The sequence below is a fragment of the Synechococcales cyanobacterium CNB genome (genome assembly GCA_030263455.1).
GTDB lineage: Bacteria > Planctomycetota > Phycisphaerae > Phycisphaerales > UBA1924 > CAADGN01.
In genome coordinates this window covers 1-57671 of sequence record SZOZ01000003.1, presented here as the reverse complement: position 1 = coordinate 57671, position 57671 = coordinate 1, and the positions used below count along the sequence as shown (strand labels likewise).

General features: G+C 68.9%; 45 protein-coding genes (1 of these 45 running past the window's edge). 13 read left to right on the top strand and 32 right to left on the bottom strand.

Annotation, left to right across the window (positions count from 1 at the left end; all coding sequences use genetic code 11):
• Both FBT69_04620 and panB read right to left on the bottom strand, forming a co-directional pair.
• Nucleotides 1–328, bottom strand: the beginning of a protein-coding gene (locus FBT69_04620) for a PDZ domain-containing protein (GenBank protein MDL1904084.1). It extends 1130 nt beyond the left edge of the window; 328 of the gene's 1458 nt are visible here — the first part of the coding sequence; its start codon is at nt 326–328; its stop codon lies off the left edge, out of view.
• A gap of 61 nt (nt 329–389) precedes the next feature.
• On the bottom strand, nt 390–1400 hold the full coding sequence (gene panB / locus FBT69_04615; protein MDL1904083.1) for a 3-methyl-2-oxobutanoate hydroxymethyltransferase: 1011 nt from the start codon (nt 1398–1400) through the stop codon (nt 390–392).
• Between panB and FBT69_04610 the strand changes: the two genes are divergently transcribed.
• The gene (locus FBT69_04610; GenBank protein MDL1904082.1) at nt 1119–3341 is read left to right on the top strand and encodes an ABC-F family ATP-binding cassette domain-containing protein; all 2223 of its coding nucleotides are present in this window, start codon (nt 1119–1121) and stop codon (nt 3339–3341) included. The two genes, panB and FBT69_04610, sit on opposite strands and share 282 nt — an antisense overlap.
• A 19-nt stretch (nt 3342–3360) precedes the next feature.
• Nucleotides 3361–3711, top strand: coding sequence for a hypothetical protein (locus tag FBT69_04605; protein ID MDL1904081.1), 351 nt, complete (start codon nt 3361–3363; stop codon nt 3709–3711).
• Nucleotides 3712–3720: 9 nt separating this feature from the next.
• On the opposite strand, the gene FBT69_04600 is transcribed toward FBT69_04605, so the two are convergent.
• Nucleotides 3721–4698 (bottom strand): prepilin-type N-terminal cleavage/methylation domain-containing protein, encoded by a 978-nt coding sequence (locus tag FBT69_04600; protein ID MDL1904080.1) that lies wholly within the window; start codon nt 4696–4698, stop codon nt 3721–3723.
• A gap of 131 nt (nt 4699–4829) precedes the next feature.
• Complete coding sequence (locus tag FBT69_04595; GenBank protein MDL1904079.1) at nt 4830–5798, bottom strand: prepilin-type N-terminal cleavage/methylation domain-containing protein; 969 nt, start codon at nt 5796–5798, stop codon at nt 4830–4832.
• Between the two features lie 479 nt (nt 5799–6277).
• On the opposite strand from FBT69_04595, the gene FBT69_04590 reads away from it, so the two are divergent.
• Nucleotides 6278–6766: a RidA family protein gene (locus FBT69_04590; protein ID MDL1904078.1), complete on the top strand. Its 489-nt coding sequence runs from the start codon at nt 6278–6280 to the stop codon at nt 6764–6766.
• An 8-nt stretch (nt 6767–6774) separates the two neighbouring features.
• On the opposite strand, the gene fsa is transcribed toward FBT69_04590, so the two are convergent.
• Both fsa and FBT69_04580 read right to left on the bottom strand, forming a co-directional pair.
• Nucleotides 6775–7419 carry a fructose-6-phosphate aldolase gene (gene fsa / locus FBT69_04585; protein ID MDL1904077.1) on the bottom strand — a complete coding sequence of 215 codons (645 nt, stop codon included), beginning with the start codon at nt 7417–7419 and terminating at the stop codon, nt 6775–6777.
• A gap of 33 nt (nt 7420–7452) precedes the next feature.
• Nucleotides 7453–8943 carry a long-chain fatty acid--CoA ligase gene (locus tag FBT69_04580; GenBank protein ID MDL1904076.1) on the bottom strand — a complete coding sequence of 497 codons (1491 nt, stop codon included), beginning with the start codon at nt 8941–8943 and terminating at the stop codon, nt 7453–7455.
• Between the two features lie 185 nt (nt 8944–9128).
• Here FBT69_04580 and FBT69_04575 point away from each other — a divergent pair, with 185 nt between their 5' ends.
• A complete protein-coding gene (locus FBT69_04575; GenBank protein ID MDL1904075.1) occupies nt 9129–10118 on the top strand; it encodes a hypothetical protein in 990 nt (329 codons plus the stop codon).
• Between the two features lie 7 nt (nt 10119–10125).
• On the opposite strand, the gene acpS is transcribed toward FBT69_04575, so the two are convergent.
• From acpS to groL (FBT69_04530), 9 genes are all read right to left on the bottom strand, one after another.
• The gene (gene acpS / locus FBT69_04570; GenBank protein MDL1904074.1) at nt 10126–10515 is read right to left on the bottom strand and encodes a holo-[acyl-carrier-protein] synthase; all 390 of its coding nucleotides are present in this window, start codon (nt 10513–10515) and stop codon (nt 10126–10128) included.
• A gap of 19 nt (nt 10516–10534) precedes the next feature.
• Nucleotides 10535–11497: a hypothetical protein gene (locus FBT69_04565; protein MDL1904073.1), complete on the bottom strand. Its 963-nt coding sequence runs from the start codon at nt 11495–11497 to the stop codon at nt 10535–10537.
• Nucleotides 11498–11536: 39 nt separating this feature from the next.
• Complete coding sequence (locus tag FBT69_04560) at nt 11537–11857, bottom strand: zinc ribbon domain-containing protein (protein ID MDL1904072.1); 321 nt, start codon at nt 11855–11857, stop codon at nt 11537–11539.
• Nucleotides 11858–11893: 36 nt separating this feature from the next.
• The gene (locus tag FBT69_04555; protein MDL1904071.1) at nt 11894–12475 is read right to left on the bottom strand and encodes a nucleotide exchange factor GrpE; all 582 of its coding nucleotides are present in this window, start codon (nt 12473–12475) and stop codon (nt 11894–11896) included.
• The gene (gene dnaJ / locus FBT69_04550; GenBank protein ID MDL1904070.1) at nt 12472–13653 is read right to left on the bottom strand and encodes a molecular chaperone DnaJ; all 1182 of its coding nucleotides are present in this window, start codon (nt 13651–13653) and stop codon (nt 12472–12474) included. The genes FBT69_04555 and dnaJ overlap by 4 nt, the downstream gene beginning before the upstream one ends.
• 152 nt (nt 13654–13805) lie before the next feature.
• Nucleotides 13806–15419, bottom strand: coding sequence for a chaperonin GroEL (gene groL / locus FBT69_04545; protein ID MDL1904069.1), 1614 nt, complete (start codon nt 15417–15419; stop codon nt 13806–13808).
• Between the two features lie 129 nt (nt 15420–15548).
• Nucleotides 15549–15839, bottom strand: a complete 291-nt coding sequence (locus FBT69_04540) for a co-chaperone GroES (protein ID MDL1904068.1) — start codon at nt 15837–15839, stop codon at nt 15549–15551.
• Nucleotides 15840–15890: 51 nt separating this feature from the next.
• Nucleotides 15891–16196 (bottom strand): hypothetical protein, encoded by a 306-nt coding sequence (locus FBT69_04535; GenBank protein ID MDL1904067.1) that lies wholly within the window; start codon nt 16194–16196, stop codon nt 15891–15893.
• 9 nt (nt 16197–16205) lie between these two features.
• Nucleotides 16206–17924 carry a chaperonin GroEL gene (gene groL / locus FBT69_04530; GenBank protein MDL1904066.1) on the bottom strand — a complete coding sequence of 573 codons (1719 nt, stop codon included), beginning with the start codon at nt 17922–17924 and terminating at the stop codon, nt 16206–16208.
• A gap of 350 nt (nt 17925–18274) precedes the next feature.
• Between groL (FBT69_04530) and FBT69_04525 the strand changes: the two genes are divergently transcribed.
• From FBT69_04525 to FBT69_04495, 7 genes are all read left to right on the top strand, one after another.
• On the top strand, nt 18275–18610 hold the full coding sequence (locus tag FBT69_04525; GenBank protein ID MDL1904065.1) for an NADH-quinone oxidoreductase subunit A: 336 nt from the start codon (nt 18275–18277) through the stop codon (nt 18608–18610).
• A gap of 207 nt (nt 18611–18817) precedes the next feature.
• Nucleotides 18818–20683 (top strand): EAL domain-containing protein, encoded by a 1866-nt coding sequence (locus tag FBT69_04520; GenBank protein ID MDL1904064.1) that lies wholly within the window; start codon nt 18818–18820, stop codon nt 20681–20683.
• A gap of 27 nt (nt 20684–20710) precedes the next feature.
• Nucleotides 20711–21187: a DUF2752 domain-containing protein gene (locus FBT69_04515; protein ID MDL1904063.1), complete on the top strand. Its 477-nt coding sequence runs from the start codon at nt 20711–20713 to the stop codon at nt 21185–21187.
• 73 nt (nt 21188–21260) lie between these two features.
• Nucleotides 21261–21953: a hypothetical protein gene (locus FBT69_04510; protein ID MDL1904062.1), complete on the top strand. Its 693-nt coding sequence runs from the start codon at nt 21261–21263 to the stop codon at nt 21951–21953.
• 46 nt (nt 21954–21999) lie between these two features.
• Nucleotides 22000–22614, top strand: coding sequence for a hypothetical protein (locus FBT69_04505; GenBank protein ID MDL1904061.1), 615 nt, complete (start codon nt 22000–22002; stop codon nt 22612–22614).
• Nucleotides 22611–23630: a hypothetical protein gene (locus tag FBT69_04500; GenBank protein ID MDL1904060.1), complete on the top strand. Its 1020-nt coding sequence runs from the start codon at nt 22611–22613 to the stop codon at nt 23628–23630. Before FBT69_04505 ends, FBT69_04500 begins: the two co-directional genes overlap by 4 nt.
• A complete protein-coding gene (locus FBT69_04495; GenBank protein ID MDL1904059.1) occupies nt 23627–24133 on the top strand; it encodes a low molecular weight phosphotyrosine protein phosphatase in 507 nt (168 codons plus the stop codon). The genes FBT69_04500 and FBT69_04495 overlap by 4 nt, the downstream gene beginning before the upstream one ends.
• A 2-nt stretch (nt 24134–24135) precedes the next feature.
• Here the strand turns inward: FBT69_04495 and odhB are convergent, their stop codons facing one another.
• The 17 genes from odhB to FBT69_04410 form a co-directional block, all read right to left on the bottom strand.
• Nucleotides 24136–25404, bottom strand: coding sequence for a 2-oxoglutarate dehydrogenase complex dihydrolipoyllysine-residue succinyltransferase (odhB, locus tag FBT69_04490; protein MDL1904058.1), 1269 nt, complete (start codon nt 25402–25404; stop codon nt 24136–24138).
• 55 nt (nt 25405–25459) lie between these two features.
• Complete coding sequence (locus FBT69_04485; protein ID MDL1904057.1) at nt 25460–28321, bottom strand: 2-oxoglutarate dehydrogenase E1 component; 2862 nt, start codon at nt 28319–28321, stop codon at nt 25460–25462.
• A gap of 150 nt (nt 28322–28471) precedes the next feature.
• The gene (pstB, locus tag FBT69_04480) at nt 28472–29308 is read right to left on the bottom strand and encodes a phosphate ABC transporter ATP-binding protein (protein ID MDL1904056.1); all 837 of its coding nucleotides are present in this window, start codon (nt 29306–29308) and stop codon (nt 28472–28474) included.
• Between the two features lie 41 nt (nt 29309–29349).
• Nucleotides 29350–30276 (bottom strand): phosphate ABC transporter permease PstA, encoded by a 927-nt coding sequence (pstA, locus tag FBT69_04475; GenBank protein ID MDL1904055.1) that lies wholly within the window; start codon nt 30274–30276, stop codon nt 29350–29352.
• Nucleotides 30277–30279: 3 nt separating this feature from the next.
• Nucleotides 30280–31266, bottom strand: a complete 987-nt coding sequence (gene pstC / locus FBT69_04470) for a phosphate ABC transporter permease subunit PstC (protein ID MDL1904054.1) — start codon at nt 31264–31266, stop codon at nt 30280–30282.
• Nucleotides 31267–31297: 31 nt separating this feature from the next.
• Nucleotides 31298–32314: a PstS family phosphate ABC transporter substrate-binding protein gene (locus tag FBT69_04465; GenBank protein ID MDL1904053.1), complete on the bottom strand. Its 1017-nt coding sequence runs from the start codon at nt 32312–32314 to the stop codon at nt 31298–31300.
• Between the two features lie 141 nt (nt 32315–32455).
• Complete coding sequence (locus FBT69_04460; protein ID MDL1904052.1) at nt 32456–32992, bottom strand: hypothetical protein; 537 nt, start codon at nt 32990–32992, stop codon at nt 32456–32458.
• On the bottom strand, nt 32979–45725 hold the full coding sequence (locus FBT69_04455) for a hypothetical protein (GenBank protein MDL1904051.1): 12747 nt from the start codon (nt 45723–45725) through the stop codon (nt 32979–32981). Before FBT69_04455 ends, FBT69_04460 begins: the two co-directional genes overlap by 14 nt.
• 85 nt (nt 45726–45810) lie before the next feature.
• Complete coding sequence (locus FBT69_04450) at nt 45811–46794, bottom strand: hypothetical protein (protein MDL1904050.1); 984 nt, start codon at nt 46792–46794, stop codon at nt 45811–45813.
• On the bottom strand, nt 46791–48323 hold the full coding sequence (locus FBT69_04445; protein MDL1904049.1) for a hypothetical protein: 1533 nt from the start codon (nt 48321–48323) through the stop codon (nt 46791–46793). The genes FBT69_04450 and FBT69_04445 overlap by 4 nt, the downstream gene beginning before the upstream one ends.
• Entirely contained in the window at nt 48320–49636 is a 1317-nt protein-coding gene (locus FBT69_04440) for a helix-hairpin-helix domain-containing protein (protein ID MDL1904048.1), read from the bottom strand. Before FBT69_04440 ends, FBT69_04445 begins: the two co-directional genes overlap by 4 nt.
• A gap of 275 nt (nt 49637–49911) precedes the next feature.
• Nucleotides 49912–50679 carry a hypothetical protein gene (locus tag FBT69_04435; GenBank protein ID MDL1904047.1) on the bottom strand — a complete coding sequence of 256 codons (768 nt, stop codon included), beginning with the start codon at nt 50677–50679 and terminating at the stop codon, nt 49912–49914.
• Entirely contained in the window at nt 50676–51305 is a 630-nt protein-coding gene (locus FBT69_04430; GenBank protein ID MDL1904046.1) for a hypothetical protein, read from the bottom strand. The genes FBT69_04435 and FBT69_04430 overlap by 4 nt, the downstream gene beginning before the upstream one ends.
• On the bottom strand, nt 51302–52012 hold the full coding sequence (locus FBT69_04425) for a hypothetical protein (GenBank protein MDL1904045.1): 711 nt from the start codon (nt 52010–52012) through the stop codon (nt 51302–51304). The genes FBT69_04430 and FBT69_04425 overlap by 4 nt, the downstream gene beginning before the upstream one ends.
• A gap of 42 nt (nt 52013–52054) precedes the next feature.
• A complete protein-coding gene (gene gspG / locus FBT69_04420) occupies nt 52055–52549 on the bottom strand; it encodes a type II secretion system protein GspG (protein MDL1904044.1) in 495 nt (164 codons plus the stop codon).
• A gap of 374 nt (nt 52550–52923) precedes the next feature.
• On the bottom strand, nt 52924–54114 hold the full coding sequence (locus FBT69_04415; protein ID MDL1904043.1) for a type II secretion system F family protein: 1191 nt from the start codon (nt 54112–54114) through the stop codon (nt 52924–52926).
• A 24-nt stretch (nt 54115–54138) separates the two neighbouring features.
• Complete coding sequence (locus FBT69_04410; protein MDL1904042.1) at nt 54139–54645, bottom strand: glutathione peroxidase; 507 nt, start codon at nt 54643–54645, stop codon at nt 54139–54141.
• Nucleotides 54646–54813: 168 nt separating this feature from the next.
• On the opposite strand from FBT69_04410, the gene FBT69_04405 reads away from it, so the two are divergent.
• Both FBT69_04405 and FBT69_04400 read left to right on the top strand, forming a co-directional pair.
• Complete coding sequence (locus tag FBT69_04405) at nt 54814–55653, top strand: hypothetical protein (protein ID MDL1904041.1); 840 nt, start codon at nt 54814–54816, stop codon at nt 55651–55653.
• Between the two features lie 136 nt (nt 55654–55789).
• Nucleotides 55790–57475, top strand: a complete 1686-nt coding sequence (locus FBT69_04400) for a type II/IV secretion system protein (protein MDL1904040.1) — start codon at nt 55790–55792, stop codon at nt 57473–57475.
• Nucleotides 57476–57671: the final 196 nt, after the last annotated feature.

Below are 57671 nucleotides of genomic sequence, written 5' to 3'. Positions count from 1 at the left end.
GCACCACGTGCGCGTTCGTCACCACGTGCCCCTCCGCATCGTACACCCACCCAGACCCCGTTGACCCGGATCCGAACAGCCAAGGCCCCGCGTTCGTGCGAACCTCAACGTGAACAACCGACGGCGAAACGGCATCCGCGACCGCGCGCGTCGCCCGGCTGATCCGGTCCAGGATGTCGTCCGATTCCAGCGACTGCCGCGCGTGCAGGATGCGGGCCGACGTCGTCGCGTACCCGACCTGTCGGACGAACGCCGGAACCGTGAGAACCGCGAGCAAGGCGACAAGGCCGACCACCAGCGCGGGTCCGACTGCAACGAATCGACGCATGAAAGGCCTCCTGCCTCCGTGCTCCTGCGCGGGCAGGCCGCCCGCGCTCGTCCGACGCAGTTTATTCGGGTGACCGAGCCGGGCGGCTGCGGAACCGCTCCAGTTCTCCCGGCAGCATCTCGTACCGCACCCCCCCAACGCGCCGTTCCGAGACTCTGCGGACCCACTCCGCCGCCGCGGACTGGAACGCAGGCCCCAACGCCGCCACCGGCTCCGCGAACCGTGGCGCCTGCTCCGACAGCCCCAGCAGATCCTGGAGCACCAGCACCTGCCCGTGGCAGTCCGGACCCGCCCCGATCCCGATCACCGGCGCCGTGGTCGCCTCGATGATCCGCCGTGCAACCTCGTTCGGCACCGCCTCGACCAGCAGCAGGACGGCGCCCGCACGCTCCATCGCCACCGCATCCGCCACCAACCGCTCCGCCTGCTGCGCCGTCCGCCCCGCCGAGGTGTACCCGCTCGTCAGCGCTGCCGTCTGCGGCCGACTCCCCACGTGCCCGCAGATCGGCACCCCCGCACGGGTCATCTTCTCCACCAGCGGTCCGAACGACGCATTCGCCTCGACCTTCACGCAATCCGCCAGCCCCTCCGTCAGAAAACGCCCCGCGTTCCGGATCGCCTCTGCCTCGTCCGCCTGGTACGACATGAACGGCATGTCCGCCATGACGAACGTGTGCGGAGCGCCACGCTTCACCCCCGCCGTCAACGCGATCGCAACCTCAAGCGGCATGTCGATCGTGCGCTGATACCCGAGGATCACCTCCGCCGCCGTATCCCCCACCAGCAGCACGTGAACCCCGGCCCGCGCAAGCCACCGCGCCGTCGTCGCGTCGTAGCACGTCAGGCAAGCGAACGCCTCACCACGCTCTCGCATCCGCCGCAGCGTCCGGAGCGTGACCGGCGCGGGCGGGAACGATTCGACCGACGGGACGGTCGGCGACTCGGACATCGGATCGGATCTGGTCTGCACGCGAAACTCTATGCCCCGCTCCGGCGGGGGGATGTTCGGGTCCGCCTCGCGCAATACGATCGTCCCGTGCCCCTCCTCGCCGCCGCCAACCTCCGCCTCCATTACGGCAACGCCGTCATCCTCGACGGCTGCTCCATCAGCGTCGAGGCCGGCGAGCGCGTCGGTGTTGTCGGACGAAACGGAACCGGCAAAACAAGCCTCCTCCGCGTCCTCGCCGGTTCGCTCCCGGCCGACTCCGGCGACGTGAACCTCCAGCGCGGCACACGCGCAGGCTACCTCGCGCAGGTCGTCCAGGTGACGCCGGGCAGGACGGTGCGCGAGGAGGCCGCGAGTGCGTTCGAGGAACTCTCACGCCTGCACCACGAACTCGACGCCCTCTTCCACGACATGGCCGGCGCGCACGGTGACGCCCTCCCCCGCTTCATGCGCCGCCAGGAAGAGCTTGAACGCAGGATCGAGGCCGCCGGCGGGTATGTCATCGACCACCGCGTCGACGCCGTCCTGCACGGCCTGGGCTTCACCGACGCGCAGTTCTCCCTCATGACCGACGTGCTCTCCGGCGGGCAGAAAGCCCGCCTCGCACTCGCACGCCTCCTCCTCGAAGACCCCGACCTCCTCCTCCTCGACGAGCCGACCAACCACCTCGACATCGACGGCCGCGAGTGGCTCGAAACCTTCCTGCGCGACGACTTCCGAGGCGCGGTCGTCATGGTCTCCCACGACCGGCGACTCCTCGACAATGTCGTCTCACGCATCGTCGAAGTCGAGGCGGGCCGGCTCATCGAGTACCCCGGAAACTACGCGAAGTTCCGCGAACTCCGCGCCGAGCGACGCCTGACCCAGATGCGCGCCTACGAACGCCAGCAGACACGCTTCCGCAAGGAGGAGGAGTACATTCGCCGCTTCAAGGCCGGGCAACGCGCCAAACAGGCTCGCGGACGCGAAACACGCCTCGACCGCGAGAAGGCCGACGGACGCCTCGAACGGCCCGCCGAACTCGCCACCTTCCAGCTCGAACTCCCAAGGGCAGAACGCAGCGGCGACGTCGTCGCCTCCGCGCGCGCCCTCGGCAAACGCTACCGCAACGACGACGGCTCCCAACGCGTCCTCTTCCACGACCTCGACGTGACCATCGGACGCGGCGAACGCTGGGGTGTCATCGGACCCAACGGCGCGGGGAAAACCACCCTCGTCCGCTGCCTCCTCGGCGAGATCGCACCCGACACCGGAACGGTCCGCATCGGCAGCAAGGTCATCGTCGGCTATCTCCGCCAGGTTCACGACGACGCGGACCCAGACCTCACCGTCGTCGAGTACCTCAAGTGGGCCGTCGCCCGCGAGAGCGGCGGCCGCACGATGAGCGAGCAGGAGTCGCGCGACCTCGCAGGCGCGTTCCTCTTCAGCGGCGAGGAACAGGACAAGCACCTCCGCTCCCTCTCCGGCGGCGAACGAAGCCGCGCCGCACTTGCCGCCATGCTCGCCAGTGCAAAGAACCTCCTCGTCCTCGACGAACCCACCAACCACCTCGACATCCCCAGCGCAGAACGCCTCGAAGACGCCCTCGCCCCCGAGGGCGGATACGACGGCACCCTCATCCTCATCAGCCACGACCGCGCACTCATCGACGCACTCTGCGACCGGCTCCTCGTCCTCGACGGCCGCGGTGGCGCAGAAATCTTCATCGGCAACTACTCGGAATGGCTCGTGAAACGCGCGCGATCTTCGAATGCGGCAACGCCCGCTCCGGAAACAATCGAACAACGCGCCGACGCAGCCAGGCAGACCACACCGACACGCACCCCGCCCCCCGATACCTCGAAGCCAACCAACGCCGCTCGATCCCGCTTCTCCTGGATGTCCGTCGAGCGGATCGAGGACCGGCTCGGCGAACTCCAGGCCGAAATCGCCGCACTCGACCAAACGCTCGCCGAACCGGCAACCTGGCGCGATCCCGAGAAATCGGCCTCCCTCCAGGAGCAGCGCGGTATCCTCGCCGCCGAGGTCGAGGAACTCGAAGCAGAGTGGCTTCGCAAGGCCGAGTGAACCCGACCGGGAGCACGGCATGAACCACGAACCGCCCTCGCCGCCAGCACCACCGACACACCCCGGACCCCTCGGCCCCAAGGCACGAGAATCCGAAGGCCTCGAAACCTATCAACGCGTCGCCGAGACCGTCGGCATGTTGCCCTCCATGCGCTGGCGAGACAACCTCATCCAGGCCGTCATCGTCATCGCGGGAGCGCTGCTCGGCGCGCTGATCGGCCACTGGACCTTGTCCGGCAGCGGTCTTCTCGCCGGCCTGCCCTCGTGGACGGGTGCCGCCGTCGGCGCGGTCGGCGGCGCGGTCGTGGCCTGCCTGTTCAGCGGACTCGTGCTGATGCTCCTCGGCTGGATACGCGCGCTCAGGAAGTAACGCACGCCCTCAGTCGCGGAAGAGCGTCATCCCGGCCTGGTTCTGGCTCACCGTCACGTTCCCGAAGATCGTAATCAGCGCGTTGCGCTGGTCGCCGGGCACGCTCTCGCTCAGCTGGTCGCCCGTCAGGTCGTTCTCGTTGACGAAGATGTTGTCCCCGTACGCGCGGTCCCGCGCGACTCCGCCCGTGGCCGCCGAGAACGTGATCGGAATCTCCTCCGGGTCCGCACGCGTCAGCAGTTCCACGCTCCCGTCACCCATCGCAGCGTGCCCGCGCCACTCCGTCTTCGGCGGGAAAAACTTCAGCGTGTTCGAACCCGACCCCGTCGGCCCGGGCGCCAGCGTCCACTCCCCCGGCTGCCCGAGAAAGCGCGGACCGCGCGTCCCCGCAACAACAGAACGCGGGTCAAACGAGCCGGCGAATCGCTCGATCCGCGCCCCGTGCGGAGGCATGATCGCATACGAAACGTTGCCGATGTTCGGATCACGACGCCCCAGCCCCACGCCCGTGTACGAGTTCTGCTCCCCCGGGAACCCGCAGAACCCCGGATCCCACACAGCCGCCTCCGGCCGCACCGCCTTCTGAGGCGATGCACGCTCGTACAGGTAGTCCACTTGGATGCTCTTGTTCACCTCCAGCGGACTGCGACACTGCTCCACAGTCAGCACGTCGTTGTAGATCAGCACCGACAGCACATTGGCCAGGTTGTCCTTCACGAACGGCGGGTTGCTCCCCTTCGAGACCGTGGCGTCCGAAAGGTCCAGCCTGCTCGGCAGCGGGTACGCGCCGGCGTTGTTGCCCGCCCACACCGTCAACGCCTGCGCGATCGCCCGTACGTGCGTCGAGTCCTTGAACCGGCGCGCCCGCTCGCGCGCCCCGGCCAGCGTCGGCAGCAGGATGCCGAGCAGCAGCGCGATGATCAGGATCACGAGCAGCAGTTCGACGAGCGTGAAGGCTCGCGGCGTGCGGGTTCGGCAGCGGGTCATGGCTGGCCTCCGTCGATGCCTCGCCCACGGGGTACGGCAGTGAAACGGGTCCGCCGCCCTTCGACGACGGACCCGATGGGTTCTGTAGACCGACGAACAGGGATGGGCATCATCGCCCGCCCATCCGCGGATCAGTCAAAGAAGACGTTCATCACGAAGGCGTTCGTCACGGTGGCGTACGAGCGGATGTAGGCGTTCGTGCCGTCGTTCTGACCGCCCATGTTCTGCGAGTCACGCTTGGTGCGGTTCTTGTCGTCCTCGTTGACGAAGATGTTGTCGTTCTGGGTCCGCTGCGCGGCGGGCAGGTCGAGGAAGGAGAAGGTGAGCCCGTCCGGGTCCGGCTCCGTCTCGAACTTGGTGCTGTTGTCGTTGTAGCCGATGTTGCCGCTCCACTTGGTCCGCGAGCCGTGGATGAGCAGCGTGTTGGAAGTGTCGCCGATCTCGACGTCGTAGCCGGGTGCGCCGCCGTTGGCGCCCTTGATCAGCGTCCACGGGTTGTTGCCGCCGCCGCCCGTGTAGCCCGGGCCGCGGTTGCCAAGCGCCGGCTCGGTCGAGACGAACGTGTTGGACCACTTCGCCTTGCGCTTGCCGAACGGCGGGGTGTGGGCGTAGGAGAACGAGCCGGGGTTGCCGTCCGCGTCGCCCTGGATGCCCATGTCCTCGGGGGTCGCCCGGAAGCCCGGATCCCACAGCGCCTGCTCCTTCACCTGCGCCTTCTCGGGCTGGTCGAACTGGTAGCCCTGGAACTGGCGGATGTCGCCGTTGACCTCCGCCGGGCTGATCAGAATCTCCGTCGGGATAAACCCGTTGAAGATCAGCACCGAGAACAGGTGCCGGGTCACGTCCTTCGTCACCGGGTCCGCGCCGGCCGGAACCGTCGCGTTGTTCTTGTCCAGCCGGCTCGCCAGCGGGTACTCGTCGCGGTTGTTCTGCGCGAAGATCACCATCGCCTGCAGAACGCCGCGAATCTGGGTGCTGTCCTTCAGCTGGCGGGCGCTGGCGCGGGCCTTGCCGAGAGCAGGCAGCAGAATGCCGATGAGCAGGGCGATGATCGCAATCACCACCAGCAGCTCGATGAGGGTGAACGCACGACGCTTCATGGTAAAACGCTCCAATCTCTGGCGCGAATGAGGCGGGATTCACGTGACCCGCCCGCGCCGGTGTTGTTCGACCGCGGTTTGAACCGACACCCGGGCCACCGAACCGGACCCCCGGAACGCCGCGAGCACGCTTCACGCGAGAGCCGCGACGCTCAGGACAGACCGGGGCGATGCACCCACGATTCCGTCTGGCACGCCGACCGATCAGTCCGAACACACGGGCGCAGTCGATCCCCGTGGTGCGGGCCTCACGGCCGGGTCAAATTGTCGGTGAGTGTCGGTCCCTTCCGGGATGACTGGCGACGGCTCGAAGACCGTCAATGAGAGCATGAAAATCTGCTTCCGGGCCTCGAAACTCACCAAGCACGCGCGTGTGCTGCACTACCCTACAGACTCCGGTTCGCATGTCAAGTCCGATGGTTCCGGTATCCTGCCGAACAAGCCCCCCACTTTCACCTTTCTCCTCACAGAGATCACCCATGACCGAACAAAGAACGATCAGACCTCCCGGCGGCCCCGAGGCACGACTCACGGCACTCGGCATCACGCTGCCCGAAGCGCCCAAACCCGTCGCCGCCTATGTCCCCGCCGTCCGCACCGGCAACCTCGTCTTCGTCAGCGGCCAAATCCCGATGCGCGAAGGCCGACTCATCGCTCAGGGCCGCGTGCCCGGCGAAGTCTCCCAGGAAACCGCACGCGACTGCGCCCGCCAGTGCGCCCTCAACGGCCTCGCCGCTCTGCGCTCCGTCGTGGGCGATCTCGACGCCGTCAAGCGCGTCGTCCGCCTCGGCGTCTTTGTCGCCAGCGAACCCGGCTTTCACGCCCAGCCCCAGGTCGCCAACGCCGCGAGCGAACTCATGGAGCAGGTCTTCGGCGAAGCCGGCCGTCACGCCCGTGCCGCCGTCGGCTCCATCGACCTCCCCCTCGGCGCGCCAGTCGAGATCGAGTTCCTCTTCGAGGTCGAATAGACGCTCCCTCAACCGAACGCCTTCCGATAATCCGCCACGAACTTCTCCAGCCCAGCGTCCGTCAGCGGGTGCTGCATCACCTGCTCGATCACCTTGTACGGCACCGTCGCGACGTCCGCGCCCGACAACGCACACTGCACCATGTGCAGCGGGTGCCGGATCGACGCCGCCAGAATCTTCGTCGAGAACCCGTAGTTGTCGTACACCTGCCGAATCTGCCGGATCAGGTCCATCCCATCCGTCGCCACGTCGTCCAGTCGCCCGATGAACGGGCTGACCAGGAACGCACCCGCTTTCGCCACCATCAGCGCCTGCAGCGTCTGGAAGCAGAGCGTCATGTTCGTCCGCGTGCCCTCGTCCGTCAGCGTCTTGCACGCCTTCAGGCCCGCGATCGTGCTCGGCAGTTTCACCACGATGTTCCCCGCAATCTTCGCCCGCTCGCGCCCCTCGCGCACCATCCCGTCGTAGTCCGTCGCGATCACCTCCGCCGAGACCGGACCCTTCACCATCTCGCAGATCTCCGCCAGACGCTTGACGTAGTCCACCCCCTCCTTCGCGATGAGCGACGGGTTCGTTGTCACGCCGTCCAGCACGCCCAGGTCGGCGGCCTTGCGGATCTCGTCGAGGTTCGCGGTGTCGATGTACAGGTCCACGGCTTGCCTCCTTGGTTGGATTGCCGCGGGATGCTACCCCCGCGACCGACGCTCGCCGTCCCCGAGCATCGCCGAGAGTTCCCGCCTCATGATCTTTCCCGTCGGGTTCCGAGGCAGCTTCTCGAGCACCCGCACCTCGCGCGGCACCTTGTACCCCGCCAACCGCTCCCGGCAGTGCGCCAGCAACGCTCGCTCGTCGATCGTCTGACCCTCCGCAGGCTCCACGAACGCGATCGGCACCTCGCCGCGCACAGGGTCGTGCAGCCCCACCACCCCGGACGCCCCCACCGACGGGTGCTGGTTCATCGCCTCCTCGATCTCGCGCGGAAACACGTTCTCCCCCCCGACGATCAGCATCTCCTTGATCCGCCCCGTGATGTACAGGTGCCCGTCCGCGTCCATCCGACCCATGTCCCCAGTGTGCAGCCAACCCTCCGCGTCGATCGCCTTCGCGGTCTCCTCCGGCAGGTTGTAGTACCCCTTCATCAGGTTCGGACCGCGGATGCGCACCTCGCCATCGACGCCGGGCGGCTGCGGGCGACCCGTCGCAGGATCAACGATCACCTCCTCCACGCCCGGCAACGCGCGACCAACCGAGCGCGCCCGCCACTCGTGCGGCCGACACCAGTTCGTCACCGGCGACGTCTCCGTCAGCCCGTACCCCTCGTTGATCGTCACGCCAAACCGCTCCCTGAACCGCGTGAACACGTCCTCGGACAGCGGCTCCCCGCCCGACACCACGTACCGCAACGATGCGAAGTCCTCCGCCGTCGCGTCCTTCACCGTCAGCAACGCGCCGTACATCGACGGGATCGCCACCAGCACCGTCGGCCGGTGCTCGCGGATCAGCCGCACGATCTTCTGCGGCACGAACCTCGCCGCGTACACCGCACGCATCCCCACCGTCAGCGGCAGCAGTGTCAGCACCGTCAGCCCGAACGAGTGGAACTGCGGCAGCACGCCCAGCATCACGTCACGCCTCGTAAACTCGACCCACTCCCCCACCTGCCGAACGTTCGCCGAGAGATTCCCGTGCGTCAGCATCACACCCTTCGGCCGACCGCTCGTTCCCGACGTGTACAGCAGCACCGCCAGGTCCTCCGGCGTCGCCACCGCTGGCCAGCGCGGCTCCGGGAACGACCGGAACTTCATCGACTCCAGGCGAACCAGGTTCTCCACGTGCGGCTCGCCCCCGAGAAACTCCAGCATCGGACCCACCGTGAACACCGTGTCCGTGCCGCAGTCGTCGATCACGTACTGCAACTCCTCCGGCTTGAGCAGGTAGTTCAGCGGCACCGCCGTCCGACCCGCGATCCACACCCCCAGCGCGGCGATCGGAAACGCCCCGCTCGTCGGCAGCAACAGCCCCACCGTGCCCGTCTTCGTCCGCCGGTCGATCTCGTCCGCGACGTGGAACGCCGCGAGCAGAATCTCGATCGCCTTGTACCGACGCTGGTCGTCGATCACGACCGTCGAGGGCGGCCTGCTCAGACACGAACGGATGATCGGCCAGTGAACACTCACGCTCGGCTCCGTCGGAATGGCCCGAACCCGGACGGTACTGTAACGAAACGCCAGACGGACAGGGGGCAACCCTCGGCACGGGTCCGGCGTATCGTCATCCGTGCCGCGAACCGTCGCGGCTCGACGCGGGCCACCCGGGGCTGCCTCTCGCAGCCTCCCCACCCTCGGCCTGCGGGGAGCTGACCATGAGTCCGAGGCCTCGTCGTGCGGACTCCTTCGCTGCTGTCGGCATGGCGATGGTCTTGGCCTGCGCTCTGCCCCCCGCCGCGGCCCAGCCCGCCTCCCGCACCACCATCGAAACCAGGGACTCCGTCCCCGAGTGGCTGCGCGCGCACATCCCGAACCCGGACGACCCCCGCTACCAGGAGTGGGCCGCCCAGCAGAAGCAACGCCGTGAACTCGAACGCGAGTTGCAGCAGCTTCGCGCCACCTACTTCCGCGACACACGCGCAGTCGAACGCCGCCAGATCGGCATCGCCGAACTCCGCAAGTACACCCAGCCCTTCGCCTACCCCTCGCTGCTCGAAGTCTTCAAACGCGACGCCCGCGACGTCCGCACCGCCATCCTCGACATGCTCGAAGACCAGGCCACCGACGAGGCAGACGCCACACTCGCCTGGGTCGCCGTCTTCGACCACGATCCCGCCCTGAAACTCAACGCCGAGGAACGCCTTCTCAAGCGCATCGCCACGACAGGCAACGTCTCCGATCGCGTGAAACTCGTCCTCGCCGGCGGCCTCCAGCGCGACCGAAACGCCGACGCCGCCTCCGCGGCCGGCATCATCCGCACCCTCCGACTCCACGACATGATCCCGCTCCTCATCGCCTCCCAGGTGCGCGGCGACACCCGCGGCGCCTCCGAAGCCCGCAACAGCAGCCTCGGCTGGATCGTCATCGGACAGCAGATCGCATTCGTCAGCGACCTTACCCCCGTCGTCGCCGACAGCGCGGTCGGCTTCGACCCGACCCTCAGCGTCGTCACCGAGGGCGTCGTCCTCCGCGTCATCGACGCCGTCGTCGTCACCTACCGCGTCGATGTCCACAACGCCCTCGTCGGCCTCACCAGCGAACTCTGGGGCCGATCGACCGCCGGCCTCGGCTGGGACCGCGAGGCCTGGATGCGCTGGTACCACACCGAGTTCCTGCCCCACTTGCGCGCCCGCGCCGGCGGCTGACGCATCCTCACGCCACCCCGAACGCGATCACAGACGCCGCCGCGTGCGTCCGCGTGTGCGTCAGCGAGACAAACCAGCCCGCGATGCCACGCTCGCCCGCGATCTCCCGCGCGCGACCGTGCAACCGAATCGTCGGCGCGCCGGACGGCAGCAGCACGACCTCCGCGTCCGTCCACGCCATCCCCGCGCTCCAGCCCGTCCCCAGCGCCTTGAACACCGCCTCCTTGGCCGCGAAACGCGACGCCAGCCGCTGCCCACGCAGACGCGCCGACGACCCCGCGTACCCCGCCTCGCCGGGCGTGAAGATGCGTTCCAACGCGCGCGGACCATGCCGCTCGATCAGCCCCTCCACCCGGGCGATCTCCACGAGGTCGATGCCGTGACCGATGATCCGCACGCCGGGATACTACCGCGGCTCAGTACGGCCAGATCTCAAGCCCGTGCGGGCAGTTGCGCACATCCTGCGAGACGTTCACCCGCTGCACCACCCGCTCCGTCTCGAACTCGTACACCGTGATCGTCGTCGGCGAGCAACCCGCGATCACGAACCCGTCCTCCGTCACGCACAGCCCGCGCGCAAAGCCCGGTCGCGCGTGGTCCGCCGGAATGTTCGCGTTCAACAGCGTCTCGCGGTCGAACTCCGGAACCGCGAACCGCTTGAGCACGTTGCCCTCCCTGTCCGCATAGCACACCGCGTTCTCCGACGTGCTGTTGTACAACACACCGTCGCGGTACGGCCGCGCGTTGTGCGTCCACGGCGGCGTCGGCGCATACGCCCTCGCCCCGTCGCGGTCCAGCGCGTGCAGCGCATCCAGCCGCACGCCACCCACGAACGTCCGCCCGCGCCCACGCCACACGCTGTTGACGTGCGTCGTGTCGCCGGGCTTGGGGCCGTCCGCCCGTGTCGGGTCGAACCGCCCCACGCGCAGCCGGTGCTGGATCACCGAGCCTAGGTCCGTCACCACCCGGTGCGGGTAGTGGCGGACCAGCCGCGCGCCCGTGAACACGCCGGTCCGCAGGTCCAGTTCCAGCACCGCATCGAACCCCGTGGACGTCAAGAAGAGCCGGTCGCCCTCGACGTGAATCTCGTGGCAGTGCCGCAGATACCGGTTCCTGAACGACCGCTGCCACTTGAACGACGGGTCGAACACCAGCACCTCGTCCGACGCCGCGATCAGCACCGACCCGTTGTGATACGCGATGCCGCGAAGGCCCCGGTCGAACCCACGCCCCGACCAGTCGATGTCCATCGTGTCCCAGTCCAGCACCTGCGTCGAGGAACCCGTCTCCAGGTCGATCAGGTACGCCCCGCCGTGGCTCTGGCCCTGGTGCGTCGAACGGATCACGTCGGTCACGAGGATGGTGGGAAGTCGTGGCATGGCGTTCCGGCGCGGAGCGGGCGCCGGCGCGCACCACGGTCACGCACCGGACGCCGACGCTGATTCCTTTCGCCCCGACGAGGACTTGTCCTGCGCGGGTGACGCGGACGCGCACCCGCATGATTCGGAGCACGGGCCGGGCTTCGACTCGCTCTCCGCCGCCTTGCGGTACGACGACGATCGGTAATCGGTTTGGTAGAAACCGGAACCTTTGAACAGAACCGCGCCGCCCGTGCCGATCGCACGCTCGAGCGCACGCTTCTTGCATCGAGGGCAAACCTTCAGGGGAGATGCCTTGATCGAATGGAACTCCTCGAAGGAATGCCCGCATGCACGGCACGAATACTCATACGTCGGCATGGCAACCCCTCAACATCGTCTGGTGGTTTTCTTCCGTCACAACTCGGACCTTTCGCACGCCCCATCCCCGGAAACTTTTTCCCGCTCCGCCGCGACGACCACCTTCGCCGGTCGCAACAACCGCTCCCCGATCGCGTAACCGACCTGGCACGTCTCCGCGATCCGCCCCGCTTGCACGCCCTCGCACGCCCGCTGCACGACCGCCTGGTGACGCTGTGGGTCGTACTCCTCGTTCGCCTCCGGACGGATCGTCGTCACGCCCAGCGACTGGATCGTCTGCTGCAGCTCGTCGCGGATCATCCGCACGCCCTGCACCACCTGCTCCACGCTCGCCGCCCCCCCCGCGTGCGCGAGCGCAAGATCGAAATGGTCCAGCACGCTCAGCAACCGCTCCACGACCGAAGCCACACCCGCCTCGCGCGCCAGCCGGTGCTCCGAAGCCGCTCGCTGCTGCGAGTTGCGGTAGTCCGCCAGCGCGCGCTGATAACGGCCCCGCAACTCCTCCAGCTCCGCTCTCAGCACGGCCGCCTGGTCCTCGGCAGGTGCCTGACCCTGCCCACCCGCATCAGCGGCCTCGCCGACGGCCTCGTTCGGCTTGTCCTGCTCGTGCTTCTTCATGGCTCACGGTTCGCCTCGCGGCCCGACGACGAGCCGCCGAAGAAATCCTTCATCTTCCGCAGCACGCTCGGCGAGTCCGCCAGCACGCTCGCGCCCTCCGTCTCGGCGTACTCCCGAAGCAGCGCCTCCTGCTTCGCGCTCAACCGCTTCGGGATCTCGACCCGCACCGCCACGCGCAGGTCGCCATGACGACCCGTGCGCAGGTTCGGAAGCCCCTCACCCTCCAGCCGAAACACCGAACCGTGCTGCGTCCCCGGCGGCATCCGCAGCGTCGCCTCGCCGTCAAGCGTCTCGATCGTCAACTCCGCGCCCAACGCGGCCTGCGTGAACGAAATCGGCTGCTCCATCAAAAGATGATCGCCGTCACGCACGAACCGCGGGTGCTTCCGCACACGGATCACCACGTGCAGGTCACCCCGCACGCCCGTCCCCGACGCGGACGCCTCGGGAGGGGGCGGCTCGCCCTCGCCCTGCACCCGCACCGCCTGCCCCTCCGACACGCCGGCCGGAATCTTCACCCCGATGCGCCGCTTGCGCGACACACGCCCACGCCCGCGACACGCCTCGCACTGCTCCCGAATCACCGTCCCGCGCCCCCGGCAGGTCGGGCACGCCGTCACCATGCGGAACATCCCCCCGAGGCCGGTCTGCTGCACCTTCCCCTGACCGCCGCACGTCGGGCACGGCTCGGGAGTCGTGCCCGGTTTCGCGCCCGTCCCCGTGCACGCGTCGCACACATCCAGCCGCGTGAACTCAACCTCACGCTCGCACCCGTGCAGCACGTCGTCGAGCGTGAGTGTGACCTCGGTTTCAAGGTCGTACCCGCGTGCCACGCGACGCCCAGACGTCGAACGACCGAAGCCCGCGCCCCCGAAGATGTCCTCGAACATCGAGAAGATGTCCGAGACGTCCATCCGCGAGAAGTCGTGAGTAGCAGGCCCGCCCCCGCGACGCAGACCCTCGTGCCCGAACTGGTCGTACACCTTGCGCTTGGCGTCGTCCGAGAGAATCTCGTAGGCCTCCGCCGCCTCCTTGAACTTCACCTCCGCCTCCGCGTCGCCGGGGTTGCGGTCGGGGTGGTGCTTCATCGCCAGCCGCCGGTACGCGCGCTTGATCTCCTCCGCGTCCGCCGTACGCTCAACGCCCAGAATCTCGTAGTAGTCGCGGGTCGTGGGCATGAGCAGCCGTTCGGCCCCGGGCACCGGACGCCAGGCGCGAAACTCCCGCCCTGATCGCCCGCACCGCACGATTGCCTGTTGCACGGTGCCCGGTGCCTCGGTTGTGAATCAAGCCCTCGGGCGTCTCCGCCCGGGGCCTGCGAATCGATCCGTCACGCCACCGCGCCGGCCTCGACAGGCTTGTCCTCCTTCAACTCCGTGATCAGCACGTTCGTCGTCAGCATCAGCCCCGCCACCGACGCCGCGTTCGTCAGCGCGGTCCGCGCCACCAGCGCGGGGTCGATGATCCCCGCCTTCACCAGGTCCGTGTACTCGCCCGTCGCGGCGTTGAACCCGAACCCGCCCTTTCCTCCGCGTACCTTCTCCACCACCAGGTCGCCGTCGTGACCGGCGTTCACCGCGATCTGCCGCGCCGGCGCCTCCAGCGCGGCCTCAACAATGTCGAACCCCAGACGCTCGTCCCCCTTCACCTTCGCACGCGCAGCGTCCAGTGGGCTCTGCGCCCGCAGCAAAGCAACCCCGCCCCCGGGGACATACCCCTCCTTCGCCGCGGCACGCGTCGCGTGCAGGGCGTCCTCGACCAGGTCCTTGCGGGCCTTCATGTCCACTTCGGTCGCCCCGCCGACGTTGATGATCGCCACGCCCCCGACCAGTTTCGCGTGCCGCTCCATCAACTTCTCGCGGTCGTAATCGCTCGTGGACTTCTCGTGCTGGGCCAGGATCTGCTCCGCCCGCGCCTGGATGTCCTTCTTCTTCCCGCCGCCCTCGATGATCGTCGTGTCGTCCTTCGTGACGACGATCTTCTTCGCGCGGCCCAGCTCGCCCAGCTCGATGGATTCGAGGCTGCGCCCGAGGTCCTCCGAGAAGAACGTCCCGCCCGTCAGCACCGCGATGTCCCCCAGCATCGCCTTGCGACGGTCGCCGAACCCCGGCGCCTTCACCGCGCAGATGCGCAGCACGCCCCGCAGGCGGTTCACCACCAGCGCGGCCAGCGCCTCGTTCTCCACCTCCTCCGCGATGATCAGCAGCGGCTTGTCCGACGCCGCCACACGGTTCAGCAGCGGCAGGAAATCGGCAAGGTTCGCGATCTTCTTCTCGTGGATCAGCACCAGCGCGTCCTCGAGCACGCACTCCGCCGTCTTCGGGTCCGTCATGAAGTACGGCGAGAGGTAGCCCTTGTCGAACTGCATCCCCTCCACGTACTCCAGCGTCGTCTCCGCGCTCTTGCCCTCCTCCACCTCCACCACGCCGTCAGGCCCCACCTTCGTGATCGCCTCCGCGATCAACTCGCCCACCTGCGCGTCGTGGTTCGCCGAAACGGAGGCGATCTTCCGGTAGTCGTCCTTCCCCTTGCACTTCACCGCCGACGCCGTGATCGCCTCGCCCACGACCTCCGCCGCTCGGTTGATCCCGCGCTGCAGCAGCACCGGGTTCGCACCCGCCGCCACGTGGCGAAGACCCTCCGTGAAGATCGCCTGCGCGAGGATCGTCGCCGCCGTTGTGCCGTCCCCGGCCTTGTCCGCCGTCTTCTTGGCGACCTCGTTCACCATCTTCGCCCCCATCGCCTGGAACGGCTCGGGCAGCGAAACCTCCTTCGACACCGACACGCCGTCCTTCGTCACCGACGGCCCGCCCCAGGACTTCTCGATCACGACGTGCCGACCGCTCGGCCCCATCGTGCATTTCACCGCGTCGGCCAACCGATCAACGCCCTTCTTCATCTCAAGAAGCGCGGCGTCGTGGAACATGATCTGCTTCGTGGACATGGGGTACCTCTCAGAGAATCAGGGCATCAGAGCAGCAAAGCAGCAGAACACCGGACATCCGAACGAAGCGAGAGCAACACGGGCACGCAGTCTGCTGTTCTGCCGCTCGGATGCTCCGCTCTTCTTCCGTCATCCCTCGATCACGCCAAGCAACTCCGTCTCGCGCAGGATCAGGTGCTTCACGCCCTTGATCTCCACCTCCGTCCCCGCGTACTTCCCGAACACCACGCGGTCACCCTTGCCGACGGTCGGCTGGGCACGCTTCCCGTTTTCGAGCAGCTTCCCAGGCCCGACCGCGACCACGTCGCCCTGCATCGGGCGCTCCTTCGCCGTCTCAGGAAGGTACAGACCGCTGCTCGTCTTCGACTCCTGCTCAACCGGCTTCACGACAATCCGATCCTCAAGCGGCTTGATGGCCATGCTGCGTTTCTCCGTTCCGTCTCTCGCGGGGTCGGCCCGCGTCTCGTGCGCTCATCCCTCCGCGGCGTCCGCAGCCGCGAATGTCATGCGTGCGTCTCGTCGTGGTACGACTGCTGCCGTCCCTTCTCCGTCAGCCGGACGTCGCGGCAGTCCAAAGCCGCCGTCCGTCGCCGGCGTGTACGTCACCTCCCCCAACTCGTCCCGCATCACCCGCAAAGCGCGGATCACCGTCTCCCGAGGCCGGTTGATCGCACCCGCGATCGCCGCCGCGTCCACGGGCCGATCACCCCCGCCTGACGCCGCCTGCGAGAGCAGAAACCCGCGGATGGAGGAATGGAGTTCCATGGGTTGAGCCATGATCGTCGATCAGAAGTCCATCCCCCCCATGCCCCCCATGCCGCCCATGCCGCCCCCGTGGTGATGGTCGTGCCCGCCGTTCGCGTCCTTCTTCTCAGGCTTCTCCGTGATGATGCAGTCCGCCGTCAGCAGCACCGTCGCCACGCTCGCGGCGTTCTGCAGCGCGAGCCGGTCCACCTTCGCCGGCGTGATCACCCCGTCCTGCACCAGGTCCACAAACTCGCCCGTCAGCGCGTTGTACCCGTAGTTCGCCTTCTCGCTCTCGGCCACCTTCGCCACAACCACCGAACCCTTCGCCCCGGCGTTCTCCGCGATCGTGAACAGCGGCACCGTCAACGCCTGCCGCACGACCTCCATCCCCGCCGCCACGTCGAACCGCGCCTGCCCCACGTCGTCCGCCGTGACCTCCTTCGACTTCCCGAAGACCGCCTTCCACTCCTTCAGACCTTCGATCGCCGACCGCGCCCGGATGAACGAAACCCCGCCGCCCGGCACGATCCCCTCCGCGACCGCAGCCCGCGTCGCGTGCAGGGCGTCCTCGACGCGGGCCTTCTTCTCCTTCAGCTCCGCCTCGCTCGCCGCCCCGACCCGGACCTGCGCAACGCCGCCCGCCATCTTCGCCAGCCGCTCCTGCAGCTTCTCGCGGTCGTAGTCGCTCGTCGTCGTCTCGATCTCGCGCCGAATCTGCTCGATGCGCGCCTGGATGTCCTTCGTCGAGCCGGCGCCCTCGATGATCGTCGTGTTGTCCGCGTCGATCTCGACCTTCTTCGCCATCCCCAGCTGGCGCAGCTCGATCTTGTCAAGCTCCACGCCCAGGTCCTTCATCACCGCCGTTGCACCGGTCAGCGCCGCGATGTCCTGCAGCATGGCCTTGCGCCGGTCGCCGTACCCAGGCGCCTTCACCGCCGCGACCTGCAGCGTCCCCCGCAGCTTGTTGATCACCAGCGTCGCCAGCGCCTCGCCAGTCACGTCCTCCGCGATGATCAGCAGCGGTTTCTTCGCCTGCATCACCTTCTCGAGCAGGGGAACCAGTTTCGTCACGTTGTCGATCTTGTCCTCGTGCACGAGCACCAGCGCCTTCTCGAGCACGACCTTCATCTCGTCCGCGTTCGTCACGAAGTTCGGCGACAGGTAGCCCCGGTCGAACTGCATCCCCTCGACGACCTTCACCTCTGTCTCAAGGCTCTTGCCCTCCTCGACCGTGATCACCCCGTCCTTCCCGACCTTGTCGAACGCCTCCGCCATGATGCGACCGATCTCCGCGTCGTTGTTCGCGCTGATCGTCGCCACGTTCTGCACGTCCGCCTTCCCCTTCACCGGCTTGGCCAGCGAGTCGATGTGCACGCACGCCGCCTCCACCGCCCGCTTCATCCCACGCACCAGCGCGTTCGCGTCCACGCCCGCCGCGATGTGCCGCAGGCCCTCCCGGAACAGCGCCTCGGCAAGCACCGTCGCCGTCGTCGTCCCGTCCCCGGCATCGTCGGACGTCTTGCTCGACGCCTCCTTCACCAGCCTCGCCCCCATGTTCTCCGCCTTGTCGCGGAGTTCGATCTCCTCCGCCACCGTCACCCCGTCCTTCGTCACCGTCGGGCCGCCCCACGACTTGTCCAGCACCGCGTTGCGGCCGCGAGGGCCGAGCGTGCTCTTCACCGCGCTCGCAAGTTTTTCCACCCCGGACAGAAGGGACTGCCGGGCCTCGACGTCGAAGGTGAGCTGCTTGACTGCCATGGGCGATTCGCTCCCTGTCTCAGTTTGGCTGACTACGGCTGGACCCACGCCCGGACTCGCCCCGGGATGGACCGACAGCCTCGGTTCCGCCACCACACGAGGCAACCACGGTGCCAGCACACCAAGGCTCGTTCCAGCCTCCCAAGCCCGGTCAGATGGCTCAACCCCGGCTCAACCTTCACGCCCATCTGTCAGCACCCGGACGACACCCCGCACCCGACTGCCGATTCGGCAGCCAACCCCCTTGCACCTGCACCCCGCACGCTGCCTGCTATAGTCCCCCCCTCATGCCCACCACACTCGCCAACGACGGTCTCGCACCCTACCTCCCCGTCGGCATCATCCTCCTCATGGCCATCACCTTCGCCGCCGCGAATGTCGTTCTCACCATGCTCATCGGACCCGCCCGCAAGGGACGCACCAAGGGCATGACCTACGAGTCCGGCATGAACCCCGTCGGCACCGCCCGCAAACGCTTCAACGTCCGCTTCTATCTCATCGCCATGGTCTTCCTCGTCTTCGACGTCGAGATCGTCTTCCTCTATCCCTGGGCCACGACCTTCCGCGGACTCGAACCCGGCTCCAACGAGTCCGCCCTCTGGCTCGGACGCATCATGTTCTTCCTCCTCACCACGGTCGTCGCCTACGTCTACGGCTACCGCAAGGGCGTCTTCCGCTTCGACTGATCTCCCGCCGCCTCGGGTCACAATCCCGGCTCACCCAGGCCGCCACGCCCGCCCGCTGCCCGAGAACTCGCCGACCAGCCTTCCCTGTCGGCGCATCCGTCCAGGTCGATCGGCCCGATCCCTCCTCTGCCCTGAGCGAGGGGGGGCCTGCGTCGATGATGCTCCCGATCGACCGGCCCGGCAGCCGGCGAGTGGAGCACCAGACCGATGCCCCACCCTGCGAAGCACAACGCACCGTCCGGGAAGTCCCACGAAGACAACCTGCAACGGCTCGAACGCCTCGTCCGCGATGGCCTCGTGGACACCGCCTTCCAGCCGATCGTGGACCTCCGCCGGGGCATCGTGCTCGGCCTCGAAGCGCTCTGCCGCCCCCGGCCCGAATCCGGATTCGCAAACGCCGGCGAACTCTTCGACGCCGCCGCCGCCGCGGACCGCCTCTGGGACGTCGAACGCGTCGCACGCCTTACCGCGCTCCGTGCCGCAGCGTCGTGGAAGGCCGGCGTCCTCCTCTTCATGAACTGCTCGCCCCAGGTCTTCGGCGATGCACGATTCGCCGATACCGTCCGCGACGAACTCCTCCATGCAGGGGGCCTCGCCCCGGGTCGCGTCGTCCTCGAAATCACCGAACGTTCAGAGGCGCCCTTCGCCAGCGACCTTCTCGAACAGGCACACCGAGTCAAGGACCACGGCTTCCAACTCGCCATCGACGACGTCGGCGCAGGGACCAGCGGCCTCAGCCGCATCATGCTCCTCCGCCCCAACTGGCTCAAACTCGACCGCGAACTCGTCGCCTCCGTCGATCGCGACCGTGTTCGGCAGAACCTCATCCGCTTCATGCTCCACTTCGGCAGGCTCAGCGGCGTGCAGATTGTCGCCGAGGGCATCGAGGAAGCCTCCGAGGTCGCCTCGCTCATGGAACTCGGCGTCAGCATCGGGCAGGGCTACTTCCTCGGACGACCCGGCCAGGCACGACAGTCTCTCGACCCCGGCGTCCTCGAAACCCTGCGCAACGCGCGACAGGGCACCGATGCTGGCCACGCCCACGACCCCCGCGAACTCCAGGCCGATGCCTACGGCCGCTCCGTCCTTGCCCTCGACGGCTCCGAGCGCGTCTCCCAGGCCGCCTTGCGAATCCTTCGCGACCCCGGCGTGCCCGGCGTCGCCGTCACCGAGGCGGGATGCCTCGTCGGCTGGTGCGCTCGCGACGAACTCCTCCGCGCCGCCAGCGACGCACGAGCATCGCAACCACTCGGCATGATCGCCCGCTCCTGCGCCACAGCGCCGGCGGATGGCACGAACGTGCTCGCTCTCCTCGAACTCGCCGCCTGCCGCGAAGAAAGCGCGGCCGGATGCCCCGTCCTTCTCGTCAAGGGCGAGACGCCCGTCGGCGTCCTCACCGTCACTGATCTTCTCCACGCCGCGCTCGACGCCTGTCGCTCCGTCCGTACCCGAACCGCACCGCTCACCGGCCTCCCCGGCCGCGTCTGCTGCGATCAGCACCTCGCCGAACTCCTCGAAGCACGCATCGGCGACGCCGCCAGCGTGCAGGCTCGCCTCGGATACGACGCCGCCATCGTCGATGTCCGCGGCTTCTCCGCCTACAACGCCGCATACGGCTACGACATGGGCGACGCCCTCATCCAGCACCTCGTCTCACTCCTCCGCGGCACCGTCGTCGGCGACGACCCGCACACCTTCCTCGGACACCTCGGCGACGACCGCTTCCTCGTCACCGCGCTCCAGGGCACGCTCGAAATGCGCCTCCTCCGACTCGTCTACCGCTTCGACCGCACCGCTCGACAGTTCTGGTGCCTCCTCGACGACGGCCACGTCGCGCCGGACCTGCCCGCGAACGGCACGCACGCCGAACCCGCCGCCGTCGGCATCCGCGTCCTTCTCGTCCGCGATGTCCTCGCCCGCGCAACACGACCGCAGGACGTCCTCCTCATGGCCGACCGCCTGCGACGACTCGACGAGCATCGCACGACCATCGCACGCCCGACGGGCGGCTCCGTCCTCCTCGCCGACGAACCGGCGAAACCCGAGGCCTCGGAACTTCGACTCTCCGCGTGAGCACGACCCGCGACCCTACACTCGCGCGTGAGCGACGACCGCGAAGCCCCCCCCACGACCAACACCCAGCCCTCCGCCGCTCGCGTCGGCATCGGTGAGCGAATCGGTGCGACCGCCGTTTCCGCCGCCTCACTCGCCGTCCTCGTCGCCGCAGCATCGGCTACCCCCGACCCCGACGGCCACGGCACGCACACACAACTCGGCCTCCCGCCATGCCCCTGGGCGCAGGCCCTCGACTGGCCATGCGCCACCTGCGGCATGACCACCGCCGTCAGCCTCGCCGCACACGGACGCTTCTTCCAGGCCTTTCTCACACAGCCGGCGGGCGCCCTCGCTGCAATCCTCCTCGCCGCACTCTTCTGGGGCTTCCTCCACGTCGCGGCAACCGGCTCGCGGCTCGGGCGGACCTATGGCAGGATGGTGACTCCACACACGACGGGCTGGGGCGTTGCCGTCCTGCTCGCGGCATGGGCCTACAAGGCTGCCGTCTGGCGGACGGGATAGGCTTCCCGTCGCGTCCCGCAAGCAGGGACGGCCGCCACGCCCTGCCGCGCCAGGCTCCTCAGGAGGTCTCACGATGACGACACGCCTGACATGGCGGACGCGATGGAAAGCGGCACGCGCCTCCCTCGCGGCCCTCGTCACCGCCGCAGGCATGAGCGGGTGCATGGTCGCCCCCCTGATCGGAGGCATGGCAGAGTCGGCCCACCGGGCAGGCTCCACAAACGTCCCCGCCCAGTACCGCGGCCTGCAGGGCAAGTCCTTCGCCGTCGTCGTCATCGCCGATCGCTCCGTCCAGGCGGACTTCCCGGGAATCGTCCCGACACTCATGGAGCGCATCACCGCCCGCCTTGCAGACCCCGCAAACGGCGTCGGCGCAACGCACTATGTCCCAGCATCACAGGCCCTGCCCTTCCTCAACAGCGACCCCACCTGGACCGCGTGGGAACCTTCACGCCTCATGGCCGAACTCGGCGTCGACCGCCTCGTCCGCGTCGAACTCATCGAGTACCGCGTCCGGGAGCCGGGCAACCCCTACCAGTGGAACGGGCTGGGCTGGGGCGCGCTCACCGTCTACGAGGCCGATTCAAACAACCCCGACTTCGAGGTCTTCAGACGCGAAATCCGCGTCCAGTTCCCCGACTCCGAGGGGCAGGGCGTCCACGGCGTCTCCGGCACGCTCGTCGCCTCAGCACTCGTCAAACGATTCGTCGATCGAGCGACCTGGCTGTTCTATGACCACAAGGAACCGAACGTCATCACCTACTAGGCCCCGTCTCCTCGCCAGCGGGCTGTTCGCGTGCATCCTCGCGTCGATGCCCTGCGCGCTCGCCGCGTGCAACATCGTCGCTCCCGTCTTCATGATCGCGCACGGCCCGCCCAAGACCCCCGCTGCACACACGCTCGAGCGCGACAGGCCGACCGTCATCCTCATCGATGACATCGGCGCCAGGCTCCCGCGCAGCGACCTGCGGCTCGCCATCGCCACCCAGGCCGAGCAGACCCTCGTGGACAAGGGCGTCGTGCGAGACCTGCGCGACGCACGCGCCGCCATCACCGCCTCGCGCCAGTCCAGGACCGGACAACTCGTCCCTGTTACCGAGGTCGGCAAGGCCGTCAACGCCGAGGTCGTCGTCTACGCCGCCGTCGAGGAGTTCACGCTCTCGCCCGACGGCCAGTCCTACCTCCCCACCGCCCGACTCCGCGTGAAGGTCATCGACGTCCCAACCGAGAAAAGGCTCTGGCCCGAGGACGACCAGGGCTACGAACTCCTCGTCACCGCCCCTCAGCGACAGGGGACCGCCCCCGTCGAGGCCGCTCGCATCCGCGAGGCCCAGGAGCAGTTCGCCAAACTCGTCGGTACACGCCTCGCGCAGACCTTCTTCTCCCACGAGAAGACCACCGTCTCGGACGAACGGGCAGCGCGGTGAACCCGGCCGAACGCCAACGGCGCGTGCTCCACCTCCTCGCTCCTCCCCCCACCGGACCGGGGCTGGACGGTGCCACGCTCGCCTGCGCCGCCGCGCTCCGACGCACTCCCGATCACGCCCACACCGTCTGCATCCTCGGCGCGGGCGAGGCCGAAACCCGCGCCGCCGACCTCGGACTCCCCACCCCAGACCGCATCGTCGCGCCGCTCGGCAGAACCGCGCTCGCCCTCAGCGGCCTTCGACGCTTCGTCCGCGACCGCGGCCCATTCGACGCCGTGCAGTGTTGGACCAAGGGCATCGAGACCACCGCACGCCGTGCCTGCGGCCCGACGGCCCGAATCCTCCCCCTCCCCTCAGCGCACGTCCTCGCCGCCGCCGCCGCAGACAGCGACTCGCGAACCGATCGCGCCTCCGCCCGGATCGCCCTCGAACTCGACGAGCACGACTTCGCCGTCGCACTCCTCGCGGACCCGCCCTCGGCGGGCGACGCTCGCCAGTTCATCTTTCTGGTCGGCCTCCTCGACATCGCCGGCACGACCATCTGCGGTCTCGTGGACGCCCGATCCGCCTCGCTCCCACGCGCGCGCCGCTTCCACGCCCGCGCGCAGATCAACTGGCGACTGCTCGTGACCAGGCGCGCCATCCCCTCGCTCATCGCCGCGTGCGACGCGGCCGCCGTCGTCGCCCGTCCCACCGACACGCACGCTCCGCCGCCCGCCGCACTCATCGCCGCCGCGCACGCCACGGGTGTTCCCGTCGTCGCCGCGACACGCATCGTGCAGGAACCGCTCTACCCCGACGAAGCACGCGACCACTGCGCCGCCGCGCTCGGCTCGGCAAACGCCATCGCCGGCGCCCTCCTCCGGCTCACCGGTGACCGTCCCCGACTCGCCGCGCTCTCCGACGCCGTGCGCCGCCACGCCCGCGAACTCGTTGAGCGATCGGACTACGCACGCACACTCGATCTCGCCTGGCGCGGTCGGAACCACGACGCACGCGAGGAGGCCGCCGCATGAGCGCGAACCACGAAACGCCGCCACGCTCGCTCCTCTTCGTCTGCCTCGGCAACATCTGCCGATCCCCGCTCGCCGAGGGCATCTTCCTCCACCTCGCTCATGCACGCGGCCTGCGCGACCGATTCGAGGTCGATTCCTGCGGCACCGGCGCGTGGCACGTCGGCGAACGCCCCGACGCACGCGCCGCAGCCGTCGCCCGCGCCAACGGTGTCAAACTCGTCTCCATCGCACGCCGGCTCGACCCCCGCACCGACTTCCAGCGCTTCGAACTCATCCTCCCCATGGACCGCTCGAACCGCGACCATCTCCTCGACGCCGGCGCGCCCGAAACCCGCGTCCGCCTCGTGCGCTCCTTCGACCCCTCGCTCCACGGCGCGCCGGAATGCGAACTCGACGTCCCCGACCCCTACTACGGCGGCCCCGACGGCTTCCAGCACGTCTATGACATGCTCACGCGATCCTGCCACGGCCTGCTCGACCGCATCGCCCCCAACCACGCCTGACTTCACAGGTCCAGCATCAGCCGCTCAGGACGCTCGATCCCCTCACGGATACGCACCAGGAACGACACCGCCTCCGCGCCGTCCACGATCCGGTGGTCGTAACTCAACGCGAGGTACATCATCGGACGCAGCGCGATCTCACCCGGACGCTCCGGGTGCTCCACCGGACGGTTCCGTATGGCGTGCATCCCGAGAATCGCCGACTGCGGCGGGTTCAGGATCGGCGTCGAGAGCAGGCTCCCGAACACCCCACCGTTCGTGATCGTGAACGTCCCTCCCTGCAACTCGCTCAGCTCGAGCTTCCCGTCCCGTGCCCGGACCGCGAAGTCCTTCACCTTCGCCTCGATCTCCGCGAACGAAAGCCGCTCCGCGTTCCGAACCACCGGCACCACCAGGCCCTTCGGGCTGGCGACAGCCAGCGCGATGTCGCAGTAGTCGTGCTTCTCGATCGCGGGCCTGCCCTCCTCATCCGTCACGATCGACGCGTTCACCAGCGGGAACGCCCGCAGCGCGCTCACCGCCGCACGAACGAAGAACGACATGAACCCCAGCCCAACCCCGTGCTTCTTCTCGAACGACTCCTTGTACCGCTTGCGGAGCTCCATGACAGCCGTCATGTCGCACTCGTTGAAGGTCGTCAGCATCGCCGCCGTGTGCTGCGCCTCCACCAGCCGCGCCGCGATCCGCTGCCGCAGCGGACTCATCCGCTCACGCGACACCACGCGCGACGCCTCCCCGCCCGAGGGGGCCGCCCCGGACGCCACACCCGAAGCCACACCAGGCCCTCGCGACTGCACCGCCGCAAGCACGTCCTGCTCGCGGATGCGCCCGCCAGCGCCAGTCCCGACGATGCGCGACAGATCGACCCCCAACTCCTCCGCCATCTTCTCCGCCAGCGGCGTCGTGCGAGGGCGTTCCGGAGGAACCGCCACCGGCGCGGCCGCCCCGGACTTCGGCGCTTCCGCTTTCGCCTCCACAGGTTTCGATGCCGCCTTCGGCGCCTCGGCCGGCTCCGGCTTCCCCCCCGCCGGCTTGGCCGATTCATCCACCGTACCCACCACCGCGCCGATCCCGACCTCATCGCCCTCCTTCGCCGCGTGGTGCAGCACGCCCGACGCCGGAGCCGTCACCTCCATCGTGATCTTGTCCGTCTCGAGGTCCAGCACAGGCTCGTCGCGCTGCACGAAGTCCCCCTCCGCACGACGCCACGACGCGATCACGCCGCTCGTCACCGACTCGCCAACGTTCGGAATCACGATATCCACCGGCATGAGGATCGTCCCTGTCTCGACGGGGTCTTGAGCGTAGAGGCTCCCAGCCCGGGCGTCATGCACCGGCGGCGACGGGCTTCGTCTGCGCCGGCGGCGCATCCCCCGATTTCTCCACGGGCCTCGGCCCCACCGCACGCGAAAGTATCGACTCCTGCTCGACCGCGTGAATCCGCTTCGAGCCGACCGCAGGCGTCGGGCTGGCCTCACGCCCGAGGTACTTCGCCGTGATCCCCAGCTCCTCGCGCAGCCGATCCATCACGAACATCGCCGCCCCCGCGTTCCGGGGCTCTTCCTGCGCCCACGCCACCTCCGCCGATGCCGGGTAGCGGTCCAGGATGCCCTTCAGCATGTCCCGGTGGAACGGGTAGAACTGCTCAAGCCGAACGAGCGCGATGTCCGTCCGACCAAGCTCACGACGACGCTCCTCCAACTCGAAATAGAACTTCCCGGTGCAAAGGATCACACGCGTCACGCCCTTGCGGTCCGCCGCCTTCGGCCCCTCGAACGCCGGGTCGTCGATCACCTCCAGGAACCGACCACGCTCCAACTCGTCGATCGTGCTCGTCACCTTGCGCAGCAGGCTCTTCGGCGTCAGCACCACCAGCGGCTTGCGGAACGCACGCTTCACCTGCCGACGCAGCAGATGGAATATCTGCGCCGCCGTCGATGGGTACACGACCTGCATGTTCCCGCCCGCGCACAGCGTCAGGAAACGCTCCACACGCGCCGACGAATGCTCCGGACCCGCTCCCTCGTACCCGTGCGGAAGCAGCAGCACCAGCCCCGACCACCGCTCCCACTTGCTCTCCGCCGACGCCAGGAACTGGTCGATGATCACCTGCGCCCCGTTCGCGAAGTCCCCGAACTGCGCCTCCCAGATCACCAGCATGTTCGGGTCCGCGAGCGAGTACCCGTAGTCGAAACCCATCACCGACACCTCGGACAGCGGGCTGTCGTACACGCAGAACCGCGCCTGCTGCTTCCCGAGCGCGAACGGCTCGCCCGCTCCAGGCTCCCACAGCGGGAGCATGTTGTTCAGCGGCGTGTACGGCTCGGCCGTCTCGAAGTCACGCAGAACAGCGTGCCGGTGGCTGAACGTCCCCCGCCGGCTGTCCTGCCCGCTCAAACGGATCGCCACGCCCTCAAGCAGCAGCGTACCAAACGCCAGCGACTCCGCGTCCGCGTAACTGATCTCACCCGTCTTCGGCAGCTGCGCTCGCGACTCCAGCAGCCGCTTCAGCTTCGGGTTCACCCGGAAGCCCTCGGGCACCCTCGCCAGCCCCGCGCACACACGCTCGATCAACTCCCGCTTCGCACCCGTCTCCACCGGATCGTGCGAGTACCGCGGCTGAAGCCCCGACCACCGAGCGCTCCCCGGGTCGATCGTCGGGTCATACGGCGAACTCTTCGCCGCCTCCTGCGCCTTCTCCAGCGCTTCGTCCAGCTGCTGGCGGATCGCCTCCATATCCGCCTCGTTGATCACCCCCTCCGCCAGCAGCCGCTCCGCGTACACCTTCAGCACGCTCGGCTTCCGCTTGATCAGCGCCGCCATCACCGGCTGCGTGAACGAGGCCTCATCCTGCTCGTTGTGCCCGTACCGCCGGTAGCACCACATGTCGATGAACACGTCCTTGCGGAACCGCTGACGGTACTCGATCGCCAGCTGCGCCGCCGCGACGCACGCCTCCGGGTCTTCCCCGTTCACGTGCAGCACCGGCGCCTCGACGAACTTCGCCACGTCCGTGCAGTACCGCGAAGACCGCCCGTCCTCCGGCAGCGTCGTGAACCCGATCATGTTGTTCACGACCACGTGGATTGTCCCCCCCGTCGTGTACCCCTCCAGCTGCGACAGGTTCAGGCACTCCGCCACGATCCCCTGCCCCGCGATCGCCGCGTCGCCGTGCACCAGCGCGGGGATCACCCGACGCCGTTCCGTGTCACCCCGCAGACGCTGCTTCGCCCGGCACCGCCCCAGCACGATCGGGTCCACCGCCTCCAGGTGGCTCGGGTTGCTCGCCATCGCAAGGTGCAGCATCCGGCCGTTCCCGAACTGCCGCGTACCGGAGTAGCCCCGGTGGTACTTCACGTCCCCGCCACCGTCCGCGAAGTCCTGCTCCCAGTTGTCCTCGAACTCCGTGAAAATCTGCGCGTAAGTCTTCCCCAGGATGTTGTTCAGCACGTTCAGACGCCCGCGGTGCGCCATCCCGAGCACGATCTCCTCGACCCCGAGCTCCGTGCTCGCTTCCGCGAGCCGGTCCAGCAGCGGGATCAGCGACTCGCCACCCTCCAGGCTGAACCGTTTGTCCCCGGGGTAACGCTTCGCCGTGAAGTTCTCGAACTGCTCCGACGCCAGCAACTGCGCCAGAACGTGCGCACGCTCACCATGCGTCAACTCGATCCGGCCGCGACGGCTCTCGAACCACGCCAGCAGCCACTCACGCTCCTCCACCGTCTGGATGTGCATGAACTCCGCGCCCGTCGAGCCGCAGTACGTCTCCTCCAGCCTCGCAACGATCTCACGCAGCGGGGTCGCCGCCGCCATCCCGATCGCGCTCGCGTCCGCGGGCCGGTCAAGGTCCGCCTCGCTCAACCCGTGGTGCCCCAGCGAAAGAGCGACCGGCCGCTCCCTCTCACGACCGAACGGGTCCAGCCGCGCCGCCATGTGCCCCATCACCCGGTACGACTCGATCAAGCGGTCCACCGCGACTTGGAACGGCGAGGCGTGCCCGACCGCCGGCTGCTGCACCGACGACGACGGCGGAGAACCCGCCAATGCCAACTCGAACCCGGCAAAGAACGCCCGCGACTCGGGCGACACCGACCCAGGGTCGCGCCGGTACCGCTCGTACTCAGCGTCGAGGTAGGGGGCGTTCCACCCGTTCACGGAGGGGGACACGGCTCTGGGCGGGAGGCTCATCACGAATCCCTGTGGGAGGGCCGGAGGACGGCCGCACGGTCGCCCCCGGGCATTCCGGGATAGTAGGCGAAGGTATCGGCAACAACGGGCCGCGACTGCCGAACTGCCCCCCGCTTCCCCCGCAAACCGCCCCCGGACGGGGCCGCACGCTCACCCGAACCGCCCGCTGATGTACTGCTCCGTCAGTTGCTTGCCGGGGTTCTGGAACACCTTCTCCGTCCGGTCGAACTCCACCATCTCCCCGAGGTACATGAACGCCGTGAAGTCCGACACACGCCCGGCCTGCTGCATGTTGTGCGTCACGATCAGCACCGTCACACGCTCCTTCAGCGACTGCACCAGTTCCTCGATCCGGGCCGTCGCCACCGGGTCCAGCGCGGAGGTCGGCTCGTCGAACAGCACCATCTCCGGCTCCGTCGCCAACGCCCTCGCGATGCACAGCCGCTGCTGCTGACCGCCCGACAGGTCATACGCCGGCTTGCGAAGCCGGTCCGACACCTCGTCCCACAACGCCGCCGCCCGGATCGCCGCCTCCACACGGTCCGCGATCTCCGACCGGCCACGAACACCCTTCATCCGAAGCCCGAACGCCACGTTCTCGAAGATCGACTTCGGGAACGGGTTGGGCTTCTGAAAAACCATCCCGATCCGCATCCGCATCTCGATCGGGTTGACTCGCCGGTCGATGATGTCCGTCCCGCTCGGGTGCAGCACAATCTGCCCCGCGTACCGCGTGTTCCGGTACAGGTCGTGCATCCGGTTGAAGCACCGCAGCAGTGTCGTCTTCCCGCACCCCGAAGGACCGATCAGCGCGGTCACACGCCGATCCGCGATCGGGATCGACACGTTCTTCACCGCCTGCACCCTCCCGTACCAGAAACTCAGTGCGCGAACGTCCGCCTTGATCGGCGGCGGGACGTGCCGGCCCGACGCCACCCCAGGCCACGCCGACCACGCCTCGCGCAGCGACGCCTCACGAGTCTCCATCTGCTGTGCCACGGGGCGGTCCATCGTCTCCAGTCCTGCCGTCACCATCGGATCCGCCTCCTCATCCGGTTGCGGACCACGATCGCCAGGGCGTTCAGTCCCAGCGTAGCCACGATCAGCACGATCCCGGCGGCCGCCGCGTTCGCAAGGAACGCCTCCCCGGGCCTCGACACCCAGTTGAACATCTGGATCGGCAGCACCGTGAACCCCGAATCCAGCCACTCGAACGGTCCGTACAGCCCCCCGCCATCCTCCTCCGGACGCGGCGCGAACGGCGTCGGCGGCAGGAACGCGATGAACGTCAACGCCCCGATCGTGATCAGCGGCGCCGTCTCACCGATCGCTCGCGACAACGCGATGATCACACCCGTCGCAATACCACCGGTCGAGTACGGCAGCAGGTGGTGCCGCACCACCTGCCACCGCGTCGCACCCATCGCGTACGCCGCCTCCCGGATGTGCTGCGGGATCGACCGCAGCGCCTCGCGCGTCGCCACGATCACGATCGGAAGAATCAGCAACGCCAGCGTCAGCCCCCCCGCCAGGATGCTCTCGCCAAGCCCGAACGTGTACACGAACAAGCTGAGCGCCATCAGCCCGTACACGATCGACGGCACCCCCGCAAGGTTCGCGATGTTGATCTCGATGATCGCCGTGAACCAGTTCCGACGGCTGTATTCCTCGAGAAACACGCCCGCAGCCACCCCAAGCGGGATCGCCGTGAACGCCGTCACCAGCATCACGTAGAACGATCCGACGATCGCCGACGCGATGCCCGCCTGCTCCGCCTTTCGCGACGGAAACGATGTCAGAAAACTCCACGACAGCCGCCCGAGACCGGTCCTCGTCAGGTCGAGCAGCAACGCCCCCAGCACCAGCAGCGCAATCACCGTCAGCGACGCCCCGAGCGCCTGGAACCCGAGGTCCTGGTACCGCCGGAACCGGATGGTGCGCTCAATCGGGGTCATGCGTCAGTACGCCTGCCTGAATCGCTTGCGGAGCAGGTACCCCGCCACGTTGAATCCCAGCGTCGCCACGAACAGCGTCAGCCCCGCCGCGAAGATCGCCTGATACCCGATCTCCCCGTGCTGCACGTCCCCCAGGCTCACCGACACGATGAACGCCGTGATCGTCGCCCCGGGCTGCCCGGGATTCACGGCGTCCAGCGGACGCGCCGGGTCGATGCTCAGCGGCTGCTGGCCCGCCGCCACCGCCACGATCATCGTCTCACCCACCGCACGCGAGATGCCCAGCACGTATGCCGCCGCGATCCCCGAGAACGCCGCCGGGAACACCACCCGCATCGCCGTCACGATCTTGTTCCCACCCACCGCGAACGAACCCTCACGCAGCAGCATCGGCACCGCACGCATCGCGTCCTCGCTCAGCGAACTCACGTACGGGATGATCATGATCCCCATCACCAGACCCGCCCCCAGCATGTTGAACGTCGGCAGGCCCGGCCACATCCGCTGCAGCAGCGGCGTCACGAAGAGCAGCGCAAAATACCCGTACACCACCGTCGGAACCGCCGCCAGCAACTCCAGCACCGGCTTCACCGTCTCGCGCAGGCGCGCCGGTGCGAACTCGCTCAGCCAGATCGCAATGACGCTCCCCACCGGCAACGCCACCGCAAGCGCGACCATCGTCGTCACCAGCGTACCCATCAGCAGCGGAACGATCCCGTACCGCGGCACCGCGAACTGCGGCGTCCACATCGTGTCCGTCAGAAAGTCCTTCACCCCCACCGCACGGAAGAACGGCACCGACTCCGAGATCAGGATGTACACGATCCCCAGCGTCACCGCGATCGACGACGCCGCAGCCAGCGCGAGCACGCACTGCATCGCCCGGTCCACCACCGCCCGCCGCAACCGCAGCACGGCCGCTGCATCGGCGTGCGGCACCGATCGCTGGACCGGCTTCGCGGCATCTGCGGCTTCCCGCGGCTCCACCATCTCGCTCCGGGGCGATCCGCCCCCGCTTGCCTCACCGCGTCGGCTGGCGGCTCAGAATCTCCTCGACCGAAACACCAACCTCCGGCTCGCCGCCGAACGCCGTGCCCGTCTGCCCCGAGCGTAGCCGATCCCGGGCCATCTCGTAGGCACGCGCCGGCAGCGGCAGATACTTCACCTCCTCAGCCAGTTCCGCCGCGTGCTCAAGATAAAAGTCCACGAACTGCTTCACCCACGGCTTCGTCTCGTACGAGTTCCTGTTCACGTACAGGAAGAGCGGCCGCGACAGCGGGTTGTACAGCCCCTTCACCACGTTGTCCATGTCCGGCAGCATCGGACCGTGCTCGTCCTGCTCCCAGTCGATCGCCACCGCGCGCAAACGGTTCGTGTTCTCCGCGTAGTACGCGAACGGCAGATACCCCAGCGCGTGCCGATTGCCCTCGATCCCACGCACCAGCACGTTGTCGTCCTCGCTCCCCGTGAAATCGCCCCGGCTCGACTTCGCCTTCCCCACGACCGCCTCGGTGAAGTAATCGAACGTCCCCGAATCCGTCCCCGGACCGAACAGGTCGATCCGGTGCTCAGGCCAGCCGGCGCGGACCTGGCTCCACATCGTGATCTTCCCCTGCGCTTCAGGCTCCCACAACCGCTTCAGCTCCTCGACCGTCATCGAGGTCGCCCACGTGTTGTCCTTGTGCACCGCAACCGTGATCGCGTCGAAGCAGATCGGCAACTCAAAGTACTCCACCCCGTTCTCGCGCGCCAGCGCCATCTCACCCCCCATGATCGGACGAGACGCGTTCGAGATGTCCGTTTCCCCCCGGCAGAACTTCTTGAATCCCCCGCCCGTCCCCGAGATGCCGACCGTCACCTTGACGCGACCCCGCGTCGAGTTCTGGAACTCCTCCGCCACCGCCTCCGTCACGGGAAAGACCGTGCTCGAACCATCAATCTTCACCAAGCGGTCCTGCGCGACCGCCGGTGAAGTCGCCGGAACGCTCGAAACCGCGAACGCCAGAGCCGCCCAGGCAGCCGTGCCCAACAATCCCATCCGCGTGCGCATGCGTGTCTCCTTGAAGATCGCACGATCGTAGCGAACAGCGCGCCACACCACGCGCAGCACCCGCCCGAAACCACGCGGATTCCGGCTAAGTTTGCGCTAAGGCGCCGCGAACCTTCCTGACGTATCGCCTCACCGGCCGCCCATCCGGAACGTGATCGGCCGCGGCGTGTCCGCTCTCGGCCCCCCGTCCGTCGGGGTGAACACCGCCGTCAGTTCCGTCGTCGTCGCAGGGAACTGGTCCGTCGACGCCTGACGGATGTCCAACTGGAACAGATGCACCGGCCCCACCGCGTTGCGGCGCCGCGTCGCCGCCAGCATCCCTTCCGTCATCGTCCACGTCGCCAGTTCCCGCCCCGACGCCGTGTCCGTCAACGCCAGCCGGACACCGCCGTCCTCGTGCACCGGCACCGGGTAGCCGTTGATCCAGAAATACATCGTCACCAGCAGCGTGTCCGGGTAGCCGTTGCGGTCCTCGTCAACCGGCGCGTCCACCCCCAGCGTCACGTACGACACCGGCGCGCCCGCCGGCGCGGGCGGGATCGCATGTCTCCGATCCTCCTCCACCGTACCCGACGACGCGCACCCCGTCAGCGACGCCACCGACGGCGCAAGCACGGCGGCCGCCACACAAACCGCCAACCGCAGCCGCCGATCATCGCCCGTCATCGGCCATCTCCTCCCGCCGCGCCCGATCCGCCGGGAAACGCGGAACGCTATCCCAGTCAACGCCGCTCGACACCGGCCTCATCGAGTCGCCCTCCGGCTCGCCCCGCCTCTCATCCGCGGGGAACTTCGGGGCATCCGCCGGGAACTCGTCCATCGGCTGCGGCGACAGCCGCTTCGGCACCTCCGTGTCGTCCAACGCCTCGATCACCCGCTGCGGATCGCTGATCCGCATGATCTCACCGTCGCTCAAACGCTGGTACCGCTCGATCGAACCCGACCCCCCGGGCACGATCCGAGGCGTCAGGATCACCAGCAATTCCGTCTTCTGGTTCAGCATCTTGTTCGAGCGGAACAGCCCGCCCACCACCGGCAGGTGCCCGAAGAACGGGATGCGGTTCTCGCGCTCCTCCGCCGTCGTCTGGATCAGGCCGCCGATCACCACCGTCTGCCCGTCCATCACCGCCACCGTCGTCTCCACCTTGCGAACGTTGATCACCGGGCTGGACAGGTTCTCCGAAATCTGAATCTCGCGCTGGCTCAGCGTCGAAATCTCGGGTCGGATGTCCATCCGCACGAACCCGTCCGGGCTGATCGTCGGCACCACCTGCAGGATGATCCCGATCTCACGCCGCTGCACGTCCGATCGCACGTTCCCCGTGTCCGAACGGTCGAACGCCGACACCAGCCCGATGTCCTCGCCCACCTGAATCCGCGCGATCTCGTTGTTCCGCACCGTCACCTGCGGCCGGCTCAGAACCTCCAGTTTCCCCTGCACCTCCAGCGCGCGGATCAGCAACTCGAAGTCCAGCGACGACACCGCGATGTTCGGCGTCCCGATCGCCGACGAGACCCCCGTCCCAGCCGCGAACACCCCGATCTTGTACGCGTCGTTCCCCAGGCCCGTGTCGCCCCCCACGCGAACGTCGAACCCCCACGTGTTCTCCGCGTCCAGCGACACCTCCGCCAGCAGCACCTGGATCATCACCTGCGGCGGCGCGGCGTCCAACTCACGCACGATCCGCTCCACCGTGTCCAGGTACCGCGGCGACGCCGAGATCAGCAGCTTGTTGCTCTTCTCGTCCCCGACGATCGTCACCTCGTTCTCCAGCTGCCTCGCCGCCGAGCCTTGCATCTCCGCGCTCAGCGTCCGCTGCAGCCGGTCCGCCTCCGACTGGAAGTACCCCTGCAGCGTGCGCTCCACGTCCGTCGCACGCGCGTTCGCAAGGTGCACGACCATCTGCTCGCGCTCGTTCGCCTGGATCGAGTCCAGCTCACGCACCACGTCCCCCACCAGTTCCAGGTACTCCTCCGTCCCCGACACCAGCAGCGAGTTCGTCCGCGCGTCGATCGTGATCGAGAGCTCCTGCCGAACGTCCGGCACCGCCGTCACGTTCGTTCGCCCGAGGCCGCTCAGCGTCGGGTCGTCCTCCGCCCCGGGCATCCCCGTCGGGATCAGCACCAGCCGGTCGCCCTGCTGCTGCAGGTTGAACAGGTCGCGCAGCAACTGCGCCATCGCGCGCGCATCCGCGTTCACCAGCCGGTAGTGCTCGATCTTCCGCGACCCCGCTCGGCTCATGTCCAGGTCCGAAACGATCGCCGACACCAGGTCGACGATCTGCGTCGGCGCGGCCACCATCACCGAGTTCGTCCGAAGGTCCGGCGTGATCCGCACCTGCTCCCGGATGAAGTCGTCCACCTCCGCCTCGGTCATGTCGCGCCCGGCAAGCCCCTCCGCCCCCTGTGCCACCTGGTCGCGGAAGTACCGCAGCCGCACCGCCTGCCCCCCCGCCGCACCGGACAGCGAACGCCCCGCAAGCACGCCCTGGATCAGCTGCACCACCTCGATCGCGTTCGCCGACTTCAACTCGATCCGCCGAACGTCCTGCACCGTCGCGATCTCGTTCGTGTCCAGCCGCTCCACCAGCCCGCGGATCACGTTCACGTCGTCCTGCGTCCCGCTCACGATCAGCGCGTTCAGACGCGGGTTCGGCACCACCAGCACGCTCCCCGACCCGCGCCGCTCGTTCTCACGCTGCACGTACAGGCTGTTGATCGACTGCACCGCGTCCACCGCCCGCGCCGCCTTCAACTGGATCAACGCCACCCGCTCCCCGCGCAGGATCGCGTTCGCGTCCTTCCGCAGCGCCTCGATGAAATCCCGCACCAGCTGCAGGTTCTCGTCGCTGCACGCCAGGATCAGCAGGTTGTTCGTCGCGTCCGGCACGATGCTGAACACGTCCCCCGGCGACTGCACGCTCCCCGCACGCTGCGTCGCCGCGATCCGGTCACGCATCAGGCGGTCAAGGCTCGCGGCCAGCTGCGTCACGTTCCCGTCCGGCACCGGGATCACGTGCAGCCCCACGGAATACGACGCGTCCGCCGTGTCCAGCGACTCGATCAGGCTCCCCACGACCTCGAAACTGCGCTGGCTCGTCGCCACGATCAGGCTGTTCGTTCGCAGGTCCGACGAGATCACCAGACGGTCCTCCGGCCGCAGCGAACCCGCCTGCTCACGCTGCCGGAAGACGTCACCGATGATCGCTCCGACGCGGTCCGCCAGCGCGTGCTTCAACGGGAAGAACCGCACCAGGTTCCCCGCCGCCGCCAGTTCCACGTCCAGCTGCGACACCAGCTCGTTCACCAGCCGCAGGTTCGCCGGCGTCCCGACCACGATGATCGAGTTCAGGTCCGTCTCCGGCGTGATCGAAAGCCCCACCAGCGGCGCGAAGATGTCCGACTCGATCCGCGACGCAGGGTCCATCGGATCCCCGCCCTTCTGCACCATCCGCAGCCGAGCCGCCTGGTTCCGAAGCGCGGCGATCTCCGGCGTCGATGCCTGCGCGTCGATCAGCACGCTCCGCAACGTCGCCGCAACCGTCCGCGCGTCCGCGTGTTCCAGCCGGATGATCGTCGGCTCCACCCAACGCTCCGCACGGTCGTCGTCCAGGTCGCGGATCAGCACCTCCACGAGCGCGACCGCCTCCTCACGACCGGCCACGATCAGCGCGTTCGTGCGCTCGTCCACGGACACCGCGATCTCGCCGGCCAGCGCCTGGCCCGTCGTCGTCACCGGCAGACCGCGCCGCTGCGTCCCCGGCAGTCGCCGCAACGCCTCCCCCTGGCTGAACAACTGCTCGATGATCCCACGCACCCGCACCGCGGCCGAGTTCTCCAGCGGGAAGATGCGCACCACCACCGAATCCCCGATCGGCAGCGTGTCCAGCGAACGCACCACCGACTCCATCACCCGAACGTTCCCCTCCGTCGACGCGATCACCACCGCGTTCGACTGCACGTCCGGCACCAGCCGGATCGGCCTGGAGAGGTCGAGTTCCAACTTCCCCTGGTCCAGCCCCGTCGGCCTCAGGTTCAGCCGCCGCACGTGCTCCGACAGCGCAGCCGCCTGACTCGACCCCGACGCCTGCTGCGCCGGATCCAGCATCACCCGCAGCGTCTGCACCAGCGCTTCCGCGGACGCCAGCCGCAACTGGATCACCGACGCGTGCTGCGTCGCGTCCGCGGGCGCGGCGTCCAGCGCACGCACCAGGCCCACGATCACCTGACCGTCGTGCGCCCCCGCGATCACCGCCAGCGCCTGCCGAGTCTTCAGCGGAATCAGCGTCACCGGCTCCGAGACCACACCAGGCCGATCCCCCTGCGGCGGGCGCGTCACGCCCATCTGCTCCAGCATCTGCCGGACCGCCTCCGCCGAGTTGTTCTGCACGTCGATGATGAACACCCCGGGCGCGATCCCCCCAGGACCGATCGGCTGGTCCACGCCGTCCGGCGCAATCGCAGGCGTGTCCAGCTCACGCACCACGCGCTCGATCTGCTCGAAAATGCCCGGCGAAGCCGCGATCACCAGCGAGTTCGTCGTCCGGTCAACCTCCACGCTCAGCGTCTCGCCAAGCTGCTGCGCCGCAGGCGCGAACGTCGCACGGATCGTCTGCTGCAGCCTCGCCGCCGGGATGCTCGTCAGCCGCAGCACGTGCGGCGAGACCCGCAGCCCGCTCCCCGAAACGATCGCCTGCGCCAACGCCTTGATCTGCGCCAGCTCCGTCCCCGCCGCACGCACGATCAGCGCGTTGCTCGCGTCGTCGCCGTACACCATCACCGCGCCGGGGCCGGTGCGACGGATGCGGTCCGACTGGAACATCTCGCGGATCGCCTGCGCCACCTGCGACGCCTTCCCCGCGTCGATCGGGATCACCGTCGGCTCGGGCATCGCCGCGAACCCCGGCACGTCCAACTGCTCCACCACTCGCTCGATGCGCAGCAGCTCCTGGCGGCCAGCCGAAACGATCAGCGAGTTCGTGAACACCTCCGCCGAGACCGACGGCGTCCCCTCCGCCGACACCAGCACGGGCGGCGGCAGCGCGGCCGATCGCTCGTCCTGCCGAACCCCACGGTTGGCCTGGTCCTGCGCTCGACGCAACTGCTCCGCCATCGCCTGGTCCTGCAACTGCGCCCGGAACCCCTCGTTCAGCGCTCGCGCCACGCTCGTCGCGTCCGCGTGCTTCAGCGGGATCACCACCAGCTGCCGCGACGTGTCGTACGCCTCCGTGTCAAGCTTCGAAAGCAGCGCCCGGATGTTCTCCCACTCCCCTTCGTCCGCGCTGATCACCAGCGAGTTGCTCGTCGGGTCCGCGATGATCGTCGCGTTCCGCGCCCCCGCCGTCGTCGCCTCCGCCGCGAACCGCCCGTAGAACACGCCCAGCGCCTTGGCCGTCTGCTCCGCGTCCGCGAACTCCAGCTTCACGAACTCCGACTTCCGACCCGGACCGGACGGCACGTCCAGCTGCTCGATCATCTCCGAAATCTGACGCATCTGGTCCGGCGTCGCCAGGATGCTCAGCGTGTTGTCGATGCTGTTGAAGTCGATGCTCGGGTCCGGCTCCCCGGTACCCCGCGGCCGGTTCCGCAGCAGCAGGTTCAGCGTGAAACGCACGTCCGTCGCCAGCGCGTGGTTCAGCCGCACCACGCGGAACTGCTGCATCTGCTGCTCAGGCTCCACGTCCAGCCGGCGAACGTGCTCCTGCACCTGCGCGATCGCCTCGTCCGATCCCGTCAGCATGATCGAGTTGCTGCGAACCACCGGCGTGATCTTGACCTTCAGGTTCTCAGGCAGCGCGGCCCGCAACGCCTCCACCACCTCCTGCACCCGCGCCTTCTCCAGGCTGATCGTCACGATCGATCCAACCTGCCGAACCTCGTCCAGCATCGCCACCAACCCGTCCACCTGCGCGAACACCTTCCCGGGCGCGGAAACGATCAGCGAGTTCGTGCTCGGCTGCGCTGTCACGATCACGCGGTCCTCCGCGCGACCCGTCGCCGGGAACTGCTCACGGATCACGTTCGCCGCGTCCGCAACGTTCGTGTTCTGCAGGTAGTACATCTCCCGCCGGCGGTCCGGACCCAGCTCCGGCTGGTCCAGCTGCGCAACCATGTCGCGGATCATCGCCATGCTCACAGGGTCCGCCGACACCAGCAGCACGTTCCCGTCACGCGAACCGATGATCGACAGCCCGTCCTCCGGAAGCCCCTCCGCCCGCGCCCGCTCCAGGAAGAACTGCCGCAGGCTGTTCCCCGCCCGGTCCGCCTGCGCGTGCTCAAGCCGGATCGACTCGATCACCTGATCCGGCCTGCCGCTCGCCGTGTCCAGCTGCTCGACGTACGCCTGCGCCTGCTCGACCTTCGCCCCCTTGCCCACCAGGATCAGCGTCCGACGCCGACGGTCCACCTCCACCGTCACCGCGTCCGGATCCGGACCGCGCCACGTCCGCCACCCCGGCGTCACCATCGAACGCTGGATCACGTTCGCCAGCGCCTGAGGGTCCGCGTTGCGCACCGGCACCGCACGCACCACCAGCGCGGTCAGGTCCGAACGAGGCTGGTCCAGCGCGGCGATGATCCGCTCCATCGTCGCCATCGTCTCGCCCTGGCCCATCACCACGATGCTGTTCGTGTGCTCGTTCGGACTCACGAACAACTTGTCCTCGCTCGACGCCTCCGGCCTCCCCCCGAACCACGGCATCCGCTCGTACTGCAACTCCCACGCGATGTCCGTCACCGTCTCCTGGATGTCCGTCACGCGCACGTGCTGCAACTGCACGATGTTGAACCGCATCTCCTTCGACGGCGCAGCCTCGTCGAACGTCGAAGCCAGCGAACGCAACTGCTCGAAGTCCTCGTCGCTCGCCGCGATCACCACCGTCCCGCTCCGACGATCTCCCGTGATCGCCACCCCAGGCCCCGCACGCCGCCCCGCACGCTGCGTCGCCTGCGCACGGTCCTGGTAGAACTGCCGCAACGCCTGCGACACCGTCTGCGCATCCGCGTTGTGCAGCCTGATCGCACGCACCGGCAGGTCCGCAACCTTGCTCGTGTCCACCTCCGCGACCACCGACCGCACGTCCGCCAGGTCCGCCTCCGAAGCCCGCACCACCAGCAGACCCGACTGGTCCTCCGCCGATATCTGGATGCGCTCACGCCGACCCGGATCACGCCCGATCAGCACCTGCTCCACGATCCGCTGCACCGTGCTCGGCTGCGCGTGCGCCAGCGGCAGGATCGCCAGCGAAAGCCCGTCCTCCGCCTGCCGAACGTCCGCCGCCGCCAGCAGCCGCACGATCTCCTCGTGCTGCGACGCCGACGCCGTCACCAGCATCGAGTTCGTCCGGTCGTCCGCGATGAACCGCGCCCGCGGCAGGTCGTTCGCCCCCGGCCCCTGCCGCTGCGCCTCGAACAACTGCTGCAGCGTCGGCGACAACTCCGTCGCCCGCGCGTTCTCCAGCGCATAGCGACGGATCGCCAGCCGGTCCGCCACAGGACTCTGGTCCAGCAGCGAGATCAGCCCGTCGATCAGCCCGATCGCCTCGTCCGGCGCGGCCACGATCACCGACGCCCCCCCCGGGTCCGGAGTCACCGTCACCAGCGACGGATCGACCGCCCCACGCACCGGCCGCTCGCCCGGCGCCACCACCGTCAGGTCCAGGCCCCGGAGCCGCTGCGCCTGCCGCCCGCGCGGCGTGATCTGGAACAAGTCCTGGATCGCCGACGCCGCTCCCGCCGCCGTCACGTTCGACAAAGGATAAATCTTCACCGTCAGCGACCGCTGCGCCTCCAGCGACGCCAGCGATGCGATCAAGCGCCCAACCGTCTGAAAGTCCGTGTCGTTCGCCCACACGATCAGCGCGGTCTCGCTCGGGTCCGACGCGACCGCCACGCGACCCGTGAACCCGCCCGGGTTGGCCGCCGACACACTCCCGACGTTGCTCACCGTCTGCGACACCAGCTGCTGGATCGCCCGTGCATCCGCCGACGCAGGCAGCGTCACGATCCGCACCGACGTCGGCTCCGCCGGCATCTGCTGCTCGATCAGCCGCGCCAGCTCCAGCACCCGCTCCGTCAGCCGCGGCGACCCGACCACCACCAGGCTGTTCGACGACGGATCGACCGCGATCCGCACCGTCGGCTCCTCGGCCTCCGCCTCCGGCTGCGCCATCGCCCCCGACCCGACGACCCACACCAGCGCGCCCGCCGGCCCGCCCGTCACCGCAGGCGCACGCCGAAACCCCGCGTCGCTGCGCGGCTCCCCCCCCCCCGACGGCTTCGCGTCCCCCTGCAGCAGCTCCTCCGTCGAGATGATCTCGACCTTCACGCCGCCCTGCTGCTCCAGCAGCCGCTTCAGCGTCGCCGCCATCAGCTGCGCGTCCGCCCGAGAGCGGTCGATCGGGATCATCCGCATCTGCCGGCTCGTCGTCAGTGTCGCCGCGTCCAGTTCGCGCGCCAGCCGGTCCACCGTCTGCATCTGCGCCGCCGTCGCCCGCACGATCAGCGCGTTCCCGCCCGCGTCCACCCGGATCGTCGGCGGCTGCCTCCCGTCCGCCTCGTCCGCGAACACCGCCTCGAGGTTCTGCGCCAGCGTCGTCGCGTCCGCGTTCACCAGCGGGATCACCCGCACCAGACGCTCGCCCCCCGGCCCGCCTTCCGGCGGCGCGTCCAGCTGCGCGATCACCTGCTCCGCAAGCTCCAGCGTCGCAGGCGGTGCGCTCACCACCACCGCGTTCAGCCGCCGCTCCGCCGCCACGCGCACCTTCGCCGTCCGTTCCTCGCCAGGCCCGCGCAGCAGGAACTGCCACCGCTGCCACTCCGGCACCATGTCGATCGCGGACTCACGCACCAGCACCTGCTCGACGATCGGCGCCACCGTCTCCGCCCGCGCGTGCCGCAGGAACACCGTCCGCACCGACACGCGGTCAGGCTCCACCGTCGCGTCCATCTCTCGCACCAGTTCCCCCGCCTGCGCAAGCCGTTCCGCAGACGCCGCCACGATCACCGAGTTGCTCGCGGGTTCCGGCGTCACCGTCGGCGTCGGCTCACCCGGCCGTGCCTGCGCCGTCAGCGCGGCCCGCAACGCCTCCGCCGCGCTCGCCGCCTGCCCACGCTCGAACCGGAACACCGCCACCTGCACCGACCGCGAAGCCGCAGGCTGGTCCAGCGTCTCCACCAGCTGACGCGCCATCGGCACCAGCACGCTCGGCGCGCTGATCACCAGGCGGTTCGTCTGCGCGTCCGCGTTCACCCGCGGCGACGCCACCGACACCCCCGCTCGCTCCGCCCGCACCAACTCCGCAGGCCACCGCGCCCGATCCGAGACCAGCGACTCCACCGTCCCGGCAACCGCACGCGCGTCCGCGTGACGCAACTCCACCACCGCCAGCTCCGTCTGCGGCACACCCGGCACCCGGCCGTCGAACTCCGACATCAGCCGCACCGCCTCGGCCACCTGCTCCTGCGTTCCTACCGCGACGATGCTCCCCGAGCGAGCGTCGGGCGTCAGTTCCATCGCACGCCGGCCCTGCGGCACCGTCTGGTTCACGATCCGCGCCACCGTCTGCGCCAGTTCACCCGGCGCGGCCCGCGCCGGCGTGAACGTCTCCACCACGCGCCCCGTCGCCTCCACCGGCTCATCCAAGCGCCGGATGATCGTCCGCGCCAGGTCCAGCGTCTCCGCGGGCGCGGACACGATCAGCGAGTTTGTTCGCTGCTCCGCCTCCACACGGATCGTCGGACGACGGAACAACTCCGGCGTCCGCGCATAACGCAACTGCAGCGTCAGAATCCGGGGGTCCGTCTCCTGCTGCTGCATCAGCAGCCGCTCCACCGTCTGCGCGATCTGCGTCGCGTCCGCGTGTTCAAGCGCGAACGTCTCGACTCCCATCGTCTCCGGGTCCACCGGCCGAACGTCCAGCGGCGCAACCAGTTCCTCCACCTTCCGCAGGTCCGCCTCCGACCCCGACAGGATCAGCGCGTTCGAGCCGGTCGCCGCGATCACCCGCACGTCGCCACCGCCGGGCAGCTCCATGCTCGGGATCGTCGCCGTCAGCGTCTGCGCCACCGCCGAGGCGTCCGCGTACGACAGCGGCGTCACCCGGATCACTCGCCGACCGGACGCCGCCGCCTCCGTGTCCAGCGCACGCACCAGCTCCTCCGCGACCTGCTGGATCGCCTCCGGCGCGGAGATGATCAGCGTGTTCGAACCCGCGTGCGACGACACGTTCAGCAACGCCTCCGCAGCCGCCGGAGAACGCCCCGCACGCTCCTCCTCGTCACGCAACCGCGTCGCCAGCAGGTCCCGCAGCAGCGGCTGCAACCGCTCCGCCCGCGCGTGCTTGAGCGCGTACATCTTCAGCGTCGTCGCCGGACGGTCCGGCGCCTGCCCGATCTCCTGCAGCACACGCTCCACGTCCGCGAACACCGCCGACGGCCCGCTCACCACCAGCGACCGCGTCGCCGGCTCCGTGCTCACCGTCACCGGCGTCCGGCTCCCAACCCGAAACGCACCGCTCGACGAGAGCTCACGCAGCGTCCTCGCCACCGCGTCCAGGTCCGCCCGCTCCAGCCGGTACGTCCGCACCTCCGCGTCGTCGCCACGGTGCTGCTGGTCCAGCGAACGCACGATCTGCTCGAAACCCGCCAGACGCTTCCCAGGAGCGTCCACGATCAGCGAGTTCGTCGCCCGGTCCGCACGCACCGTGATCTCCTTCGGAAGCCGCAGGTCCGGACGAGGCAGCCGAGTCCGAGGATCGATCGGCATCGGCGGCTCCGGATACATCTGGTCGATCGTCTGCGCCAACTCCTCCGCTCGCGCCCACGCCAGCGGGAAGATGCGAATCTCCCGGCCCTCGGCGTCCAGCGCCTGCGTCTCATTCAACTGCTCCACGATCGCCTCGATCTCCGGCAGCAGGTCAGGGTGCGCCGACACGATCAGCGTGTTCGTCGGGTCGTCCGCCCGCACGTTCACAGGCTGCTTCGATCGCTCTTCCGGCGTCCGCTGGTCGAACGACGACTGCAGCACCTGCGCCAGGTTCCCCGCGTCCGTGCTCCGCAGCCTCAGAATCCGCAGCGGAGGCCTCTCCCCGGCCTGACGCGCGTCCACGCTCCGAACCAACTGCTCGATCACCGCCAACTGCGACGGCTGCGCAGCAACCAGCAGCGAGTTCGTCGACTCGATCGGCTCGAACACCGGCCTCGGACCGCCCTGGATGATCAGAGACTCACTCGCCGCCGCCATCTCGTTCAGAAACGAGATCACCTCGTGCACGCTCGCCAGCTTCAACTCGATCATCCGGACCTCACGCACCGGCGAGACCAACTGCTGCACCTGCCCGATCACGCTCGAAAACTGCTGCATCCCCGCCGGATCCCCCATCACCAGCAGGTTCCCCGACACCGCGTCGATCTCGATCTCCACCCGCCCCTGCTGCTCACGCGGCAGCCCCTCGTTCAGACGCGTCAGCAACTCCTCCACACGCGCCCGAACCTTCGCGGGATCGCCCGCGCCCGCAGGAACCACCCGGAACTCACGCCGGCCCGGCTCCTCCGCGTCCAGCTGCGCGATCAACCGCTCCAGCACACCGTGCTGCCCGGGCAGCGCACGCACGATCAGCGTGTCCAGCTCGTCCAGCGGCTCGAACGTCGGCTCGTGGTACGCCGACCCGTCGTCCGGCGTCAGCATCGGACGAGCCAACCGCTCCAGCCGCGGACCCAGCTGCGACGGCACCGCCGTCTTCAGCGCATACGCCCGGCTCTCAACGTCCACCACCACCCCGGACTCCGCCGTCCGCAGCAACTGCTCCAACCGCGCCAGACCCGCCCGCGTCCCGATCAGCGTCACGCTCCGGCTCGCCCCGTCCAGCGTCGCACGCACCGGGTCACGCTCCGCCTCGCCCGTCGCAGCGTCCAGTTCCTGCGCACGCGCCAGCATCGCCGCGGGGTCGCCCGTCGCGATCCGAACCACCCGCACCTCCACGTCCGCCCCCGAACGCACGTCCAGGCCCGCGATCAGGCCCTCCAGCGCCGCCACCTCCGCGGGCGGACCCGCCACCAGCAAGCCGCGACCGTCCGGCGTCGCCGTGAATCGCACCGCCGACTGCTGCCGCGGTGTCAGCATCCGCGACAGAATCTGCTCCACCCGCGCAGGCTCCACGTGCTTCAACGCCACCACCCGCCCCACGCTCTCCGCAGCCGGCCGGCGAGCATGCCCCGTCTCCGCCGCCGGGTCGATCTCACCGATCAGCGCGCTCGCCTGCGCCAGCAACGACTGCGACGCCACCACGCTCACCTTGTTCACCGTGCCGAGCGGCACAACCACCGGCTTCGACTCCTGCGGCACCGCCGCGTACAGCGCGTTGAGCCGCTGCGCCGCCTCGTCCGGCGTGATCGTCTCCAGCGCGAACGTCATCATCTGCCGATCGCCAGTCACGCCGTCCCCGGGCACGTCGATGATCGTGATGAGCTCCCGCACCGTCTGAAGCCGAGCCTCAGGACCCACCGCGATCACCGAGTTCGTCCGCTTGTCCGACTCCAGGCTCAGCCCCGCGATGTCGATCTCCTCCAGCGTCCGCACCTTCCCGTCCTGCGGGTTGATGATCTGCTTCACCACACGCTGACCCACCAGCCCCTTCAGCGCGGTCACCGCCTGCTCCGCGTTCGCGTGCCGAAGCCGGAAAAGCTCGAACGCCGAGTCCACCGGCCTCTGCGCGTCGATCAACGCGATCACGTCCCGCAGACGAACGCACTGCGCCGCCGTCTCCACGAGGATCAGCATGTTCTGAGCCTCGACCGCCGTCACCGCACCGAACGGCGCGAGCAAGGGCTTGATCTGCTCCGCAACCACGTTCGCCCGCGAGTTCTGCAGAGGGATCATCACCGTCAGAATCTGGTCCGGCGTCACGCCGGGCGGGATCAGCGAAGCGTCGAAAACCTCGCTCGGCCTCTTCACGGCGTCCGCTAGCGTCGAGAGATACAGATAGTTCTGCTCACGCCGAAGCATCACCCCGTGCATCCGAAGGTTCAGGTTCAGGATGCTCAGCGCTTCCGCGAACGAGTACTCCGTCTGCCCCCCGACCCACGTCATCGCACCCGCGGGCACCGGCGCCTCACGCACGATCGGAAGGCCCGTCGTCCGCGCGAAATAGTCCAGCACCTGGTCGAACGGCGTGTCCTTGAACACGAACCCCACACGACGATCCTCCGGCTGCGCGCGCCGCTCCTCCGGATGCTCGACGGCGGCCGCGGGGGCCGGTTCCGACGCCGGTGGCGCCGGCGCCTCAGGCGCGACGATCCCCTCCGGCGCTACCGCTTCCTGCGCGAACACCGAGCACGCCCCCCCCGCCGCCGCAAAGAGGGATGCCGCCACCATCAACCGTCTCTGTGCCTGCCGGGCCATGGACTCGCTCCTTCTGCCAACGAACGCCGCCCTCCGGCGGCCGCCTCGGCTAGTAGCCACTATACCGATACCACCGACAGCCGCCTCACGGCACCGGCTGCCTTTGCGCAAGTGTCTCATTCAACAGAACTTGGAACGCCCGCTCCCCGATCCTGAAAACCGCCTTCTCACCCCCCGCCTCCACCAGCACCGCGTCCAGCACCCCCTCCCCAGGTCGCAGCGACCGCCACTCACCGCTCTTAATGTTGACCAGCCACGCCTCAACCTCGCCGCCCGCCGACACCACCGCGTTCAGACGCCACAGGTCATACGGAGGGGGTGGCGGAGGCGGCGGCGGACGATCCGCCTCCCTCTGCTCAGGCCTCGGCTGTCGCGGCGCCGGCTCCGGCTTCGGCGGCGCAAACGCATTCCGCGACGCCACCGACGCAGCAAAACGCTCCGCTTCCTCCGCGGGCTCCACGATCACCGGCGGCGTCGTCTCCGAGTCCTTCGCCACGTCCGGCAGCACCAACGCCTGCACCGACAACCGCAACTCAAACTGCTGCCGATCCTCCGACTCAGGACGCAGCGAAAGCGACGTCACCCGAGCCACCCACGGCTGCGCCTGCGCCAACGCGATCGCCCGCGTCGCCTGCTCCAGCGTCCCCTTCCCGCGCAACTCGCCCGCGACCGTGTAGAAGTCCGCGACTCTCAACTGCTCCCGCGTGAAGTCACGCACTCGCTCCCGCGCCGCAGGGTTCCCCTCCGGCGTCGGCCGATTCTGCGTCACCACCACGTCGCGCAGCCCCGCCGACGCCGCGATCGCGCTCAAACCCGTGCGGAAACGGTGCTCCACGACCTCCGCCGAAGCTCCGAGCGTCCTCGCCGCATACTCCGCAAGACGCTCACGCACGCGGAACTCATCCTCCATCTGCTCCTCGAGCCACCGCGACGATCTCTCGAACGATTCCAGCCTCGCCAGCCGCTCCGCCGCCGGCTTCGCGTAGAACCGCCCGTACGCGGCGTAACCGATCCAGCCCGCGACACCCACGCCGATCACCCCCGCGATGAGACGCCCCCGTGACCTCATCCGCCACCCCCGACGTCCGGAGCCCCGTTCGCGGGCCGATCTGGCCGCTTCTGCCCCGTCACCAGCGTGAAATCGAACCGGTTCGGCACGTCCGGACCCGTCGTGTCCACCCGGTACACCCGGTCCGCCACCAACCGCCCGCGCAGCTCGTCCGCCGCCGTTCGCTGCTGAGACTGCCCCCGCACCCGGAACCGCGACTCCTGCTGCTGCGACCATTTCCCAGTCGTGTACTGCCGCTCCCGCGACGCGAACGCCACGCTCGCCTCCAGCGACCCGTCGATCTGGTCCACCAGCGCGCTCCCGTCCGCCGGCGCCTGGTCACCGATCCACTCCAGGTGCGCCAGCCAGTCCACGCCAAGCCCCGACCAACGCTCCAGGTGCTCCAGCCGCGCCTTCTGCCGAACGTGCTGCGAGTACCGCTCAACCAGTTTCTCGTTCCGCGCCTTCTCCGCCGCGATCCGCCCGTCCAGCGCGGCAAGCCGGTTCAAACCCCACACGTACGCCCCCCCCCCGACCACGATCGCCCCGAACACGCCCAGCAACGCGGCCTGCCGAACCCGCGCCGCCCGATCCGGCGCTCGCCTCGGGTTCGCGAAGTCCAGCCACTCACGCGACGCCAACTGCCCCACGAACAGCCCGATCAGCGGCACCAGCGGCAGCACCGCCTCCGCTCGTCGCAACTCCTCCGGCAGATCCACCATCCCCGGCAGCCCCACCCGCGACCACGGCAGCTCCAGCTCGCGCCCGCACGCCGCACCCACCGCCTCCACCCGCGCCCCGGACCCCAGCACCGCCACGCACTCGACCTCCGCCGAATCACGCGTCCCCCGGTAACTCATCCACGTCCGCTTCGCCTCCACGGCGAGCCGCTGCGCGAAAGCAGGGTCGTCCCCCGCCGGCACGTCCACCCCGCGCGACGACACCAGCCGACCTTCCTCGATCACCACCAGTTCAACCGCGTCCCCCGCGATCGCAACCCCGATCAACGCCCCGTCCTGCCGGTGCGACAGCTCCGCCAGCAGCGCGGCCGCCCCCTCGCCCCGAAGATGAATCCCCTTCACACGCAGGCCCGCCGCCTTCGCCACCGACCGGCACCACGTCACCTGGTCGCCCGGCAATGCACCCGCAAGCACCGTCGTCTCCGTCCCCTCCGGCAGGTCGATCGGCAGGAAATCAATCACCGCCCCCTGCATCGGCATCGTCAACTGCCGAGACATCTGCAGCGCGACCATCCCCGCCAGGTCCGCCTCTTCCCCGTCCTCGGGCCTCGGCAGCGTCAACCGCTTCAGCACCACGTTCGCCCGAGGCACCGCGAACACCGCCGCCCGCGCCGTGATCCCCGCGTCCCGCAGCGTCTGCCGAAGCCAACCACCCACCGCCGACGCGTCCGACGAGTCAACCTCCTCGGGCAGGCGCGCGTTCACCCACGCCTTGACACCGACACGCCCGCCCGAGACCTCGCCCCACACCGCCACCACGCCGTCGCGGTCCAGCGAGAGCACCACCGATGATCTGCGCCGCGTGTTCATCGGCTTCGCGCCCTCCGTGGCGTCCACCGGCCGATGCGGGGATCACCGCCGGCCGAAGGTGCGGCATCAACTCCCGACACGCCCGGCTCTCCACCGGACGGCAACTCCGCGCCGCGCCCGCCATCGTACCCGAACCCATCAACTCCCGCGGCGCCAATCGGTTCGGTGGATGCCCCCACACTCGACGCCGAACTCGGCGAAAGCCGCGTCGGCTCGTTCGTCGCCCACCTCTCCCACTCCAGCGGCGGCAGACCCGACGCTGCGGTAGGGTCGACCGCGCCCTCCTCGGCCACTCCCTCACCAGGCAACCACGCCTCCTCCTCCACCTCCGCAACACGCCCTGCATACAGCCGTCTCGCCAGCGGCAACAGCGTCACGTCCCGCAGATACGCAACCCGCGGCCGCTGCGACGACACATCGATCACCGCCTCCAGCACCATCCGCTGTGACAGCGCCGGCGCCTCACCGACACCGACCACCGATTCCGCCGGCGCGACCCCTGCCTCCAGCCGCACACGCCATTGCATCGCCCGCGTCGTCAGCCAGGGCACCGCCTCCTGGAACTGCTCCTCCGACACGATCCCCTCCGCGGCAGGCCAAGCCACGCTCTTGCGCAGCGTCTCGTCCAGACGCTCCCGCGCCGCCACGATCGCCTCCGCCGCGGCCGCATCGACCCCCGGCACGCACGCCAGCGCCTCGGCCGGCGCGGTGCCCAGGTCAACGCGGCCGAGCAGATAGTCGTCGTCGCTCGTACACAGCGCGTCCAGCGCCTCCACCCAGTCCGCGGGTGGAACCTGGAAGAACCGCATCACCCGCACGAAGTCCGCCTCCGTCTTGAACTCCGTCCCGTTCTTCATGATCTGTTCGACGCCCTGCGCAACGCCCTCGCCGAAACGGTCAACCAGCGCGCTGCGCAGGCTGTCCGACCATGCCTGGTTCAGGTTCACACGCTTGCGCCCCCGGTGCCGCTGCGGATCGTCACCCGCCCCGCTCTGCACGTTCGGGTCAAACGAGTACACCGTCACCACATCCGCGAGCGGCAGCGACGCCCCCTCAACCGCCGGCGATTCCGCCACCCCGCCAACCTCCTCGCCATACACCATCTCCGGCGTGAACCCTTCGATCGAAAGCAACTCGTCCACGCTCGTCAGCGGCCGCTCCGCCCTCGCCTCAACGATCCGCTTCGCAAGCGAGTCGCCCACGCCCGGCAGCAGCGCGAGCATCGCCTCCGTTGCCGTGTTCAGGTCCAGTTTCCCGCTCTCGCTCACGATCGGCACGCCCCCGGGCCCGCCCAGGTCGATCAGCCGGACCATCCACCGACGCCCCGCCTCATCCGTGAACAACTCCCACTCCTCCGTGATCCGCGGCAAACGCCCGTCCAGCAACGCCTCCCGCTGCGACGCCAACTCCGCCATCACCACCTGCACGCCCGACCACGCCAGCGCACGCGACTGCGCTCGCGTGACCGTCACTTCCGCCTCCGCGATCGAGGCGTCCGCGCTCACCAGCACCGTCGCCGCCGCCAACGCGCCCAGCGTGATGACCACGAGCACCGCGAACACCACCGTCCCCCGGCGGGCAGGCGTCCTCATCGCGATGCCCTCCACGCCGCGGACGGCCCGTCCGGCACGATGATCACACGCACCCTGTCCGGCTCACGCTCCGGCAGCTCAGGCGCAACCGCCTCCTCCTCCCACACCGCCGGCTCCTCGAACGGCGCCGGCATCGCGAACGGATCATCTTCCACCCCCCCCTCAGGCTCGGTCCCCTCCGTCGGCGCGGCAGGCCCCCCCTCCACCGCCGGCCGAGGCGGAGGATCGCCCGGCCGACGGAACCACAACGCCACCTCCACCGCCACCGGCAGGTCGCCCGCCGCCTTGCTGTCGAACGAATCCCGCCACGAACGCCCATCAAAGTACCGCAGCCGCAGCGCGGACACGCCCTCCGCAACGACCTCGTCCGACTCCTCGCCCGGATCGTCACCCGACCACCGACGCAGGCTCACGCGGCCCGTACCCTCGTCGAACCGAACCGCCAGTCCCTGCTCGTCCCCGAGCGCCCCCGCCGCCGTCCCGCCGTTCAGCGTCGGCCGAACCCCGCGCGAGACGACCCGCACCGACGCGCGATCCCCCGTGATCCCAGCCCCCCCCTTTCCGTCCGCCGCCACCGCCGTCAGGAAGTCCGCCTCTAGCCGTTCCAGCAGCAGCGTCCCGGCCCGCACCTCGCCGCTCAGCGCGAGCAGCGTGTCGCGCCGCGACAGCGAGTCCCAGAAGAACGACATCACCGCCCCCGACAGGGCGAGCAGCAGCACGATCGCCACCAGCGTCTCCATCAGCGTGAACGCCCGCCGCCTCATCGACGCCCCCCCCCGCCCGGCCGCCGCGCCGGCGCATCGAACCTCCCAGGCCTGTCCAGCGGGCTTTCACGCTCGAACGGGTCCGGACGGTTGAATCGCTCCTGCTGTTCCCGCTCACGCTCGCCCCGGCGGATCGCGTCCATCAACTCGTCCTCCGCCCCCACCTCGTCCTCCGCCATCGCGCCCAGCCGAACCAACTGGTGCAGCGTGTACGACGCCAGCGTCGCCCCGCCCGGCGACACCTTCAGCGACGTCACCCGCACGTGCGTCAACTCCGGGAACCCCGAAGGCGAGGTCTCCACCACCAACTCCCACCCCGTCCCCGAGGGGGGGGCATCCGCGAACGCCCCCGTCTCCTCCGCACGCTCGCTCTCGTGCCACGCCGGCACAGGCCCGTTCAGACTCGCAGGCGATGCCACCCCAGCCTCGATCTCAGCCATCGCCGTCCGCGCCAGGTCCACCGCCAACGCGGCGTCACGCACTCGCTCCAACGCAGTCGTACCCTGCGTCAGCGCAGCCAATATCGCCATCGCCGCCATCGCGAACATCGCCAGCGACAGGATCACCTCCAGCAGCAACGCGCCGCGGCTCCGACCGTCAACCCGCCTCGCGCGGCACGCGATCACGGCCTGACCCCCCGCGGAACCTCGAACGCAGTCGACCGTGCGCCGCCGGTCGGAGCGACGGCACGCACCCCCCGAAGCGTTGCCTTCCCCGTCGCCGCGCTGATCCGAACCTCGACAGACCGACCCTCCGGCCCGATCAGCCAGAACGGCGCGGTCTCCAGCGCGCCTCCGTCCGGCAGGAACACCGCGATCGTCAGCGGCACGTCCGCTTCCGCCTCAAACCCGCCATCCATCCGCGAAAGACCGACCCCGGCACCCGCGCTCGCCACACCCAACCCGATCGCCTCCGTCGGCACCGGACGCTCCGCGCTCACACGCACACCCGAAGGCAGCACGAAGACGGGAATCTCACCCTGCGAAACCGCGCTCCCCCACACGGAACCGGCAGACTCGCCCGGCGACACGAACCACCCCTCGCCCGTCCCGCTCGCGTCCACGACGCCTTCGACCGGTTCCTCATCCCCGATCGGACGCCCCAGCAGCCGAAGCCCGTCCCGCGCTGGCTGTGCGATCAGCGCGATCGGCCTCCCCTCACGCAGCGCCTCCGCGCGGCACAGCGCGATCGCCCCCTCCAACTGCCGCGTCGATTCATCGAACAGCGCGGCCCCCATCCGACGCGCCAGCGCGGGCGCGGCCAGCGACGCCGCCGCGATCAACAACGCAATCGCAACCAGAACCTCGAACAGCGTGAACGCTCCGCGTCGCACCTGTCGGTCCCTCCTCGCACGGCACGCCGCGCGATCGGAGGATCAGCCACGACCCGGCGGCATGAACGGACCGCCGAGATCGCCTTCCTCATCCTTCGGCCACGACGTGATGTCGTCCTCGCCGCCCTGATCATCCTGCCCGTTCGGGCCGAACGACCACAGATCGAACTGGCTCTCGTCGCGGTCGCTGATCTGACGGTACCCCCACTCGTTCCCCCACCGATCCGCCGGTCGAGGCTCCTCCAGGTACCCTCGCCACTTGCTCACGTCCGCCTCGGGGTCCAGCGCGTTCTTGTCCCACAGCACCTTCACTCCCTCGTCGTCCGTCGGGTAGCGCCCGAAATCCAGACGGAACAGACGCATCGCATCCTTGATCCGGTTGATGTCCACCTGCGTCATCGACTCCTTCGCCTGCTCCTGCCGGCTCAGCACGGCCAGGCCGACGAGTGCGCTCAGCGCCAGGATGATCGCGATCACGATCATCACTTCTACGAGCGTGAAGCCCCGGGCGAGGCTCCGGCGGAACTTGCGGTTCATGGTCGGGCGTCCTTTCTGCTCTGCTCCGGAGACGACCGATGCCGCGGGCGTCCTTGCCACCCCTCAGCCGCCACCGGGGACTTCGTCCTCGGTTCTTCTACCCGCCGTCCCGGCCCACGGATCAGCCACCCGGGACGAACGGAACATTAGTCCATACTAGCATGAGCAGCCCCCCCACCGCAAGCGAGAATCGGCAGTGGATCACAAAGTGTGGATTCGAATCAAGCAAAAACCCCTGTTCTGCCTCCCCTTCTCTCTTTCGATCCGTGCCCCCTTTGATCCCTTCTCCCCTGATCCTCCTTGGCGCCGATGACGACGAGGAGGACTGTCCTCCTCCCTGATCCCTTGATCCCGCGTCCCTTGATCCCTTCCTCCTACCGAATGTCGCTCAACTGCGTCAGCGGCAGGATCAGGCCCACGGCCACGATCAGCACCACGATCGCAATGACCACCAGCAACAGCGGCTCAATCAGCCGCACCACCGTGCTCAGCAGGCGGTCGATCCGCTTCTCGATCGTCTCCGCCACCGTGATCAGCACCTCGGCAACGTTCCCGGCCTCCTCACCCACCGCGATCATCTCGATCACGTCGTCCGCGAACAGGCCGCTCGCCCGAAGGGGGGGGGCGAGCGCCTCGCCCGCGCGAACCCCCTCGATCGCCCGCTCCACCGCCTCTTCGAGCAGCAGGTTCCCGGCCGCCTCCCGCGCCGTGGACATCGCCGAAAGCATCGGAACCCCGTTCGCCAGCATCGTGCCGAGCATCCGGCAGAAGCGGGCCGTCGCCAGCGCCCGAACCAGCGGCCCGATGATCGGCCCGTGCGTCCTGACGCGCGCGATCGCCCGCCTCACGTCCGGACGGCGCGCCGCCCACATCCCGCAGACAACGAGCCCTGACACGACCGCGAGTGTCACCAGCCCGTACCGCCCCACCGCGTCGCTCGCCGTGAACACGACCTGTGTGACGAGCGGGACATTCGGCAGGCGGTTGAAGATCGGCCGGAACATCGGCACGAACACCCCGAAGATGAACCCAAGCACCGCCACACCGAACACCACCAGCGCGCACGGGTACACCAGGCTGCCGATGACCTTGCTCCGCAACTCCGCCTGCGCGAGCAGGAACTGCCCGAGCCTCGCCACGGCCGCGTCGAGAAACCCGCCCTTCTCCCCCGCACGCACCATCGCCACCTGCACCTGCTTGAACACGTCCGGACGCCGCGACATCGCCTCCCCGAGGTCCTCACCCTCGGACACGGCGTCCGCCATCTCGCGGAAAACCCTTGAAAGCACGGGCTGGCTCTTGCGCGAGCCGAGCAGCCTCAACGCCCGAAGCATCGGCACCCCAGCATGCAGCATGTCCGCCAACTGCTGGTACGCGTTCGCCAGCGCACGCACAGACACGCCACGCCGCAACCGAAAGCCACGCGCCACCTTCTCGCGGATGCTCACCGGCACCAGCCGGCGCGCCTCCAGTTCGCTCAGGACGGCCTGCTCGCTGGCGCCCGCGATCTCGCCCGACACCCGCTGCCCCGCGCTGCTCAGGGCCGTGTATTCAAAGGTCGGCATCGCGCGGTCCCCGCGGCGCGTGGGTCAGGAGCCGGACGGCGCGCCCGTCGAACCGGACGCGGACGGCGCGGGCTGCCCGAGCAACTCGACGATCCTGTCGATCACCTCGGGGTCATCCGGCCTCGTACGCGGCTCGAACCTCGCCACCACCCGGCCCGAACGGTCAACAAGAAACTTCGTGAAGTTCCACTTGACCTCGCCACCGATCGGCTCGGGCTGCCCCGTCAGTCGCTTGTACAGACCGTGCTGGTCGTCCCCCTTGACGCTGATCTTGGCAAAGACCGGGAACGTCACCCCGTAACGCGAGGTGCAGAACGCCTTGATCTCGCTGTTCGTGCCAGGCTCCTGCTCGCCGAAGTTGTTGGCCGGGAAGGCCAGCACCACAAGCCCCTCCTTCTTGAACTTCTCGTAGACGCCCTGCAACTGCTCGTACTGCGGCGTCAGCCCGCACCTGCTGGCGACGTTCACCATCAGGACGACCTTGCCCGCGTGCTCGGAGAGTTTCCGCTCCTTGCCGTCGATGTCCGCCATGGTGAACCCGAGGACGTACGCGGGGTCCTTGGCCGCGAGCGATTCCGGCTGCGCCGCGGGCTTCGGGGCGGTCTCCACCTGTGCCATGGCGCTGCTCCCCGAGAACGCGGCCGCCGCGAGGCAGACCGCCCAGACCGGCCGAACGTGCGGGTTGGTGATCATGCGGGGATGGTAGCACAAGGCCGGAGTCTGCCGCTAGAGTCGCTCGTGGTCGAACTCTGCCGCACGGTTCGGTTCTCCGTGAATCCCGAGGGCGACGACCCGCCGGGCGTGAACCGCTACGCCGGATCGCCGCCGATGCGCGGGCTGGGACGGCACTACGAACTGGACGTCGCCTGTGTCGGCGAACCCGACGGCGAGAGCGGGTACCTGCTGAACGTCAAGGACTTCGACGCGGCGGTGCGGCGCGCGGCGGTGCCGATCATCGCGCGGGCCTGCCGCGAGAGACCGGAGACCGACCCCGGCGCACTGCTGCCCTCGATCGTGGGCGCGGTGCGCGGGGCGTTGCCCGTGCCGCTCGCGCGGGTACGGTGGCGGCTCAGCCCCTACCATTGCCTCGAGATGCACGCCGACGAGACGAGCACGGTGCTGGTGCGCCAGCGGTTTGAACTTGCGGCATCGCACCGGCTGCATGTCGCATCGTGGAGCGACGAGCGGAACCGGGCGTGTTTCGGCAAGTGCAACAGCCCGCACGGGCACGGGCACAACTACATCGTGGAGCCGTGCGTGGCGATGCCCGTGCCGGATGGCGGGAGAACGATTCTGGACCTGGCGGGCCTGGAACGGGTGGTGGTCGAGACGATCGTGGACCGTTTCGACCACAAGCACCTGAACCTGGACACGGCCGAGTTCGGCGAGCGGAGCGGGATGATTCCCTCGGTGGAGAACATCGCCCTGGTGTTTCACGGCTTGTTGGAGGGGGCGTTGCGGGAGGCCTCGCCGGGGGCAAGGCTCCGGTCGGTGACCGTCTGGGAGAGCGACCGGACGAGCGCGACGTATCCGGGGTAACGAGCGATCAAATCCCGTGCAAACCGTGCCGAGCGTGGTTTTTTCGGGCGTGCTGGGGCCATTCGCCGAATCGGGTGGTCGCTGTTACGAGATATGCCGCTTCCTGCGGGGGAGCGACCTGTAGAATCGAGACCACATGGGCATCGGGACCGTCCTTCTTGAACGCGGGCTGATCAGCCGGGCTCAGCTGGAGCAGGCGCTGGCGGAGCACCGCGACACCGGCGAACGACTGGACCGGGTGCTGGTCCGGCTCGGGCTGGTGACCAGAGAGCAGGTGCTGCAGGCGATCGGGGACCAGTTCCACCTGCCGGTGGTGGACCTGGCCTCGGTGGTGGTCGAGCCGAAGGTGCTCGAGTGCCTGCCGGCGAAGCTGGTGTATCGGCAGTCGTGCGTGCCGATCGCTCGGGAGAACGGGACGCTGACGGTGGCGACCAGCGACCCGTTCGAGCTTGCAGTGCTGGATGAGCTGCGGCTGCTGACCGGCTGCCAGATCGATCTCGTGCTTGCGGACGAGGACGACCTGCGGAAGTTCATCCGCGCGAACTACGGTGTCGGCGGGGACACGCTGGACGAGATGTCGGCGGGGCTTGCCGGGAAGGCAGCGGAGGCGGCTCCCGGGACGGCGGAGGAACTGGAGCAGGCGCAGGAAGCGTCGGTCATCAAGCTGGTGAACGACATCCTGGTGGAGGCCGTGACGGAGCGGGCGACTGACGTGCATGTCGAGCCGTACGAGGGCAAGTTGCTGGTCCGGTACCGGATCGACGGCGTGCTTCAGCGTGCGAACGTGCCGGCGACGATCCATCGTTTCGGTCCTGCGATCATCAGCCGCCTGAAGATCATGGCGAACCTGAACATCGCGGAGAAGCGTACCCCGCAGGACGGGCGTATCACGTTCCGCCATCGTGCCGAGGGCGGCCCGGTCCAGGAATACGACCTTCGCGTGAGCGTGATCCCGATGCTGTTCGGCGAGGGCGTGGTGCTGCGCGTGCTGAACAAGTCCGCTGTGCTGATGAGCCTGGACGACCTCGGGATGCCGAGAGCGGTGCTGGAGCCGTGGGACCGTCTGATCGCGCGTCCGCACGGGATTCTGCTGGTCACGGGACCGACCGGATCGGGCAAGTCGACGACGCTGTATGCCTCGCTGAACCGGATCGTGAGCGACGAGATCAAGGTGATCACGGTCGAGGATCCGGTCGAGTATCACGTCGGGGGTGTGAACCAGATCCAGGTTCATTCGAAGATCGGGATGACGTTCGCGGCCGGGCTGCGGGCGGTGCTGCGTCACGACCCGGACGTGGTGATGATCGGCGAGATCCGAGATCGTGAGACGGCGGAGGTCGCGGTGCAGGCCTCGCTGACGGGGCATCTGGTCTTCTCGACCCTGCACACGAACGACGCCGCGGGAGCAACGACCCGGTTGCTGGACATGGGGGTTGAGCCGTTCCTTGTGTCGTCGTCGGTCGAGGGCGTGATGGCCCAGCGCCTGGTGCGTCGCGTGTGCGAGGAGTGCCGGGTCGAATACAAGCCGGATCTGGGCGACCTGCCGGAGGACTTCGGGTTGGGCAGGGGTGAGGTGCTCGTCCGGGGCGAGGGGTGCAGGGCGTGCCGGGGGACGGGGTACCGCGGGCGCGTCGGCGTGTACGAGCTGCTGCGGATGAACCCGGCGATCCGGGAGATGGTGATGCAGCGTGTCAACGCGCCGCAGATCGCCGCGCGGGCGATCGAGGACGGGGATCTGTTCACGCTCAAGCAGGACGGGTACGACAAGGCCCGCGCGGGCGTGACGACGATCGCCGAGGTGATGCGCGCGCTCGCTGTGTGAGCCGGGTTGCGTTCGAGCCTCGGGAGCCGGCGCGGGATCGCTCGCCGTCGGCGACCGCTGCCCGCTCGGCGCGGCCCGGGTCACGGGGTTGAACCTCAGGAGTTGCGCGGCGGCGCGGCGCGAGGTTTCGCGGCGTCGCTGGACGATGGCCGGGGGGTCGAGCCGCCGGCCGGGTTCCTCGACGGCGAGGCACTCG

What these genes read in the sequence shown, in the direction of transcription:
- FBT69_04590 (MDL1904078.1), top strand. Translation starts at nt 6,278, where the DNA reads ATGACCGAACAAAGAACGATCAGACCTCCCGGCGGCCCCGAGGCACGA.
- FBT69_04410 (MDL1904042.1), bottom strand. Translation starts at nt 54,645, where the DNA reads ATGGCGGACATCGACGGCAAGGAGCGGAAACTCTCCGAGCACGCGGGC.
- FBT69_04400 (MDL1904040.1), top strand. Translation starts at nt 55,790, where the DNA reads ATGGGCATCGGGACCGTCCTTCTTGAACGCGGGCTGATCAGCCGGGCT.
- FBT69_04445 (MDL1904049.1), bottom strand. Translation starts at nt 48,323, where the DNA reads ATGAACACGCGGCGCAGATCATCGGTGGTGCTCTCGCTGGACCGCGAC.
- FBT69_04525 (MDL1904065.1), top strand. Translation starts at nt 18,275, where the DNA reads ATGGCCATCACCTTCGCCGCCGCGAATGTCGTTCTCACCATGCTCATC.
- FBT69_04415 (MDL1904043.1), bottom strand. Translation starts at nt 54,114, where the DNA reads ATGCCGACCTTTGAATACACGGCCCTGAGCAGCGCGGGGCAGCGGGTG.
- FBT69_04450 (MDL1904050.1), bottom strand. Translation starts at nt 46,794, where the DNA reads ATGAGGTCACGGGGGCGTCTCATCGCGGGGGTGATCGGCGTGGGTGTC.
- FBT69_04405 (MDL1904041.1), top strand. Translation starts at nt 54,814, where the DNA reads ATGGTAGCACAAGGCCGGAGTCTGCCGCTAGAGTCGCTCGTGGTCGAA.
- FBT69_04575 (MDL1904075.1), top strand. Translation starts at nt 9,129, where the DNA reads ATGAGTCCGAGGCCTCGTCGTGCGGACTCCTTCGCTGCTGTCGGCATG.
- FBT69_04510 (MDL1904062.1), top strand. Translation starts at nt 21,261, where the DNA reads ATGACGACACGCCTGACATGGCGGACGCGATGGAAAGCGGCACGCGCC.
- FBT69_04435 (MDL1904047.1), bottom strand. Translation starts at nt 50,679, where the DNA reads ATGAGGCGGCGGGCGTTCACGCTGATGGAGACGCTGGTGGCGATCGTG.
- pstA (MDL1904055.1), bottom strand. Translation starts at nt 30,276, where the DNA reads ATGACCCCGATTGAGCGCACCATCCGGTTCCGGCGGTACCAGGACCTC.
- odhB (MDL1904058.1), bottom strand. Translation starts at nt 25,404, where the DNA reads ATGCCGGTGGATATCGTGATTCCGAACGTTGGCGAGTCGGTGACGAGC.
- FBT69_04505 (MDL1904061.1), top strand. Translation starts at nt 22,000, where the DNA reads ATGCCCTGCGCGCTCGCCGCGTGCAACATCGTCGCTCCCGTCTTCATG.
- FBT69_04465 (MDL1904053.1), bottom strand. Translation starts at nt 32,314, where the DNA reads ATGGGATTGTTGGGCACGGCTGCCTGGGCGGCTCTGGCGTTCGCGGTT.
- FBT69_04455 (MDL1904051.1), bottom strand. Translation starts at nt 45,725, where the DNA reads ATGGCCCGGCAGGCACAGAGACGGTTGATGGTGGCGGCATCCCTCTTT.
- panB (MDL1904083.1), bottom strand. Translation starts at nt 1,400, where the DNA reads ATGGAGGCGGAGGTTGGCGGCGGCGAGGAGGGGCACGGGACGATCGTA.
- pstB (MDL1904056.1), bottom strand. Translation starts at nt 29,308, where the DNA reads ATGGAGACTCGTGAGGCGTCGCTGCGCGAGGCGTGGTCGGCGTGGCCT.
- FBT69_04535 (MDL1904067.1), bottom strand. Translation starts at nt 16,196, where the DNA reads ATGGCTCAACCCATGGAACTCCATTCCTCCATCCGCGGGTTTCTGCTC.
- FBT69_04555 (MDL1904071.1), bottom strand. Translation starts at nt 12,475, where the DNA reads ATGAAGAAGCACGAGCAGGACAAGCCGAACGAGGCCGTCGGCGAGGCC.
- FBT69_04540 (MDL1904068.1), bottom strand. Translation starts at nt 15,839, where the DNA reads ATGGCCATCAAGCCGCTTGAGGATCGGATTGTCGTGAAGCCGGTTGAG.
- FBT69_04460 (MDL1904052.1), bottom strand. Translation starts at nt 32,992, where the DNA reads ATGACGGGCGATGATCGGCGGCTGCGGTTGGCGGTTTGTGTGGCGGCC.
- gspG (MDL1904044.1), bottom strand. Translation starts at nt 52,549, where the DNA reads ATGAACCGCAAGTTCCGCCGGAGCCTCGCCCGGGGCTTCACGCTCGTA.
- FBT69_04440 (MDL1904048.1), bottom strand. Translation starts at nt 49,636, where the DNA reads ATGGTCCGGCTGATCGACCTGGGCGGGCCCGGGGGCGTGCCGATCGTG.
- pstC (MDL1904054.1), bottom strand. Translation starts at nt 31,266, where the DNA reads ATGGTGGAGCCGCGGGAAGCCGCAGATGCCGCGAAGCCGGTCCAGCGA.
- groL (MDL1904069.1), bottom strand. Translation starts at nt 15,419, where the DNA reads ATGTCCACGAAGCAGATCATGTTCCACGACGCCGCGCTTCTTGAGATG.
- FBT69_04600 (MDL1904080.1), bottom strand. Translation starts at nt 4,698, where the DNA reads ATGACCCGCTGCCGAACCCGCACGCCGCGAGCCTTCACGCTCGTCGAA.
- FBT69_04485 (MDL1904057.1), bottom strand. Translation starts at nt 28,321, where the DNA reads ATGAGCCTCCCGCCCAGAGCCGTGTCCCCCTCCGTGAACGGGTGGAAC.
- FBT69_04565 (MDL1904073.1), bottom strand. Translation starts at nt 11,497, where the DNA reads ATGCCACGACTTCCCACCATCCTCGTGACCGACGTGATCCGTTCGACG.
- FBT69_04520 (MDL1904064.1), top strand. Translation starts at nt 18,818, where the DNA reads ATGCCCCACCCTGCGAAGCACAACGCACCGTCCGGGAAGTCCCACGAA.
- FBT69_04595 (MDL1904079.1), bottom strand. Translation starts at nt 5,798, where the DNA reads ATGAAGCGTCGTGCGTTCACCCTCATCGAGCTGCTGGTGGTGATTGCG.
- FBT69_04560 (MDL1904072.1), bottom strand. Translation starts at nt 11,857, where the DNA reads ATGCCGACGTATGAGTATTCGTGCCGTGCATGCGGGCATTCCTTCGAG.
- FBT69_04495 (MDL1904059.1), top strand. Translation starts at nt 23,627, where the DNA reads ATGAGCGCGAACCACGAAACGCCGCCACGCTCGCTCCTCTTCGTCTGC.
- groL (MDL1904066.1), bottom strand. Translation starts at nt 17,924, where the DNA reads ATGGCAGTCAAGCAGCTCACCTTCGACGTCGAGGCCCGGCAGTCCCTT.
- dnaJ (MDL1904070.1), bottom strand. Translation starts at nt 13,653, where the DNA reads ATGCCCACGACCCGCGACTACTACGAGATTCTGGGCGTTGAGCGTACG.
- FBT69_04605 (MDL1904081.1), top strand. Translation starts at nt 3,361, where the DNA reads ATGAACCACGAACCGCCCTCGCCGCCAGCACCACCGACACACCCCGGA.